General features: G+C 59.4%; 50 protein-coding genes and 1 tRNA gene (1 of these 51 running past the window's edge). 19 read left to right on the forward strand and 32 right to left on the reverse strand.

Features of this window, described 5'->3' with window-relative positions:
- Positions 1 to 60: 60 nt before the first annotated feature.
- From BK670_RS00145 to rluD, 4 genes are all read right to left on the reverse strand, one after another.
- Positions 61 to 136: transfer RNA gene (locus BK670_RS00145), tRNA-Asn, on the reverse strand.
- 297 nt (positions 137 to 433) lie between these two features.
- Entirely contained in the window at positions 434 to 2998 is a 2565-nt protein-coding gene (clpB, locus tag BK670_RS00150; protein WP_123448160.1) for an ATP-dependent chaperone ClpB, read from the reverse strand.
- Between the two features lie 130 nt (positions 2999 to 3128).
- Complete coding sequence (gene pgeF, locus BK670_RS00155) at positions 3129 to 3851, reverse strand: peptidoglycan editing factor PgeF (protein ID WP_123448161.1); 723 nt, start codon at positions 3849 to 3851, stop codon at positions 3129 to 3131.
- On the reverse strand, positions 3848 to 4810 hold the full coding sequence (gene rluD, locus BK670_RS00160) for a 23S rRNA pseudouridine(1911/1915/1917) synthase RluD (protein WP_123448162.1): 963 nt from the start codon (positions 4808 to 4810) through the stop codon (positions 3848 to 3850). The genes pgeF and rluD overlap by 4 nt, the downstream gene beginning before the upstream one ends.
- 151 nt (positions 4811 to 4961) lie before the next feature.
- Between rluD and BK670_RS00165 the strand changes: the two genes are divergently transcribed.
- The 4 genes from BK670_RS00165 to BK670_RS00180 all read left to right on the forward strand — a co-directional run bounded on the left by BK670_RS00165 (position 4962) and on the right by BK670_RS00180 (position 9269).
- The gene (locus BK670_RS00165; protein WP_007909854.1) at positions 4962 to 5978 is read left to right on the forward strand and encodes an outer membrane protein assembly factor BamD; all 1017 of its coding nucleotides are present in this window, start codon (positions 4962 to 4964) and stop codon (positions 5976 to 5978) included.
- A gap of 126 nt (positions 5979 to 6104) precedes the next feature.
- On the forward strand, positions 6105 to 6347 hold the full coding sequence (locus BK670_RS00170; RefSeq protein ID WP_093434843.1) for a PP0621 family protein: 243 nt from the start codon (positions 6105 to 6107) through the stop codon (positions 6345 to 6347).
- Positions 6337 to 7926, forward strand: coding sequence for a sensor histidine kinase (locus tag BK670_RS00175; protein WP_123448163.1), 1590 nt, complete (start codon positions 6337 to 6339; stop codon positions 7924 to 7926). Before BK670_RS00170 ends, BK670_RS00175 begins: the two co-directional genes overlap by 11 nt.
- Positions 7923 to 9269, forward strand: a complete 1347-nt coding sequence (locus tag BK670_RS00180; RefSeq protein ID WP_123448164.1) for a sigma-54-dependent transcriptional regulator — start codon at positions 7923 to 7925, stop codon at positions 9267 to 9269. Before BK670_RS00175 ends, BK670_RS00180 begins: the two co-directional genes overlap by 4 nt.
- A gap of 115 nt (positions 9270 to 9384) precedes the next feature.
- Here BK670_RS00180 and thiO read toward each other — a convergent pair whose 3' ends face one another.
- Genes thiO through BK670_RS00215 form a run of 7 tightly spaced genes read right to left on the reverse strand, consistent with a single transcriptional unit; the run spans position 9385 to position 16154 of the window.
- Positions 9385 to 10485, reverse strand: coding sequence for a glycine oxidase ThiO (gene thiO, locus BK670_RS00185; RefSeq protein ID WP_123448165.1), 1101 nt, complete (start codon positions 10483 to 10485; stop codon positions 9385 to 9387).
- A 56-nt stretch (positions 10486 to 10541) separates the two neighbouring features.
- The gene (locus BK670_RS00190) at positions 10542 to 10943 is read right to left on the reverse strand and encodes a type IV pilin protein (RefSeq protein ID WP_123448166.1); all 402 of its coding nucleotides are present in this window, start codon (positions 10941 to 10943) and stop codon (positions 10542 to 10544) included.
- Between the two features lie 15 nt (positions 10944 to 10958).
- A complete protein-coding gene (locus BK670_RS00195) occupies positions 10959 to 14048 on the reverse strand; it encodes a pilus assembly protein (RefSeq protein WP_123448167.1) in 3090 nt (1029 codons plus the stop codon).
- On the reverse strand, positions 14035 to 14514 hold the full coding sequence (locus tag BK670_RS00200) for a pilus assembly PilX family protein (RefSeq protein ID WP_123448168.1): 480 nt from the start codon (positions 14512 to 14514) through the stop codon (positions 14035 to 14037). The genes BK670_RS00195 and BK670_RS00200 overlap by 14 nt, the downstream gene beginning before the upstream one ends.
- Positions 14515 to 14524: 10 nt before the next feature.
- Positions 14525 to 15238: a PilW family protein gene (locus BK670_RS00205; RefSeq protein ID WP_123448169.1), complete on the reverse strand. Its 714-nt coding sequence runs from the start codon at positions 15236 to 15238 to the stop codon at positions 14525 to 14527.
- Positions 15235 to 15684: a type IV pilus modification protein PilV gene (gene pilV / locus BK670_RS00210; protein ID WP_123448170.1), complete on the reverse strand. Its 450-nt coding sequence runs from the start codon at positions 15682 to 15684 to the stop codon at positions 15235 to 15237. Before pilV ends, BK670_RS00205 begins: the two co-directional genes overlap by 4 nt.
- Positions 15681 to 16154, reverse strand: a complete 474-nt coding sequence (locus tag BK670_RS00215; RefSeq protein ID WP_123448171.1) for a GspH/FimT family pseudopilin — start codon at positions 16152 to 16154, stop codon at positions 15681 to 15683. The genes pilV and BK670_RS00215 overlap by 4 nt, the downstream gene beginning before the upstream one ends.
- A 130-nt stretch (positions 16155 to 16284) precedes the next feature.
- On the opposite strand from BK670_RS00215, the gene BK670_RS00220 reads away from it, so the two are divergent.
- Entirely contained in the window at positions 16285 to 16839 is a 555-nt protein-coding gene (locus BK670_RS00220; protein WP_123448172.1) for a GspH/FimT family pseudopilin, read from the forward strand.
- Here BK670_RS00220 and ispH read toward each other — a convergent pair.
- The 6 genes from ispH to murJ all read right to left on the reverse strand — a co-directional run bounded on the left by ispH (position 16811) and on the right by murJ (position 24292).
- Positions 16811 to 17755, reverse strand: a complete 945-nt coding sequence (gene ispH / locus BK670_RS00225) for a 4-hydroxy-3-methylbut-2-enyl diphosphate reductase (protein WP_034153853.1) — start codon at positions 17753 to 17755, stop codon at positions 16811 to 16813. The two genes, BK670_RS00220 and ispH, sit on opposite strands and share 29 nt — an antisense overlap.
- Before the next feature lie 135 nt (positions 17756 to 17890).
- A complete protein-coding gene (gene fkpB / locus BK670_RS00230; protein WP_174244532.1) occupies positions 17891 to 18328 on the reverse strand; it encodes an FKBP-type peptidyl-prolyl cis-trans isomerase in 438 nt (145 codons plus the stop codon).
- Between the two features lie 7 nt (positions 18329 to 18335).
- The gene (lspA, locus tag BK670_RS00235; protein WP_007909836.1) at positions 18336 to 18848 is read right to left on the reverse strand and encodes a signal peptidase II; all 513 of its coding nucleotides are present in this window, start codon (positions 18846 to 18848) and stop codon (positions 18336 to 18338) included.
- Positions 18841 to 21672 (reverse strand): isoleucine--tRNA ligase, encoded by a 2832-nt coding sequence (gene ileS, locus BK670_RS00240; protein WP_123448173.1) that lies wholly within the window; start codon positions 21670 to 21672, stop codon positions 18841 to 18843. The genes lspA and ileS overlap by 8 nt, the downstream gene beginning before the upstream one ends.
- Before the next feature lie 13 nt (positions 21673 to 21685).
- Positions 21686 to 22624, reverse strand: a complete 939-nt coding sequence (gene ribF / locus BK670_RS00245) for a bifunctional riboflavin kinase/FAD synthetase (RefSeq protein WP_185036710.1) — start codon at positions 22622 to 22624, stop codon at positions 21686 to 21688.
- A 129-nt stretch (positions 22625 to 22753) separates the two neighbouring features.
- A complete protein-coding gene (murJ, locus tag BK670_RS00250; RefSeq protein ID WP_123448175.1) occupies positions 22754 to 24292 on the reverse strand; it encodes a murein biosynthesis integral membrane protein MurJ in 1539 nt (512 codons plus the stop codon).
- 252 nt (positions 24293 to 24544) lie between these two features.
- Here murJ and rpsT point away from each other — a divergent pair, with 252 nt between their 5' ends.
- The gene (gene rpsT / locus BK670_RS00260; protein ID WP_003228351.1) at positions 24545 to 24817 is read left to right on the forward strand and encodes a 30S ribosomal protein S20; all 273 of its coding nucleotides are present in this window, start codon (positions 24545 to 24547) and stop codon (positions 24815 to 24817) included.
- A gap of 180 nt (positions 24818 to 24997) precedes the next feature.
- On the opposite strand, the gene BK670_RS00265 is transcribed toward rpsT, so the two are convergent.
- The 5 genes from BK670_RS00265 to rplU form a co-directional block, all read right to left on the reverse strand.
- Entirely contained in the window at positions 24998 to 25465 is a 468-nt protein-coding gene (locus tag BK670_RS00265; RefSeq protein WP_007909822.1) for a CreA family protein, read from the reverse strand.
- 10 nt (positions 25466 to 25475) lie between these two features.
- A complete protein-coding gene (proB, locus tag BK670_RS00270) occupies positions 25476 to 26594 on the reverse strand; it encodes a glutamate 5-kinase (RefSeq protein WP_042561149.1) in 1119 nt (372 codons plus the stop codon).
- Between the two features lie 220 nt (positions 26595 to 26814).
- A complete protein-coding gene (cgtA, locus tag BK670_RS00275; protein ID WP_122599737.1) occupies positions 26815 to 28038 on the reverse strand; it encodes an Obg family GTPase CgtA in 1224 nt (407 codons plus the stop codon).
- A 193-nt stretch (positions 28039 to 28231) separates the two neighbouring features.
- Positions 28232 to 28489, reverse strand: coding sequence for a 50S ribosomal protein L27 (rpmA, locus tag BK670_RS00280; protein ID WP_007909818.1), 258 nt, complete (start codon positions 28487 to 28489; stop codon positions 28232 to 28234).
- 34 nt (positions 28490 to 28523) lie between these two features.
- Positions 28524 to 28838, reverse strand: a complete 315-nt coding sequence (rplU, locus tag BK670_RS00285; protein ID WP_007950961.1) for a 50S ribosomal protein L21 — start codon at positions 28836 to 28838, stop codon at positions 28524 to 28526.
- Between the two features lie 239 nt (positions 28839 to 29077).
- Between rplU and BK670_RS00290 the strand changes: the two genes are divergently transcribed.
- The 3 genes from BK670_RS00290 to BK670_RS00300 all read left to right on the forward strand — a co-directional run bounded on the left by BK670_RS00290 (position 29078) and on the right by BK670_RS00300 (position 30998).
- Entirely contained in the window at positions 29078 to 30046 is a 969-nt protein-coding gene (locus BK670_RS00290; protein WP_093434797.1) for a polyprenyl synthetase family protein, read from the forward strand.
- Between the two features lie 147 nt (positions 30047 to 30193).
- Entirely contained in the window at positions 30194 to 30535 is a 342-nt protein-coding gene (locus BK670_RS00295) for a zinc ribbon domain-containing protein YjdM (protein ID WP_077574604.1), read from the forward strand.
- A 205-nt stretch (positions 30536 to 30740) separates the two neighbouring features.
- The gene (locus tag BK670_RS00300) at positions 30741 to 30998 is read left to right on the forward strand and encodes a PA4570 family protein (protein WP_123448176.1); all 258 of its coding nucleotides are present in this window, start codon (positions 30741 to 30743) and stop codon (positions 30996 to 30998) included.
- A gap of 131 nt (positions 30999 to 31129) precedes the next feature.
- On the opposite strand, the gene BK670_RS00305 is transcribed toward BK670_RS00300, so the two are convergent.
- From BK670_RS00305 to BK670_RS00315, 3 genes are all read right to left on the reverse strand, one after another.
- Complete coding sequence (locus BK670_RS00305) at positions 31130 to 31747, reverse strand: BamJ family beta-barrel-assembly machinery protein (RefSeq protein ID WP_123448177.1); 618 nt, start codon at positions 31745 to 31747, stop codon at positions 31130 to 31132.
- A 121-nt stretch (positions 31748 to 31868) separates the two neighbouring features.
- The gene (locus tag BK670_RS00310; RefSeq protein WP_123448178.1) at positions 31869 to 32174 is read right to left on the reverse strand and encodes a DUF6482 family protein; all 306 of its coding nucleotides are present in this window, start codon (positions 32172 to 32174) and stop codon (positions 31869 to 31871) included.
- A 174-nt stretch (positions 32175 to 32348) separates the two neighbouring features.
- A complete protein-coding gene (locus BK670_RS00315; protein ID WP_016773116.1) occupies positions 32349 to 32837 on the reverse strand; it encodes a TIGR00645 family protein in 489 nt (162 codons plus the stop codon).
- Positions 32838 to 32998: 161 nt separating this feature from the next.
- On the opposite strand from BK670_RS00315, the gene BK670_RS00320 reads away from it, so the two are divergent.
- Positions 32999 to 34828, forward strand: a complete 1830-nt coding sequence (locus tag BK670_RS00320; protein WP_123448179.1) for a hypothetical protein — start codon at positions 32999 to 33001, stop codon at positions 34826 to 34828.
- A 36-nt stretch (positions 34829 to 34864) separates the two neighbouring features.
- Here the strand turns inward: BK670_RS00320 and BK670_RS00325 are convergent, their stop codons facing one another.
- Positions 34865 to 35179 (reverse strand): PA4575 family protein, encoded by a 315-nt coding sequence (locus BK670_RS00325; protein ID WP_007909799.1) that lies wholly within the window; start codon positions 35177 to 35179, stop codon positions 34865 to 34867.
- A 312-nt stretch (positions 35180 to 35491) separates the two neighbouring features.
- The gene (locus BK670_RS00330; protein WP_095048709.1) at positions 35492 to 37930 is read right to left on the reverse strand and encodes a Lon protease family protein; all 2439 of its coding nucleotides are present in this window, start codon (positions 37928 to 37930) and stop codon (positions 35492 to 35494) included.
- A 301-nt stretch (positions 37931 to 38231) separates the two neighbouring features.
- Between BK670_RS00330 and BK670_RS00335 the strand changes: the two genes are divergently transcribed.
- The 4 genes from BK670_RS00335 (at position 38232) to BK670_RS00360 (ending at position 41987) form a co-directional block, all read left to right on the forward strand.
- Positions 38232 to 38720 carry a DUF3015 domain-containing protein gene (locus BK670_RS00335; protein WP_007909797.1) on the forward strand — a complete coding sequence of 163 codons (489 nt, stop codon included), beginning with the start codon at positions 38232 to 38234 and terminating at the stop codon, positions 38718 to 38720.
- Between the two features lie 272 nt (positions 38721 to 38992).
- On the forward strand, positions 38993 to 40846 hold the full coding sequence (locus BK670_RS00345) for an Lnb N-terminal periplasmic domain-containing protein (protein WP_123448180.1): 1854 nt from the start codon (positions 38993 to 38995) through the stop codon (positions 40844 to 40846).
- Positions 40847 to 41065: 219 nt separating this feature from the next.
- Positions 41066 to 41422: a hypothetical protein gene (locus tag BK670_RS00355; RefSeq protein ID WP_123448181.1), complete on the forward strand. Its 357-nt coding sequence runs from the start codon at positions 41066 to 41068 to the stop codon at positions 41420 to 41422.
- A 70-nt stretch (positions 41423 to 41492) separates the two neighbouring features.
- Complete coding sequence (locus BK670_RS00360; protein ID WP_123448182.1) at positions 41493 to 41987, forward strand: GreA/GreB family elongation factor; 495 nt, start codon at positions 41493 to 41495, stop codon at positions 41985 to 41987.
- Here the strand turns inward: BK670_RS00360 and gdhA are convergent.
- On the reverse strand, positions 41984 to 43321 hold the full coding sequence (gene gdhA, locus BK670_RS00365) for an NADP-specific glutamate dehydrogenase (protein WP_123448183.1): 1338 nt from the start codon (positions 43319 to 43321) through the stop codon (positions 41984 to 41986). The genes BK670_RS00360 and gdhA overlap by 4 nt on opposite strands.
- A gap of 349 nt (positions 43322 to 43670) precedes the next feature.
- On the reverse strand, positions 43671 to 45335 hold the full coding sequence (ettA, locus tag BK670_RS00370; protein ID WP_025108770.1) for an energy-dependent translational throttle protein EttA: 1665 nt from the start codon (positions 45333 to 45335) through the stop codon (positions 43671 to 43673).
- 425 nt (positions 45336 to 45760) lie between these two features.
- Between ettA and morA the strand changes: the two genes are divergently transcribed.
- The 5 genes from morA to BK670_RS00400 all read left to right on the forward strand — a co-directional run bounded on the left by morA (position 45761) and on the right by BK670_RS00400 (position 54283).
- On the forward strand, positions 45761 to 49609 hold the full coding sequence (gene morA, locus BK670_RS00375; RefSeq protein ID WP_123448184.1) for a cyclic di-GMP receptor MorA: 3849 nt from the start codon (positions 45761 to 45763) through the stop codon (positions 49607 to 49609).
- 252 nt (positions 49610 to 49861) lie between these two features.
- On the forward strand, positions 49862 to 51115 hold the full coding sequence (gene glyA, locus BK670_RS00380; protein ID WP_007963781.1) for a serine hydroxymethyltransferase: 1254 nt from the start codon (positions 49862 to 49864) through the stop codon (positions 51113 to 51115).
- A 336-nt stretch (positions 51116 to 51451) separates the two neighbouring features.
- A complete protein-coding gene (locus BK670_RS00390; RefSeq protein WP_123448186.1) occupies positions 51452 to 52765 on the forward strand; it encodes a C4-dicarboxylate transporter DctA in 1314 nt (437 codons plus the stop codon).
- Positions 52766 to 52848: 83 nt separating this feature from the next.
- On the forward strand, positions 52849 to 53553 hold the full coding sequence (locus tag BK670_RS00395) for a FadR/GntR family transcriptional regulator (protein WP_123448187.1): 705 nt from the start codon (positions 52849 to 52851) through the stop codon (positions 53551 to 53553).
- 19 nt (positions 53554 to 53572) lie between these two features.
- Entirely contained in the window at positions 53573 to 54283 is a 711-nt protein-coding gene (locus BK670_RS00400; protein WP_123448188.1) for a GntR family transcriptional regulator, read from the forward strand.
- A 116-nt stretch (positions 54284 to 54399) separates the two neighbouring features.
- Here the strand turns inward: BK670_RS00400 and yjiA are convergent, their stop codons facing one another.
- From yjiA to BK670_RS00420, 3 genes are all read right to left on the reverse strand, one after another.
- The gene (gene yjiA, locus BK670_RS00405) at positions 54400 to 55371 is read right to left on the reverse strand and encodes a GTPase (RefSeq protein ID WP_123448189.1); all 972 of its coding nucleotides are present in this window, start codon (positions 55369 to 55371) and stop codon (positions 54400 to 54402) included.
- 166 nt (positions 55372 to 55537) lie between these two features.
- The gene (locus BK670_RS00415) at positions 55538 to 55735 is read right to left on the reverse strand and encodes a YbdD/YjiX family protein (RefSeq protein WP_003228401.1); all 198 of its coding nucleotides are present in this window, start codon (positions 55733 to 55735) and stop codon (positions 55538 to 55540) included.
- A 15-nt stretch (positions 55736 to 55750) separates the two neighbouring features.
- Positions 55751 to 57671 carry the 3' portion of a carbon starvation CstA family protein gene (locus BK670_RS00420; protein ID WP_038361749.1) on the reverse strand. Its footprint extends 146 nt past the window's final position, so the window shows 1921 of its 2067 coding nt (coding positions 147-2067); its start codon lies off the right edge, out of view; its stop codon occupies positions 55751 to 55753.

Consider the following 57671-nt stretch of genomic DNA (forward strand, 5'->3'; position numbering starts at 1 on the left):
CTGACATCCTGCTCCCAAAGCAGGCGCGCTACCGGACTGCGCTATACCCCGGTTTGAAATTGGCTCCGTGACCAGGACTCGAACCTGGGACCCAATGATTAACAGTCATTTGCTCTACCGACTGAGCTATCACGGAACTACATATTTCAATTTACAACGGTGAAACTTACTGCATCTAGCCACTCGTTCGCATCGCTGCGTTCGTGTGTCTGAGGCGCGCTATTCTACAACCTAGAACACCTCTGTCAACCCCCTAAATTGCTTTCAAGTTAATGATTTGCAACTTATTTCAGTTTTCAACCCAGAGGATTGAAACGCTGCCGGTGACTGACTGCGGGGCGCACTTTACAAGCCTTTTCCTTTGAGTTCAACAGCCTAACGAAAAAAAAGGCCCCACAATGTGGGGCCCTCCTTTTTTCTTTGGCGCTTTGGCTCAGTTGAAAACGATTTCGTCGTTCTCGACCGCGCCGGTCGCCGTGTCGCCCGGCATGAAGTGACCCGAGAGGATCAACTGCGCCAGCGGGTTTTCGATCCAGCGCTGAATCGCTCGTTTCAAAGGACGTGCGCCATACACCGGGTCGTAGCCAACGGCGATCAGCTTGTCCATCGCCTCCGGACTCAGCTCCAGCCTCAGCTCGCGCTCGGCCAGACGGCTGCGCAGACGGCCCAACTGAATCTCGGTAATGCCCGCGATCTGATCCCGTGCCAGAGGCTCGAAGATCACCACTTCGTCGACCCGGTTGATGAACTCCGGACGGAAGTGCGACGTCAGCGCATCCATTACTGCAGCACGTTGCGCCTCACGATCACCGACCAGTTCCTGGATCTGCACCGAACCGAGGTTCGAGGTCATGACGATGACGGTATTGCGGAAGTCCACCGTACGGCCATGGCTGTCGGTCAGACGACCATCCTCAAGCACTTGCAGGAGGATGTTGAATACATCCGGGTGCGCCTTCTCGACCTCGTCCAGCAGGATCACCGAGTAAGGCTTGCGACGTACCGCCTCGGTCAGGTAACCGCCCTCTTCATAACCGACGTATCCCGGTGGTGCACCGATCAAGCGAGCCACGGAATGTTTCTCCATGAACTCGGACATGTCGATCCGCACCATCGCCTCTTCAGTATCAAAGAGGAATTCGGCCAGCGCCTTGCACAGCTCGGTTTTACCGACACCGGTCGGGCCGAGGAACATGAACGAGCCGCTCGGACGATTCGGGTCAGACAACCCGGCACGCGAACGGCGCACTGCGTTGGCGACGGCGACCACCGCTTCGTCCTGACCGATCACACGTTGGTGCAACAGGCTTTCCATCTTCATCAGCTTGTCGCGCTCGCCTTCGAGCATTTTCGACACAGGGATGCCGGTCCACTTCGACACGACTTCAGCGATTTCTTCTTCAGTCACCTTGCTGCGCAGCAACTGGTTCTCGCTCTTGCCGTGCTGATCGACCATTTGCAGACTGCGCTCCAGATCCGGGATCACCCCGTACTGCAACTCGGCCATGCGATTCAGGTCGCCTTTGCGGCGCGCCGCTTCCAGTTCCTGACGCGACTGCTCGATCTTCTGCTGAATCTGTGCAGAACCCTGTACCTCGGCTTTTTCCGAGTTCCAGATTTCCTCCAGATCCGAATACTCCCGCTCGTGACGCTCGATTTCTTCCTGGAGTTTTTCCAGGCGTTTCTTCGCCGCGTCGTCGCTTTCTTTCTTCAGCGCCTGGGATTCCACCTTCAACTGAATCAGGCGACGTTCCAGACGATCGAGCACTTCCGGCTTGGAATCGATTTCCATGCGGATACGGCTGGCGGCTTCGTCGATCAGGTCGATGGCCTTGTCCGGCAGCTGCCGATCGGTGATGTAGCGATGGCTGAGCTTGGCCGCGGCGATGATCGCGCCGTCGGTGATCGCCACTTTGTGGTGAACCTCATAACGCTCTTTGAGGCCACGCAGGATGGCGATGGTGTCTTCTTCGCTCGGCTCATCCACCAAGACTTTCTGGAAGCGTCGTTCGAGCGCCGCGTCCTTCTCTATATATTGGCGGTACTCGTTGAGCGTGGTCGCGCCAACGCAGTGCAACTCACCACGCGCCAACGCAGGCTTGAGCATGTTGCCGGCATCCATCGAGCCTTCGCCTTTACCGGCGCCGACCATGGTGTGCAGTTCGTCGATGAACAGAATGATCTGCCCTTCCTGCTTCGACAGCTCGTTGAGCAGCGACTTCAGGCGCTCTTCGAACTCACCGCGATACTTGGCACCGGCAATCAGCGCGCCCATGTCCAGCGAGAGCAGACGCTTGCCTTTGAGGCCATCCGGCACTTCGCCGTTGATGATGCGCTGGGCCAGACCTTCGGCAATCGCGGTTTTACCCACACCAGGCTCACCGATCAACACCGGGTTGTTCTTGGTGCGGCGTTGCAGAACCTGAATGGTGCGACGGATTTCGTCATCACGACCGATCACTGGATCGAGCTTGCCGTCTTCGGCGCGTTTGGTCAGGTCGACGGTGTACTTGTCCAACGCCTGACGCGACTCCTCGTGGTTGGCGTCGTTTACCGCTTCGCCACCGCGCAGATTGTTGATCGCGTTTTCCAGGGCTTTCTTGCTCACACCCTGGCCGAGCAGCAATTTGCCGAGCTTGCTGTTCTCGTCCATCGCCGCGAGCAGCACCAGTTCACTGGAAATGAACTGGTCGCCTTTCTGCTGGGCCAGACGGTCAGCTTGATTAAGCAGGCGCGCCAGATCCTGCGACATGTTGACGTCGCCGGTCGGGTTCTGGATTTTCGGCAATTGGTCGAGTTCTTTGGTCAGCTCTTTACGCAAGCTGTTGACGTCGAAGCCCACCTGCATCAGCAGAGGTTTGATCGAACCACCCTGCTGTTCAAGCATGGCTTGCATCAAGTGCGCCGGCTCAATCGCCGGATGATCGTGGCCAACCGCCAACGACTGGGCGTCGGACAAGGCCAACTGTAATTTGCTGGTTAAACGGTCTATACGCATGGGTCACCTTCCTTTTGAGCAGGCCGGACCTAAAAACCATCCTGAATAAAGAAACCTGCCAGATAGCACTGTAGATGCGGTCGATTCTGGGAGATTCAAGCGTCGGAGAGTTGATGTAAGTCAGACAAGTCTAGCGGGTGAGCCAAACGAGGGAGGCAAAGCGACCGGTGCGCGCCGCGCGGCGGTAAGAAAAGAAGCGCGGATCGGTCACGGTGCAGAAACCGCCGCCATAAACAGCGGTGACACCCCGTTCAGCCAGACGCAGGCGCGCCAGCAGATAGATGTCCGCCATGAACTTGCCAGCATTGTGGCTTGGCACGAAGGCTTTTGCCGCTTCCGGCAATTGCTTGATGAAGACCTCCCGCACTTCCGGGCCGACTTCAAAGGCTTGCGGGCCAATGGCCGGGCCCAGCCAGACCAGTACCTCGTCAGCCGGAACATCGAGGCTGTCGAGAGTAGCCTCAAGCACCCCCGCCGCCAGACCACGCCAACCGGCGTGAGCCGCAGCGACGCGAGTACCGGCACGATCACAGAACAATGCCGGCAGACAGTCCGCCGTCATCGCCGCGCAGGCAATAGCCGGCGTTGCCGTCCAGCTCGCATCTGCCGTCGCAACGATGCCCGGATCAGCTTGCGCCACGGCAATCCCGTGCACTTGCTGCAACCAGGCAGGCTGTATAGAGAAGTGCTCGGTCAGACGCCGACGATTCTCGGCAACGGCCTCAGGACGATCATCGACATGATCGCCCAGATTGAGACTGTCGAACGGCGCCTCGCTGACACCACCCTCGCGAGTGGTGACGCAGGCTTTGACGCTGGCCGGCGCAGGCCAGTCCGGCGTCAGCCAGTTCATCCGACGAAAGCCTCGCGATCCTGCTTGAGCAGGGTCAGCAGCCAGACGAAATCTTCCGGCAGCGGCGATTCCCAGCTCATCCGCTCACCGCTCGTCGGGTGATCCAGTTCCAGGAAGCGTGCATGCAGCGCCTGACGCGGGAAGTGCTTGAGGGATTCAACCATCGTCGGGTTAGCCGCTGGCGGAATGCGGAAACGACCGCCGTATGCCGGGTCGCCGACCAACGGAAAGTTGATATGCGCCATGTGCACACGGATCTGGTGCGTACGACCGGTTTCCAGTTTCACCCGTACATGGGTGTGGGAACGGAAGCGCTCCAGCACGCGGTAGTGGCTGACGGCAGGCTTGCCGCCTTCCATCACCGCCATGCGCTGGCGCTGTTGGCCGTGGCGACCGATCGGCGCGTTGATCTTGCCCCCGGCGGTGACCACACCGATCACGATGCACTCGTAGATGCGGCTGACGCTGCGGCTCTGCAATTGTGCAACCAGCTTGGTCTGCGCCTGAATGGTCTTGGCCACCACCATCAAACCGGTGGTGTCCTTGTCCAGACGATGCACGATACCGGCGCGCGGGACATTGATGATATCCGGCACATGGTGCAGCAAGGCGTTGAGCAGCGTGCCATCGGCGTGACCGGCAGCCGGGTGCACCACCAGGCCCGCAGGCTTGTTGATCACCAGGATGTCGTCGTCTTCATAGACGATGTCGAGCTCGATGTCCTGGGCGATCCACTCGCCCTGGGCTTCCTGCTCGGCAGTCAGCTCAAGGATGGCACCGCCGTGCACGATGTCGCGAGGGCGGATGACCGCCCCGTCCACAGTCAGGCGACCTTCTTTGATCCAGGCGGAAAGGCGCGAGCGTGAGTGCTCAGCGAAGAGTTGGGCGGCGACTTGATCGAGGCGTTGGCCGCCCAAATCGGACGGCACCTCTGCGCGAAGTTCAATTTTATCGGACATGCTCTGACTGGGCGTCGGCACAGCCTTTGGTTTCGGCTGCGCGCTTGTGGTTAAATACGGCGTCTTTTGCCCCGAGGCTTTTCAACGGGGCGCTCATCATAACAGGACGGCCCCGCCCAAGACAGCGGCCGTCATAGGGACGCAAGCCGCCATGCAAGTGAAACACCTGCTGCTGATCGCCATCCTCGCATTGACCGCTGCTTGCTCATCGAAGGAAGTCGTAGACGAAAACCTCAGCGAAGCCGAGCTGTATCAGCAGGCTCAGACTGACCTGGACAACAACAGCTACACCAGCGCCACAGCCAAGCTGAAGGCTCTGGAGTCGCGTTATCCGTTCGGTCGCTACGCCGATCAGGCACAGCTGGAGCTGATCTACGCCAACTATAAGAACGCCGAGCCGGAAGCTGCAAAGTCTGCCGCCGAGCGTTTCATTCGTTTGCATCCGCAGCACCCGAACGTGGATTACGCGTACTACCTGAAAGGTCTGACCTCGTTCGACCAGGACGTCGGCCTGCTGGCGCGCTTCCTGCCGCTGGACATGACCAAGCGTGACCCGGGCGCCGCGCGCGACTCGTACAACGAGTTCGCCCAGCTAACCAGCCGTTACCCGAACAGCCGCTACGCGCCGGACGCCAAGCAGCGCATGATCTACCTGCGCAACCTGCTGGCCGCCTACGAAATCCACGTGGCCGACTACTACCTGACCCGTCAGGCTTATGTAGCCGCTGCCAACCGTGGTCGCTATGTAGTGGAAAACTTCCAGGAAACCCCATCGGTCGGCGACGGCCTGGCGGTGATGACTGAAGCCTACCAGCGTCTGCACCTGGACGAACTGGCGGCGACCAGCCTGGAGACCCTGAAGCTCAACTACCCGAACCACCCGAGCCTGCAAGACGGCCAGTTCGTGCCACGGGTTGCTGAAGCCGACAACCGCTCGTTCCTGAGCAAGGCGACTTTGGGCCTGATCGAGTCGCGTCCACCGCTGCCGCCAGGAGAGACCCGCGCCAACCAGGACGTGCAGAAGCAGTTCCAGGACGCGAAAGACGCGATCCCGAACGAGCTCAAGCCTAAAGACGAAAACGGCGACGTGATCGAAGAGCCAGAACCTGAGTCGAGCAACACCGACCGTTCGTGGTTCAGCTACATGACCTTCGGCGTGTTCGACTGATCACTCCGGCGGTACAGAAAAGGGAGATCTGCGGATCTCCCTTTTTCATTTCTGCGCTTTAATCCGCTGTGCGCTCGTCAGGTCCTTGGCTAAACTGCCGGATCATCAGTCGAAAAGCCGCTCATCATGCTTCGTTTATTGTTCTGGATCGTCGTGATTTTCGCCGCGATATGGTTGTGGCGTAAATTCAAGGCGCCTGCCGCGTCCAATCAATCCAACCGTGCCCCTCGCGAACAGGACGCTCCACCGATGGTGCGCTGCGCCCATTGCGGCGTGCACCTGCCGCGCGATCGCGCGCTGAGCGTGCAACAACAGTGGTATTGCAGCCAGGCTCACCTTGAGCAAGGCCCGGGTACCCGTGATCGCTGAGGCCACCCACGCCGACAGCAAACAGGCGCAGCGCCTGCTGCGCCTTTATCATCTCTACCGCTTAAGTATCGGCATCACGCTGGTGCTGCTGATCTCCAGCAATATGGACAACCGCTTGCTGACGTCGGCCAACGACGAAATGCTGCGCGGCGGCAGCTGGCTGTACCTGATCCTCAATATTCTGTTGGTGGTGTTCCTGGAGAACACCCGACGGCCCGCGCAGCTGTTCAGTCTGGCCCTCGTCGATGTCCTGCTTTTATGCGGTTTGTTCTTTGCTGCGGGCGGCGTCGGCAGTGCACTGGGTAATTTGCTGATTGTCTCCGTGGCGATCAGCAACACCCTGCTACGGCGGCGCATCGGCCTGTTGATCGCGGCCATCGGTGCGCTGGGCATCGTCGGCTCGAGTTTCCTGCTCGGCTTCAACCAACCCCTGAGCGCCAATGAATACTTGCAGGCCGGCACCCTCGGTGCCCTGTGCTTTGCCGCGTCGTTGCTGGTGCAGGGGCTGATCCGCCGCCTCGAAGTCAGCGAAACCCTTGCAGAGCAACGCGCCAGCGAAGTGGTCAGCCTCGAAGCCCTCAACGCGTTGATCCTGCAACGCATGCGCACCGGCATTCTGGTGCTCGACGAGGCGCGTCGGGTGCAACTGGCCAATCACAGCGCGCAAACCCTGCTCGCGCAATCGCACCTTCAAGGGCATTTGATCGATGACTATTCCACGGCGCTGGTCGATCGCCTGCAACTGTGGCTGAACAACCCGACCTTGCGCCCGCAGAGCCTGAAAATCCCCGGCAATGGCCTGGAACTGCAGCCAAGCTTCATCGCCCTCGAACAAAGCCCGAACCAGCAAACCCTGGTGTTTCTCGAAGACCTCGCGCAAATCGCCCAGCAAGCTCAGCAGCTGAAACTTGCCGCGCTCGGGCGCCTGACCGCCGGCATCTCCCACGAGATCCGCAATCCGCTGGGGGCCATCAGTCATGCCGCACAGCTATTGGCGGAGTCCGAGGAACTCGACAGCGCGGATCGGCGTCTGACGCAGATTATTCAAGACCACTCCCAGCGCATGAACCGAGTCATCGAAAACGTCCTGCAACTGTCCCGCCGCCAGCAAAGCGCGCCGCAACGCCTGGATCTCAAGCCATGGCTGGAAAACTTCGTTGCCGAGAGCCGCGAACAGGCCAGCGAGCGCCAGCAGATTCACCTGCGGATCAATTCGGGAGATTTCACCACGCTGATGGACCCGAACCAGCTCACGCAAATTCTCGACAATCTGTTACGCAACGGCTGGCGCCACAGCGCCCTGTTGCATGATCAGGCCGAAGTCTGGCTGGCCCTTTTCAGCGATCCCGACAGCCAGTTGGCAGTCCTCGAAGTGCAGGACAACGGCCCCGGCGTGCCTGCCGATGAGCAGACACATCTGTTCGAACCTTTCTTCACCACCAGCAGCCAGGGCACCGGCCTTGGGCTTTATCTGTCCCGTGAGCTGTGCGAAAGCAACCAAGCGCGCCTAGACTTCCAGTCACGCCAAGGCGGCGGCTGCTTTCGCATCACCTTTGCTCACGGACGGAAACAAAGTTGAACACGAGCCCACGGCAAAAAATCCTCATCGTCGACGACGAACCGGATATCCGCGAACTCCTGGAAATCACCCTGGGACGGATGAAACTCGACACCTGCAGCGCGCGTAATCTGGCTGAAGCCCAAGCGCTGCTGAACCGCGAGAACTTCGACCTGTGCCTGACCGACATGCGCCTGCCCGACGGTACGGGGCTGGAGCTGGTGCAGCACATCCAGCAACGTTTCCCACAACTGCCGGTGGCGATGATCACCGCCTATGGCAGCCTGGAAACGGCCATCAACGCTTTGAAAGCAGGAGCTTTCGACTTCCTCACCAAACCGGTGGACCTTACCCGCTTGCGCGAACTGGTCGGCACCGCCCTGCGCATGCCGGCGGCAGGAGGCAGCTTTGCCTCCATCGATCGGCGCTTGCTCGGCGACTCGCCGCCGATGCGCATACTGCGCAAGCAAATCGACAAACTCGCTCGCAGTCAGGCGCCGGTGTACATCAGTGGCGAGTCCGGCAGCGGCAAGGAGTTGGTCGCGCGCCTGATCCATGAACAAGGGCCACGTACGGGCCAGCCGTTCGTGCCGGTGAACTGCGGGGCAATTCCCTCGGAGCTGATGGAAAGCGAGTTTTTCGGCCATCGCAAAGGCAGTTTCACCGGCGCGGTCGAGGACAAGCCGGGGCTGTTTCAGGCAGCTCATGGCGGCACGTTATTCCTCGATGAAGTGGCAGACTTGCCGCTGTCGATGCAGGTCAAACTGCTGCGGGCGATTCAGGAAAAAGCCGTGCGCAGTGTCGGTGGCCAGCAGGAAAGCGTGGTCGATGTACGGATTCTCTGCGCCACGCACAAGGATCTCGATGCAGAGGTCGCGGCCGAACGCTTCCGTCAGGATTTGTATTACCGCTTGAACGTGATCGAACTGCGCGTGCCACCCCTGCGTGAGCGGCGCGATGACATCGAAGTGCTGGCGGCCAATATGCTCACGCGCTTGGCCAAAGACACCGGCCAACCGGCAGCGCGTTTACATCCACAGGCTCTTGAGGCGCTGAAGAACTATCGGTTTCCGGGGAATGTGCGGGAGCTGGAGAACGTGCTCGAGCGGGCACACACCTTGTGTGAAAACCGTACGATCGAGGCTGAAGATTTGCGCTTGAGCGAGGGGAACTGCGCGGCAGATGGCGGGATTGCTGATCTGACGCAGATCGACAATCTTGAGGACTACTTGGAGAACGTCGAGCGGAAGCTGATTCTGCAAGCGCTGGAAGAAACGCGCTGGAATCGCACGGCGGCGGCGCAGCGGTTGAGTCTTTCGTTTCGGTCGATGCGTTATCGCCTGAAGAAATTGGGCCTGGATTGAGGGTCCCTTCGCGAGCAGGCTCGCTCCCACATTGGATTTTGTGACCGACAAAGATCAACTGTGGGAGCGAGCCTGCTCGCGAAAGCGATCTGCCAGGCTACAGAGAAATAGCAGACTAAATGCGGCCTTCCGGCGCATACGGCGCCGGATCAATAATCGGCGACCGCCCCAGCATCACATCGGCAAACAACTGACACGACGCCGGCGCCAGTACCAGCCCATTACGGTAATGCCCGCAGTTCAACCACAACCCGGTAAACCCCGGCACCCGGCCAATGTACGGAATCCCCTCCGGCGAACCCGGACGCAACCCCGCCCAGTGCCCGACCACTTCGGCCTGCGCCAGCGCCGGCAGCAACTCGATCGCTGAAGCCTTGAGACTTTCCAGCGCTACATCGGTCGGCGTCTTGTCGTAACCCTCGTGCTCCAGCGTGCTGCCGATCAGGATATGCCCGTCGCGACGTGGAATCGCATAACGGCCCTTGGCCAAGACCATACTTGGCAAAAAGTCCGCTGCGCACTTGTAGAGAATCATCTGGCCTTTGACCGGTTCGACCGGCAACGTCAGGTCCAGCGTCTTGAGCAGATCACCGCTCCACGCCCCCGCCGTCAGCACAACCTGATCGCCCTTGATCACACCCTTCGATGTCTCGACGCCAATTACCTGCTCACCCTCGCGGACAAAGGCGCTGACTTCGCACTGCTCGTGAATGGTCACGTTCGGCAATGCCTGCAGTGCCGCTTTCAATGATTTCACCAGGCGCGGATTACGCACGTTGGCGACATCAGCCATGTAGATCGCCCGGGAAAAACCGCCGCCAAGCACCGGCACCGCGTCATGCGCCGCCGAGATATCCACAGCCCGCAGCGGACGGTTTTCCCGCTCAGCCCAGGCCAGCGCTTCGGCTTCGTCGTCCAGATCCAGCCAGTACAGGCCCGTGGTGTGTACTTCCGGGTCCACGCCGGTATCGGCAAACAGTCGCGCGCCGAGCTGTGGATAAAAATCCTGCGACCAATGCGCCAGCGCGGTGACTGCCGGGCTATAGCGCCACGGATACAACGGCGAAACGATACCGCCGCCCGCCCAGGACGACTCCTGGCCGAGGTTCGAACGATCGAGCAGCACCACGCTGCGCACTTCGGAGGCGAGATTGTAGGCGGTCAGCAGGCCAATCACCCCGCCACCGACAATCACCACTTGCTGTTGCCTGGTCATGTTTGATCCAACCGTAAAAAGACAGTGGGCGCAAAAGGCACCCGAAAGAAAGCGCCTCAGCGGCCCCAGCAATCCTTGGTGGTCAGCCCGGTAGTCGCGTTGTTCATGCTTCTGACGCCGGTGTTGGTCAGGGTAAAGTCCCCGCACTTGTCGGTGGCCATGGCCGTGCCCGTTTTACGGGTGGCGGTCAGCAGGAAGGTCTGGTCAGCGATGGTCGGAGTGAGGGTGTAGAAATCAGTACCCGTGCTCAGACCAGTGATGCCGGTGTAGACATTGTTCTTGGTGTAGTAGCGCTCAAGAGTCTGCGCCTGCTCCGAAAGTAGCGAAACCACTTCGGCGCGGCGACCCTTTTTCACGTATTCGGTGAGGCTCGGATAGCCGATGGTGATGACGATCCCGATGATCGCAATCACGATCATGATTTCGATCAGGGTAAAACCACGGTTGGATCTGCGCATGCCTCAAACTCTCGCTTACTGTATTTGTCGCCACATGATACGACGGCTGCCGCCGCCGGATTTTTCCACCAGCGTGGTAATGCCACCGCTGGAGTCGTTCACAATCTTGCGCGTGGCGCCGTTGACGATCGCATTCAGGGTCGGAATGCCGCCGGTGAACACCACGCCACTGGAAATCGTATCGTTGCTGTCGACCACGCCATCGGCGTTGGTGTCGAGCACCGCGTAGTTGAGCATCTTACCGCTGAACGCATCGAGTTCGACCAGTTTACCGGTGCCGAAACTGGAACACGGGTCGGTGGTATCGACGCTGGCGGTGGTGAAGATGATCCGCCCGAGCACCAGACTGGCCTGATTGATCACTCGTTCGCCGGTCAGCGCGTTGTTATACACCAAGGGCAGGTACCAGCCCCTCTCTCCCGGATAGGTCGTGTCGTTCTGCGTCGTGGTCACGAACTGCCCGCTACTGCCGGAGAACACGCCCGTGATGGCCTGCGCCTGCAAACTGCTGACGGTGAGCTGCCCCGAGCCGCCATCGGCGTCCCAGACCGAATAGAACGCCTGCAAATCCTTGTTGGTCTTGTCGGCCGTTTCGTTGAACTTGCCGGTGCCGACGAAAATCTGTTTGCCACCAAGCGAGTTGTCCGCCAGCAGCGGTTGCGCGGTGATCGGCTGGGTGGCTCCGCCGGCTGTGGTGAACAGGGGCTTGCCGGAAAACGCTACACCCCAACTGTCCGTTGAGGTCGCACTCAAGTCGAACTTCCACAAGCGCCCTTTCAAGTCACCGCCATAAGCGGCCTGCACGACGTTCTGTGAGTTGACCTTGAGTTTCACGGAGGACAAACCATTGGTGGTTTCAGTGCTGTCGATGACGATTTTCTTGATCAGCGAACCGTCGCGCACGTCCAGAACATACAACGCCGCTACCCCGGAATTACTGCCGTAACCGTTGGCAATAAATGCAGCCCAGCGCCCATCGGCCAAGCGTGCCACTTCCGGACGAGCGTAGGCATAACCCAGGTCATTAAAAGCGTTGGCGGTGCTGGCGTTGGCCGGTGCGCTGACCTCCCACAACGCCCGCAACACGTTGCCCGCCGAAGCGTCAAACAGTTGCAGCGCATAAAAGGTCTTGCCACCAGCGCCGGTGCCGCCGATGGCCAGGGTTTTCCAGGCACTGTTGAGCTGCGCGTCGTACACACCGACCTGCCCGTCGACCAGAAACTTGTGGCTGACGCCGTTGATATAGGTCGGATCGGCAATCAACCGCAGGGACGGCAATACGCTGGAGGGCATGTAGGCGTAGCGTCGAGTGCCGTTGGCCGAGTTGATGACGTTGACGAAGCCATCGTTGGCGTTCACCACCAGACTGGCGTTCATGTTCGCCGCTTTGGTCGCCAGGTAAGCGGTGTAAGTGCTGTCTCCGGCAAGGTCGGACGCAGTCTTGTCCGAGGGTGAGGCCAGCACCAGCGGCGAGTTGATGATGTCGCCGAGCAGCACACTGCGCACTTTCAGCCCGGCCTTGTTGGTGCCTTTGCTCCACTCCACCAGATCGTTGCCGGTGATGCCGGTAGGCAAGCCTTGACTGAGGGTCGTCTGTTGCGCGGTGGCAAAGTTGCCGTAGGCGAGCGTCACTGCGGCGTTATTCGCGGTATTCCACGATTGGTAAGTCGGCGCAGTGGCCCCCGGCACGATGGTCGTGTCAGTGGTCCAGAGTGCCGCCGAGGTGTTTACCGCCCCGGCTGAGGTAAAGCCAAAGGGCTTGATCGTGCCGCGCCAATCCTTGGGATCGTAACTGGTCTGAAAATAACTGGTGCCGCTGGCCAGAGTGGTGCCACTGGTCACGCCGCTACCACCCGAACCCGCCTTGGAAGTGATGTCACTCAACGCCGACGACAAGGCCGCATTGAGCCCGGTGCTGTCGGTTGCCTGGTAGTACTTGCCCTGCCCATAAGCGGCGGCATCGGAGAGCATGTCGTTGTCGGCGGTGAACCCCACCGTGTAGGTGTTCATGTTCTGCTTGGGAAAGTCCACCGCATTCCAGCTCTTGCCTGCGGCGTCGGTACCGGTCGAACGCATGTCGATATCGAAGGCGAACTTGGCGATGTCATCCAGATACAGCGTATCCCCTTCACCATCGCCATTGAGGTTGTTGCCGTCATTGTTGACGCCGTCCCAGTTCGGCAAGCGACTGCCGCTCAACGGGTCGTTGGTTGGAAAGGTTCGATCGAAGGTCGGTAAGCCGTCGGTAATGACCACGCCGTAGTTTTTCTGACAGCGATACTGAATCGGGCTGGCATAGGTCGCGGGCGTGCTGTTGTAGTAAGGCGCCATACCGCGCATGTAGCGGGTGATCTCGTAATAGGTTTCGGCCAACGGCGTGTTGGCCACTGCGCTCAGGCCGTTGATCGAGGAGATCAGCGCGTTATAGTTGGCGTCGGCCTGGGCTTGAGTCACGCTACCGGACACCGGCGACAGATCGCTGATCGTACGGGCGATGAAACCGCCATTGCCGGAGTTGGTGCTGGTGGCAGGGTTGAATGTCGACAGGCCGATACGCAACGTGCGGTTGCTGCTGACCAAGGCCGTAGAGACGTTGCGCGCGACGTTGATGCGGTAGTCGTTGGGAATCGCCCCGGTGGTGAAGTCGCGGGTGCCGTTGCTGGTGGCCAGGCCGACGATATAGGAAATGTAATCGGCGGAATAACGGGTGTTCTCATTGCCTACGGGGTCGGGGAGCTTCAGGCATAACGGCGCCACGCTATTGTTGTAGAAAGCATAGGCGCCCCCCGAGCACCCGGAGTTCGGCAGGCTCGATAGAAACACCGTGTCGCCGGTGATCTGCGGGGCATTGAGCGCAGAGCACAATCCCAGGAAGGCATTGCACTGCCGGGCGGGTGTACGGTTGACGTTCGGATCAAATCCGGCGGCGTAAATGATGCTGTTCATGCTCCCCGAATCATCGATCAGCAGCATCACATTCGGTGGCACCGCGGCGGCGCTCAATAGCGGTGAATCAGAGGGCGTGAATGCATAGACAGGCGTCGCCAGATAGAAGCTCAGCAGCATGCCGAACAGCAGCGATACGCAGCGTTCAGTACTTCGCATACACACTCTCCACCACACTGCGCGAACTGCCGGCAATGCCGACAGCGGTGACGCGATACAGCGTTGCCGAGGTGTTGCTCGGCACATTGACGGCGGTCAGCGTCGTGCCGATGTTCTGCACGCCATAGAAACCATTGCCGGCGGCAATCCAGGTCACGCCGGAGGTCGAGTTGAACCCCGCCGCGCTGACTACCGATGACTCCGCCGGCGGCGCGCATTGGCTGGTGCCGCTGCACCCGGCGAGTGAATAACTGTCCAGTTGCACCGCGCTTTCGCCGACACGCAAAGCCGCCTCGGCAGTCTGGAACGACTGATTGCGCAGGCTCACACTGCCGGCCATTTTTTCCTGCAGGTTGGCGCTCTGCATTGACGACAATCCGATCAAGGTCAGCAACAACAGGAACACCAGACTGACCAGCAGCACCATGCCGCGCTGCGCCTGACGGGTGTGGAGGGAGATCCTCATCGCTGCCCCCTCACTGCAAGCGGTTGCGCAAAGCGGCAACCACATTGAAGGTTTGATTGGCGACCCGATTGCTCGGGTCAGCAAGGGTCAGGCTCAGGCGCACACTGCGGATGCGCGCCGGGTCGCTGGGGTTGGCGCTATACGTCGAGGCCGCCACATCCGTCGCGGAACTGGCCAGACCGAAGGTGACGTTGAACGCACTGACATTGTTCACCAGCACCTGCTGGGTCGGCGTACCGCTGCCGGTGCCCATGAGAATCTGATTGTTGCTGAAGCTGTAGATCAGACGCCGGATAGGGAACGCGATTTGCCCGCTCGCCGGGGATCGCAGGCCGGTATAGGCCGTTGCGCTGTTACGACAATCGGTGAGTACCGTCCAGGTTGGTGTGCCCCCGCCGCCGCCGATATCGGCGGTGACCAGCGTCAGTTTCAGGTTGGCATTATCCCAACTGATCGGCATGACCTGCGCAGCGTTGAAGTCGCCAGCGGAGCTCGAATCGAGGATAGTGCCGAGACAGCCGAACATCCCGACCATACGGATTTCCTGAATCATTTTGCTCAACACAAAACGCGCGTCTTCCTGCATTGCGGCAGCGCTGTTCTGGCTGACATAGGTATTCTTCGCCGCAATGAAAATCTGCACCACGCCCAACACCACGATGAGCCCCAATGCCAAGGCGATGAGCATTTCGATAAGGCCGAAACCCCGCTGATGGCGCCTCATGGCGTGGCTACCGGATCGACTGCAGCGCGACTGCTCAGGACAAAACTGCGTTGAGCGCTGGCGGTGTTGGCCGCCCGCGCATCGCTCCAGTTGATTGTGATGGTGTAAACGCGCTGATTGAGGGTGATGCTGCCGGTCGCCGTCGGGCCGCCGAAATTGATGATATTGGTGGAGAAGTCGTACAGGTCCTGATCGCGGGCAACGCTCAGGTTGCCTGAGGTCGGAGGCGTGACGGTATAGTCGGCGCCGGAGTTGGCGCGGATGCGGTCCATCATGTCGTAGGCAATGAAACTCGCCTGGCTGGTCATCCGTGAGCTATCGGTGTATTTCAGCGCATTCAGTTGCACTGCCGCCGCGCCCAGCAACCCGACCGTCAGAATCAGCAACGCGACCAGCACTTCAATCAGCGTCATGCCCTGCTGTGCATTTTTGCTCCCTGCCCTCATCCGCAACTTCCACCCAATTGAATTCGTCCGTTCAAACACACGTTCAGCGTCCTGCTTTGCGTGCCCAACGTGTAACTGATGGCCACCGCCGTCGACGGTGCCGCCAGACCGCCGAGGTTGTTGAAATCCAGTGCGGTCACTCCTGAGGTTAGCGTCAGAGTTGCGCCGCTGCTCATCGCGGGAACAACCCGCAACACATTGGCCGAAGTGCCAGTACTGTCGTAGACCGACAACTCACCGGTCCAGACGCTGCCACCGGCGGTCGGGCGCAGACGCAGGGTAGTGCCACGGTCGATGGCTTCGAGTCTGGCGAAGTTGATCGCCCGTTGCAGATCGCCCATCTCGGTATCGGCCTTGCTGCCCTGCACCGAGCGGGTGAATGCCGGCACCGCCAGAGTGATCAGGATCACGAAGATCGCGACCGCGACCAACAACTCGATCAGCGTGAAACCTTTTGTACGAAGATCCATCGATGCCCTCCGTTGCCGTCGGCTATACCTGCTTCTACACGCTAGAACATTCAACCGGCCCGCGTCGGTTGATTTGCCCTGCCCGGCGCACGGAGCGCGCCGCTCATCACACTCCATGGAGGGAGTTTTCATGTCGCAACAGGGTTTCAGCCTGATCGAACTGCTTATGGGACTGGCGATTGGCGCAATTGTTCTGCTGCTGGTCAGTCCGGCGTTTGCCGCGCTCACCGAGTCGAACCATCGCCATCAGGCTGCGCAATCGCTGCTCGACGGTATTCGCAATGCTCGAACGTTAGCGATCACGCACAATCAAAGCGTGGTCATTCATGGCATCGACGGCGACTGGAGCCGGGGCTGGCGAATCATTCTGGATATCAGCGGCAAAGGGCCGGAGGACAGCAGCAATCCACTGCTGGTCGAACGCGCGAGCGATCAGCGAATTCCGATTGCCGGTAACTGGTGGGTGAGTCGTTATATAAGATTTGGCAGCCTGGGTAAGCCGCTGATGCCCGGGCGGATGTTTCAGGCAGGGAAACTACATATCTGCTCGGTAAACGAGCCGGTCAGCCAGCTCCAGGTGGTACTGGCGGCGACCGGTCGCGTGCGCCTGGCCAGCGAAAAAACTGAGCAGGCGCTGTGTCAAAAGAACAAACGTGTCAGATCGAACGCACGCGCAGCTCTTTAGGCATCGAGAACGTGATGTTCTCTTCGCGACCGGCAAGTTCGTCGGCGCCGGTTGCGCCCCAGGCCTGCAATTGCTGAATCACGCCGCGCACCAGCACTTCCGGCGCGGAGGCACCGGCGGTGATGCCGATACGTTCAACGCCATCGAACCAGCTCTTTTGCAGGTCCTCGGCACCGTCGATCAGGTAGGCCGGCGTGGCCATGCGCTCGGCGAGCTCGCGCAGACGATTGGAGTTGGAGCTGTTCGGGCTGCCGACTACCAGCACGACGTCACACTCGTCAGCCAATTGCTTGACCGCATCCTGGCGGTTTTGCGTGGCGTAGCAGATGTCGTCCTTGCGCGGCCCGCCAATGGCCGGGAAGCGCGTGCGCAGCGCATCAATGACGCGACTGGTGTCGTCCATCGACAGCGTGGTCTGGGTCACGAAAGCCAGTTTTTCCGGGTTATGCACCTGCAACTCGGCGACGTCTTTCTCGTCTTCGACGAGGTAAATCGCGCCGCCATTGCTGCCATCGTACTGGCCCATGGTGCCTTCGACTTCCGGATGACCGGCGTGGCCGATCAGGATGCATTCACGGCCATCGCGGCTGTATTTCGCCACTTCGATGTGCACCTTGGTCACCAGCGGGCAGGTGGCGTCGAACACTTTCAGGCCACGGCCAGCGGCCTCAGTACGGACGGCCTGGGATACGCCGTGAGCACTGAAGATCACGATGACGTCATCCGGCACCTGATCCAGCTCCTCGACGAAGATCGCCCCGCGGCTGCGCAGGTCTTCAACGACGAACTTGTTGTGCACCACTTCATGACGCACGTAGATCGGCGGCCCGAAGACTTCCAGGGCGCGGTTGACGATTTCGATCGCCCGGTCCACGCCGGCGCAGAAGCCACGGGGGTTGGCGAGTTTGATTTGCATGCTGTGCCTCGTGTCTTGCGCGCGAAAACAATGAAAAACCACTGTAGGAGTGAGCCTGCTCGCGATAGCGGAGTGTCAGTCAACATAAATGCTGAATGTCATGCACTCATCGCGAGCAGGCTCGCTCCCACATTTTTACAGCGCTTTGACGGAGATGATTTCCACGTCAAAGGTCAACGTCTTGCCCGATAGCGGGTGGTTGAAGTCGATGGTCACTTGCGTGTCGTCGAATTCTTTCACCACACCCGGCAGCTCAGTATTGGCCGCATCGTTGAAGATCACCAGCAAACCCGGCGACAACTCCATGTCGACGAACTGCGAACGCGGGATGATCTGTACGTTCTGCGGGTTCGGCTGGCCGAAAGCGTTTTCCGGCTCGACGGTCAGCGTACGCTTGTCACCGGCCTTGAAGCCAAACAGCGCTGCTTCGAAACCCGGCAGCAGGTTGCCGTCGCCGACCTTGAAGGTCGCCGGGGCTTTGTCAAACGTACTGTCGACGGTGTCGCCGTTCTCCAGGCGCAATGCAAAGTGCAAAGTGACTTCCGTGTTCTGGCCGATGCGTTGCTCAGCCAATACCTGTTCAGTCATGAACGGCTTCTCCGGTTTTTTTACTTTTGAACATATCCAGTGCCAGCATCACCGCGCCAACGGTGATAGCGCTGTCGGCGAAGTTGAACGCCGGGAAGTACCAGCGGTTCTGCCAGTGCACCAGAATGAAATCGATCACATGGCCCAGGGCAATGCGGTCATACAGATTGCCCAGTGCACCGCCCAGCACCAGCGCCAAAGCGACAGCCAACCAGGTTTCATTGCGGCCCAGGCGCTTGAGCCAGACCACCAGCACCGCACTGACCACTATCGCGATCAGGGCGAACAGCCAGCGCTGCCAGCCGGAGCTGTCAGCGAGGAAGCTGAACGCAGCGCCGGTGTTGTAGGCCAGGGTCCAGCTGAAGTAATCGGGAATGATCACGATCTGCTGGAACATTTCGAGCTTGCCTTCGAAGTAAAACTTGCTGGCCTGGTCGATGACCAGAACCAGCAAACTCAACCAGAGCCAGCTCAACCGTCCAAAACGGCCAACGGCGTTAGGCATAGTGACGAACCTCACCCGCGCCGCTGATGTTGTCGACGCAACGACCGCAGATTTCCGGATGTTCCGGGTTCACGCCGACGTCTTCACGGCAGTGCCAGCAACGGGCGCACTTCGGGAAGGCCGATTTGACGATTTTCAGCTTCAGGCCGCTGACTTCGGTGACGACCGCGTCTGCCGGTGCTTGAACGAAAGGTGCCACGCTGGCGGTCGAAGTGATCAGGACAAAACGCAGTTCGTTGCTCAGCTTGGCCAGGTCGGCGCTCAGCGCGTCTTCGGCGTACAGCGTCACTTCGGCTTGCAGGTTGCCACCGACGGCTTTGGCCGCGCGCTGGATTTCCATTTCTTTGTTGACCGCTACCTTGACCGCCATTACGCGCTCCCAGTAGTCGCGGCCCAGTTCAACGTCGGCCGGCAGTTCGGTCAGACCTTCGTACCAGGTGTTGAGCATCACCGATTCGTTACGCTCGCCCGGCAGGTATTCCCACAGCTCATCGGCAGTGAAGGCGAGGATCGGCGCGATCCAGCGCACCAACGCTTCGGAGATGTGAAACAACGCGGTTTGCGCCGAACGGCGGGCCTTGCTGTTGGCGCCAGTGGTGTACTGACGGTCCTTGATGATGTCGAGGTAGAAACCACCCAGCTCCTGCACGCAGAAGTTGTGGATCTTCGAGTAGACGTTCCAGAAACGGTATTCGCCGTAGTGCTCTTGCAGCTCGCGTTGCAGCAGCAAGGTGCGGTCGACCGCCCAACGATCCAGCGCGAGCATTTCTTCGGCCGGCAGGATGTCGGTGGCCGGGTTGAAACCGGTCAGGTTCGAGAGCAGGAAACGTGCGGTGTTACGAATGCGACGATAGGCGTCCGCACTGCGCTGCAGGATCTGGTCGGAAACCGCCATCTCACCGGAGTAGTCGGTCGAAGCCACCCACAGACGCATGATGTCGGCGCCCAGGGTGTCGTTGACTTTCTGCGGCGCGATCACGTTACCCAGCGATTTGGACATCTTGCGACCGGCTTCGTCGACGGTAAAACCGTGGGTCAGCAGTTCGCGGTACGGCGCGTGGTTGTCGATGGCGCAACCGGTCAGCAGCGACGAGTGGAACCAGCCACGGTGCTGGTCGGAACCTTCCAGGTACAGATCGGCACGCGGGCCGCTCTCGTGACCCATCGGGTGCGAACCGCGCAGGACGTGCCAGTGCGTGGTGCCCGAATCGAACCAGACGTCGAGGGTGTCGCTGATCTTGTCGTACAGCGGCGCTTCGTCGCCGAGCAGTTCGGCGGCGTCCATCTTGAACCAGGCTTCAATGCCTTCGACTTCAACGCGCTTGGCGACTTCTTCCATCAGCTCGACGGTGCGTGGGTGCAGCTCGCCGCTTTCCTTGTTGAGGAAGAACGGGATCGGCACGCCCCAGTTGCGCTGACGGGAGATGCACCAGTCCGGACGGTTGGCAATCATCGAGTGCAGCCGCGCCTGGCCCCAGGCCGGCACGAACTTGGTGTCTTCGATGGCTTTGAGCGAGCGCACACGCAGGGTGTCGCCGCTGGTTGGCTCTTTGTCCATGCCGATGAACCACTGCGCGGTGGCGCGGTAGATCAGCGGAGTCTTGTGACGCCAGCAGTGCATGTAGCTGTGTTCGATGACGGTGGTGTGCATCAGCGCACCGACTTCGGTCAGCTTGTCGACGATCGCCGGATTGGCCTTCCAGATGAACTGGCCGCCGAAGAATTCCAGCGACGGCACGTACACGCCGTTGCTCTGTACCGGGTTAAGAATGTCATCGTTGACCATGCCGTATTTCTTGCAGGTCACGAAGTCGTCCACGCCATAGGCCGGAGCGGAGTGAACCACGCCAGTGCCAGCGCCCAGTTCGACGTAGTCGGCCAGGTACACTGGCGACAGACGGTCGTAGAACGGGTGACGGAAGTTGATCAGTTCCAGTTGTTTACCGGTGGTGGTCGCGATGACCGAGCCTTCAACGCCATAGCGCGCCAGGCAGGCTTCGACCAGTTCTTCAGCCAGCACCAGCAGCTTGTCGCCGATGTCGACCAGGGCGTAGTTGAATTCCGGGTGAACGTTCAGCGCCTGGTTGGCCGGGATGGTCCACGGGGTGGTGGTCCAGATCACGATCGACGCCGGCTTGCTCAACGACGGCAGGCCAAACGCGGCAGCCAGTTGGGCTTCGTCAGCGATCGGGAAAGCCACGTCGATGGTCGAAGACTTCTTGTTCTCGTACTCGACTTCCGCTTCAGCCAGGGCCGAACCGCAATCGAAGCACCAGTTCACCGGCTTGAGGCCCTTGAACACGAAACCGCCCTTGACGATTTCGGCGAGGGCGCGGATTTCACCGGCCTCGTTCTTGAAATCCATAGTCTTGTACGGGTTGGCGAAGTCGCCCAGCACGCCGAGACGGATGAACTCGGACTTCTGCCCTTCGATCTGCTCGGTGGCGTAGGCACGGCACAGCTCGCGGGTCTTGTCCGCGCCCAGATTTTTGCCGTGGGTCACTTCAACCTTGTGCTCGATCGGCAGGCCGTGGCAGTCCCAACCCGGAACGTACGGCGCGTCGAAACCCGACAGGGTTTTCGAGCGGATGATCATGTCCTTGAGAATCTTGTTCAGTGCGTGACCGATGTGGATCGTGCCGTTGGCATACGGAGGGCCGTCATGCAGAACGAACTTCGGACGATCCTTGCCAATCTCGCGCAACTTTCCGTACAGGCCAATACTGTCCCAGCGCTGCAGGATCTGCGGTTCGCGCTGTGGCAGGCCGGCCTTCATTGGGAAGGCGGTGTCCGGAAGGTTTAGCGTGGCTTTATAGTCGGTCATTTAAGGCTCTTCATTAGCGATGGGCGCTAGGTGCGGCTAGTGCACGGGCGGTGGCGACATCCGCATTGATCGCCGTTTTCAATGCCTCCAGGGAGGCGAAGCGCTGCTCTTCACGCAGCTTTTGGTGGAAAACCACCGTCAAACGCCGGTCATACAGATCGCCGGCAAAATCTAGAAGATGGACTTCAAGGTGGGCCTTGCCATCACCTTGTACCGTGGGCCGCACGCCGATATTGGCGACACCGGGCCAGGTCTTGCAGTCGATATCGACATCCACCAGGTACACCCCGGTGAACGGCACGCGACGACGCTTGAGTTGAATGTTGGCAGTGGGCGTACCCAGTTGCCGGGCCAGTTTCTGGCCATGCAGCACGCGACCGGCAATGCGGTACGGGCGACCGAGCAAACGTTCGGCCAGAGCAAAATCGGCGGCGGCCAACGCGTTGCGCACTTGCGTGCTGCTGACGCGAATGCCGTCCAGCTCGACGGTCTGCGCCGCTTCGACGGTAAAACCGTGAACCTGCCCGGCTTGCAGCAAGAAATCGAAATCGCCGAGACGGTCGCAACCGAAGCGGAAATCGTCACCGACTTCCAGATGCTGCACACCGAGGCCATCGACGAGGATGGTGTCGACGAACTCACTGGCGCTGAGTTTGCTCAGACGCTGGTTGAAGGCCAGGCACAACACCCGGTCAACGCCTTCGGCGGCCAGCAGTTGCAGCTTGTCGCGCAACCGGGCCAGACGTGCCGGCGCGGTCTCGGGGGCAAAGAATTCCCGTGGCTGCGGTTCGAAAATCACCACGCAGCTGGGTACGCCCAACTCGAGCGCACGCTCACGCAGTCGGGCCAGGATAGCCTGGTGACCACGGTGAACACCGTCAAAGTTGCCAATAGTGGCGACGCAGCCCCGATGCTGGGGGCGCAAGTTGTGGAGGCCTCGAACCAGCTGCATAACGCGCTTCTTGCTCATAAAGTGGTCGATTATAACCACACCCGACGGTCGACGACAGGCAACACCGTAACGCAAAGTGAACGAGCCGACAAAACTGCCGACCCGCGCCTGTTTGTAAAGGGTAAAACCTTAGCTCAAGGCCTTGCGATTGAAGTCGCGCAAACGGAAACCGAGCAGCAGCAACATACCGAAATAGGCGACCACGCCCGCCGCGACCAATGCGCCCAGACGCAGGAAGCGCTCAAGCATATGCCCTTGATCCCATGGCGGCATGAAATGCATGCCAAGCAGCAGAACTGCCGACATCACCGCCACCGCAACCACCAGTTTGAAGCCGAACTTGGCCCAGCCCGGTTGCGGCTGATACATCTGCTGTTTGCGCAGTTGATAGAACAACAGCGCGGCGTTCAGGCAGGCACCCGCGCTGATCGCCAAGGCCAGCCCCGCGTGGGCCAACGGGCCAATCAGCACCAGGTTGAACAACTGAGTGACCACCAGGGTGAAGATTGCGATTTTTACCGGGGTACGAATGTTCTGTTGCGCGTAGAAGCCCGGCGCCAACACTTTGATCACGATAATGCCGAGCAGACCGACAGAATAGGCAATCAGTGCGCGCTGGGTCATTTCGGCGTCGAAGCCACTGAATTGACCGTACTGGAACAACGAAACGGTCAGCGGTTCGGCGAGAATCCCCAGTGCCAGCGCACACGGCAGCACCAGCACGAAGCACAGGCGCAGGCCCCAATCGAGAATTCGCGAATATTCGTGGCGATCCTTGCTCGCGTAAGTTTTCGCCAGCGTCGGCAGCAGGATTGTGCCCAGCGCCACACCCAGTACGCCGGATGGCAGCTCCATCAGGCGATCGGCGTAATACATCCACGACACCGAACCCGCGACCAGAAACGAGGCGAAGATGGTGTTGATGATCAGCGAGATCTGGCTGACCGAGACACCGAGAATCGCCGGCAGCATCTGTTTCATTACGCGCCAGACGCCGGTGTCGCGCAGATTCAAGCGCGGCAGCACCAGCATGCCGATTTTCTTCAGGTGCGGCAGTTGATAGAGCAACTGCGCCAGACCACCGACCAAGACCGCCCAGCCCAGCGCCATCACCGGTGGATCGAAGTACGGCGTGAGGAACAGCGAAAACACAATCATGCTGACGTTGAGCAACGTCGGCACAAAGGCCGGCACCGAGAAACGGTTCCAGGTATTGAGGATCGCCCCGGCCAGCGATGACAGGGAGATCAGCAATATATAAGGGAAGGTCACCCGCAACAGATCAGAAGTGAGCTGGAATTTTTCCGGTGTATCGGTAAAGCCCGGAGCCGTGGCCCAGATTACCCAGGGCGCAGCGATCATGCCCAGCGCCGTCACTACCGCCAATACCAGCGTCAGCAGGCCTGAAACATAAGCAATGAAGGTACGGGTCGCCTCTTCGCCCTGCTGGCTTTTGTATTCAGCGAGAATCGGCACGAAGGCCTGAGAGAACGCACCCTCGGCGAAGATACGCCGCAGCAGATTGGGCAGTTTGAAGGCAATAAAGAAGGCATCCGTCGCCATCCCGGCGCCGAATGTACGGGCAATCAGCGTGTCACGAACAAAGCCCAGAATCCGGGAAAGCATCGTGATAGAGCTGACGGCGGCCAACGATTTGAGCAGATTCATTGAGGGAATTTGTGCCTGTCGATAAACAGCAGGCGAACAAAGCGCCTACTTGTGCGATACTCCGCGCCGCAGCAGCACAGAGCCAAAGCTCGCGAGTTTACAGGTCAAGCGCCGGAAATAAATATCCCGCCTCTTTATACCTACCACTTAGCGGAACGTTTCAAGTGCCCTTGACAAGACTTCAACTCATCGGCATGATTCGCGGCCTATTTTGTTTGCTATTTCCTAAAAAGTCTTTCGAGGAGCTCGACGGTGGCCAACTCACCTTCCGCCAAAAAACGTGCAAAACAGGCTGAGAAGCGTCGCAGCCACAACGCCAGCCTGCGTTCCATGGTTCGCACCTACATCAAGAATGTAGTTAAAGCCATCGACGCAAAAGACGCTGAAAAAGCTCAAGCTGCATACGTTCTGGCTGTGCCAGTTATCGACCGTATGGCCGATAAAGGCATCATCCACAAGAACAAGGCTGCTCGCCATAAGAGCCGTCTGAATGGCCACGTCAAAGCGCTGAAAGAAGCCGCTTAATCGACGTAGTCATTAAAAAACCGACCTTAGGGTCGGTTTTTTATTGCCTGCGATTTAGCAATCCAGCGCAAAAAATGTAGGAGTGAGCCTGCTCGCGATGGCGGAGTGTCAGTCGGTGCATATATTGACTGACACTCCGCCATCGCGAGCAGGCTCACCCCTACAGTTGGTTTTGCGGTGTTATTGCTGGACCGGGACCCACGGCAGGATAGGAATCGCGGTCACGGCATTCTGCGGACTGCCTTCGATCAAGCGATCGCTGTAAACCAGATACACCAGCGTATTGCGCTTCTTGTCGAGGAAACGCACCACCTGCATGGTTTTGAATACCAGCGAAGTGCGCTCCTTGAACACCTCATCGCCGTCCTTCAGATCACCCTTGAACTTGATCGGGCCGACCTGACGACAAGCGATCGACGCTTCTGCGCGATCTTCAGCCAGACCCAGACCACCCTTCACGCCGCCCGTCTTGGCGCGCGACAGGTAGCAGGTCACCCCCTCAACTTTCGGATCATCGAAAGCCTCGACCACAATGCGGTCGTTCGGGCCGACAAACTTGAACACCGTCGACACCTGACCGATTTCCTCGGCCGAGGCCAGCAATGGCATCGCCATCAGCAAGCCCAACAATCCTTTCGCTAAACGCATCGAATTTTCCTTAGACCAGAATCAGGTTGTCACGGTGGACCAGCTCAGGCTCCGCCATGTAACCGAGCAAACCGACAATCGCATCCGACGACTGACCGATGATTTTTTGTGCTTCCAGCGCACTGTAGTTGGCCAGGCCACGGGCAATCTCGCGACCATCGGGCGCCACACAGACGACCATCTCGCCGCGACGGAAACTGCCCTGCACCAACTTCACACCCACCGGCAGCAGGCTTTTATTGCCCTGCGACAGCGCCGACACCGCGCCATCATCCAGCACCAGCGTGCCGCGCGTTTGCAGATGCCCGGCCAGCCACTGCTTGCGCGCTGCAAGCATGCCGCGCTCAGGCGACAGCAAGGTACCAATGCGCTCGCCCGCTTTCAGGCGGTCAAGCACGCGCTCTAGACGCCCACCAACAATGATGGTGTGCGCACCGGAACGCGCAGCCAGTCGCGCCGCTCGCAACTTGGTCTGCATGCCGCCACGCCCCAGCGCACCGCCCGTACCGCCCGCTACCGCATCGAGGCTCGGATCATCGGCGCGCGCTTCGTAAATCAGCTGCGCCTCGGGATTGTTGCGCGGATCAGCATCGAACATGCCGTCGCGATCAGTCAGGATCACCAGCAGATCCGCTTCGACCAGGTTAGCCACCAGCGCCGCCAGGGTGTCGTTATCGCCGAAACGGATTTCGTCAGTGACCACGGTGTCGTTTTCGTTGATCACCGGGATGACCTTCAGCTCGACCAATGCACGCAGGGTGCTGCGAGCGTTCAGGTAGCGCTTGCGATCGGACAGGTCGTCGTGAGTCAGGAGAATCTGCGCAGTGTGCCGGCCATGCTCGGCGAAGCTCGATTCCCACGCCTGCACCAGACCCATCTGACCAATCGCAGCGGCCGCCTGGAGCTCGTGCATCGCACTGGGTCGTGCGGTCCAGCCCAAACGGCTCATGCCGGCCGCCACCGCCCCGGAGGACACCAGCACCAACTCGACACCAGCCTCATGCAAGGCCACCATCTGTTCGACCCAGACACTCATTGCCGCGCGATCCAGCCCTTTGCCATCAGCTGTCAGCAAAGCGCTGCCGATCTTCACGACCCAACGCTGCGCACCTGTCACCTTGCTCCGCATCATCTTCAACCTTAGCTTGAGGGCGGCGCGACCCAGCGCCGCCCATGACGTTATTTGTGACTTGCGATTTCCAGATACTAAAACGCCGCTCGATTGAGCGGCGCCTTAGAAAAACGGCTTGCAGCGATGATAACACCGCCCTGAGATGAAGACTCAGCACACACCAGCGATCTTCTAAAGGTCAAAAGATCGCAGCCTGCGGCAGCTCCTACCCAACGAATCAGTCACGCACGTAAATGATTTCCGGACCGTCTTCGTCATCTACATCTTCTTCATCCCAATCATCGTCACCGATGTCGTGGACCGACTTCACGCCACTGCGACGCAGGGCACGCTTGTCATCCAGCGCCTGCAGTTGCGCACGCGCCTCGTCTTCGATGCGCTGATCGAGATCGGCCAGCTCTTCCTTGTAAGCCGGGTCGGCAGCAAGGCGATCGGCACGGTCTTCCATGTAACGCATGATGTCGTGGCACAGACGCTCGGTACCGATCTTGGCGATCGCCGAGATCACGTAAACCGGGCCAGTCCATTCCAGGCGATCAACGATTTCCTTGACGCGCTCATCGTGCTCTTCTTCAAGGATCTGATCGCACTTGTTCAGCACCAGCCAACGATCACGCTCTGCCAGGGACGGGCTGAACTTGATCAGCTCGTTGACGATCACTTCAGCGGCATCCGGTGCACTGCTGTCATCCAGCGGCGCCATGTCGACGAGGTGCAGCAGCAGACGCGTACGCGCCAAGTGCTTGAGGAAGCGAATGCCCAGGCCGGCACCATCGGAAGCACCCTCGATCAGACCCGGAATGTCGGCAATGACGAAGCTCTTCCAGCGATCGACGCTGACCACACCCAGGTTCGGCACCAGCGTGGTGAACGGGTAGTCAGCGACTTTCGGCTTGGCGGCCGAAACGGAACGGATAAAGGTACTTTTACCGGCATTCGGCAAGCCCAGCAGACCGACGTCAGCCAGCACCTTCATTTCCAATTTCAGGTCGCGCTGCTCACCCGGCTTGCCCGGCGTGGTCTGACGCGGCGCACGGTTGGTACTGGATTTGAAACGGGTGTTACCCAGACCGTGCCAGCCCCCCTGCACTACCATCAGTTTCTGGCCAGCCTTGGTCAGGTCGCCGATCACTTCCTGAGTGGCGGAGTCGATCACCGTGGTGCCGACCGGCACGCGCAGGATCAGGTCTTCACCTTTTTTACCGGTGCAGTCGGTGCTGCCGCCGTTGGAGCCACGCTCGGCATCGAAGTGCCGGGTGTAACGGTAGTCGACCAGGGTGTTGAGGTTTTCGTCGGCCATCATGTAGATGGAACCGCCATCACCACCATCACCACCGTTCGGACCACCGTTTTCGATGAATTTTTCCCGACGGAAACTCATGGCGCCATTGCCGCCGTCACCAGCCTTTACGCGAATCGATACTTCATCAACAAACTTCATAACCAACGCCTCTCGCCGTACGGACGAGCCGAAAAACAATCAAGACATAAGACTCTTGCAAAAATGAGCGCAGCGACCCCAAAACACGACACGTATCGCACGCCGACAGCCCATACAAACAGTTTTGCAAGAGACTCACCCCACAAACGAAAAAGCCCCGTCGCAAGACAGGGCTCTTCCAGCGATCTCGCGATTAAGCCGCGATTACGCTCACGTAACGGCGGTTGAAAGCGCCTTTTACTTCAAACTTGATCACGCCTTCGATTTTCGCGAAGAGGGTGTGATCTTTACCCATGCCAACGCCGTAGCCAGCGTGGAATTGGGTGCCGCGCTGACGCACGATGATGTTGCCGGCCTTGATGACCTGGCCGCCATACATCTTCACGCCAAGGCGTTTGGCTTCTGAGTCGCGACCGTTACGGGTACTACCACCAGCTTTTTTGTGTGCCATGAGTCAATTCTCCTAGTGAGGAATTAGGCTGAAATTAAGCCTGAATACCGGTGATTTTGATCTCGGTGTACCACTGGCGGTGGCCCATACGCTTCATGTGGTGCTTACGACGACGGAACTTGATGATGCGGACTTTATCGTGACGACCTTGGGAGATCACTTCAGCCACAACGGTAGCGCCAGCAACAACTGGAGCGCCGATATTCACGTCGTCGCCATTGGCAACCAACAGAACGCGATCAAAGGTAACGGATTCGCCAGTGGCGACTTCCAGTTTTTCGATCTTCAGGTATTCACCTGGGGCGACTTTGTACTGCTTGCCGCCAGTAACGATTACTGCATAAGACATGGTATTTCTCCGATAATCCTGCTCACCCAGCTCTTTATAAGAAGAGGTATTGGCTGGCATGGCTGCATAAGGCTGGAAGGCCCGTTGCAATTGCGTAAGGCAGGTGCTGCCCAGGAAGTTCAGGGTGCGCGATTGTACGCAAGCCGCAGCAGGCTTGCAAGTAGCCGTCTATCGCGCCTTGACAGGTCTGGACGGGGGTCCTAGCATGCCGCGCAACCCTTCTGGAGCGACTCTCGCTGATGCAACCCCAAGCTTTCTACCGCGCGGTGGCGGACGATTTTAGCGCCGTCGACGGCATCATCAAGAAGCAGCTGACTTCCCGAGTACCGCTGGTATCGAAAATCGGCGATTACATCACCTCGGCCGGCGGCAAACGTCTGCGTCCTTTATTAGTGTTGCTGTGTGGCAAAGCCCTGGGTCGCGAAGGCGACGACATGCGTCTGCTGGCCGCCACCATCGAATTCCTGCATACCGCCACCCTGCTGCATGACGACGTGGTCGACATGTCCGGCATGCGCCGTGGCCGTTCGACCGCCAACGCCATGTGGGGCAACGCCCCGAGCGTGCTGGTCGGCGATTTCCTGTACTCGCGCTCGTTCGAAATGATGGTTGAACTGGGCTCGATGCCGGTGATGAAGATCCTGTCCCAGGCCACGCGCATCATCGCTGAAGGCGAAGTACTGCAACTGTCCAAGGTGCGCGACGCCAGCACCACCGAAGAAACCTATATGGAAGTCATCCGCGGCAAGACCGCGATGCTCTTCGAAGCTTCGACCCATAGTGCTGCTGCCCTGGCTGGTGCGACTGCCGAGCAGAGCGAAGCCCTGCGCACGTTTGGTGATCACCTCGGTGTGGCGTTCCAACTGGTCGACGACTTGCTCGACTACAAGGGCGATGCGGAAACCCTGGGCAAGAACGTCGGTGACGATCTGGCCGAAGGCAAACCGACTCTGCCGCTGATCTACACCATGCGCGAAGGTACGGCTGAACAGGCTGCCCTGGTGCGCCAGGCGATCCAGAAGGGCGGGATCGAAGACCTGGAAAGCATCCGCATTGCTGTGGAAGCTTCTGGTTCGCTGGAATACACCGCACAACTGGCCCGTGATTACGTGGCCCGTGCGATCAAGTGCCTCGATGCACTGCCGGCCAGTGAATACCGTGATGCACTGGTTGAACTGAGTGAGTTTGCGGTAGCCCGCACGCACTGATATCGCTGAAGCAAGATCAAAAGATCGCAGCCTTCGGCAGCTCCTACAGGGGTTGTCGACGCTGCGATCTTTTGCTTTTGACTGCCTGAAAAGCTAAAACCCTATACAATGTGCGACTTTTAGCGATCCACACTCCAAGGAGCCTTAGTGAGCACGTTGCCACCCTGCCCGAAATGCAATTCCGAATACACCTACGAAGATGGCACCCAACTGGTATGCCCAGAGTGCGCCCACGAGTGGTCCGCCAACGGCGAAGCCGAAGTGGCGTCCGATGATGCCGTGAAGAAAGATTCGGTTGGCAACGTCCTGCAGGACGGCGACACCATCACCGTGATCAAGGATCTGAAGGTCAAAGGCACGTCGCTGGTGGTCAAGGTCGGCACCAAGGTCAAGAACATCCGCCTGTGCGATGGCGACCACGACATCGACTGCAAGATCGACGGCATCGGCCCGATGAAGCTCAAATCCGAGTTCGTCAGAAAAGTCTGAATCTGCTGTCATCCATCCCGCGCCAGCCGTGGGATGGAGCTTCGCCCTCCCCGCCAGCCCCAGTAACACCAAGCAATAGCCAAACGCCAGCCGTTTTGACCTTACGCAATCTTTACCCGGAAAAATCCACAATCCGCCAATAGGCGCTTGCTATTTAGATAATAAGAATTATTCTCATCAAACACCTTCAATGGAGATGAGAACCATGACTTATCTAATCGACGCCTGGCTGGACCGCCCACACCCTTACCTCAGAATCCTGCATCGGGAAACCGGTGAAGTCTGTGCGGAGCTTGAAGAGGAAGCCCTGCATGAGCTGCAGGATCAAGGCGATCTGGATGTCAGCAGCCTGAATTCCAGCGAGCCATTGGTGCTCAAGGAACTGGTGCGAAATCTGTTCCTGTTCTGCTACGCCCGGGCCTTGCGCCCGACCAGTGAACTGCATAACAAGATCGAACTATGAGCAGCACCCAAAAAATTGTGGGAGCCAGCCTGCTGGCGATGGTATCAACGCGGTCCTGAAGGAAAACCCGGTCGACCCTATCACTAGCAGGCTGGCTCCCACATTAGCCCACCATCAAGGCAGGCCCGGTCTTACAGAACGTCCAACAGCTCGACGTCGAATACCAGAACGCTGTGCGGCGGGATACTGCCAACGCCTTGAGCGCCGTAAGCCAGTTCGCTCGGCACGTACAGACGCCATTTGCTACCGGCATTCATCAGTTGCAGGGCTTCGGTCCAGCCAGCAATCACGCCGCCAACCGGGAATTCTGCAGGCTGGCCACGCTCGTAGGAGCTGTCGAACACGGTGCCGTCGATCAGGGTGCCGTGGTAGTGAGTACGCACGTCGTCTTCACGGGTTGGCTTGGCGCCTTCGCCCTGAGTCAGCACTTCAAATTGCAGGCCGGAAGCCAGGGTGGTGACGCCGTCACGCTTGGCGTTTTCAGCCAGGAAGGCCAGGCCTTCGCCAGCAGCGGCTTCAGCTTTGGCAGCGGCTTCGGCTTGCATGATCTCGCGGATCACCTTGAAGCTGGCGGACATTTCCTCCTGACCCACACGGCTTGGCTTGCCGGCGAATGCGTCGGTCAGGCCTGCCAGGATCGCGTCCAGGCTAACGCCCGGTGGCGGGTTGTCGCGCAGCTGGTCACCCAACTGACGGCCGATGCCGTAGCTGACGCGGGTTTCGTCGGTGGACAGATTTACTTCGGACATGACACTGCTCCGCTGTGCGGACGGCCACAAGACTTGCCGTGCGTGCACAGCGCGTCCCGGCGCGCCCGGAACCAAAAGGGCGAGCAGACTAGCACAGATGTCCGGCGATGGGGCGCAGCGCCTACAGGGCTGAACGCCAGGCGAGCGGCACCTTCAGGCTTTCATCGATACTGCCACCCAGGCCGCACATTTCGTCATGTACCGAGGTGTGCACAAGGTTGAACGGCAGCACCGGAAAGGCATGCAGCAAATCCCGCGCATGCTCCACAGATCGCAGCGTCAGCATATTGCCTTTGAGATCACTCAACGGATACGCCGCCCCGTGCATCCGTGCTTCGAGCAGATAAATCCCGCCTTCCATGGAAATCAGGTTCAGCTCATCGACCTTCTTGGCGATGGCAAACGCATTCAGCTCTTGCAGGTTCATGAACGCACCTCACGCAGTGGCGAATCAGGACCTCTACAGGGATATGCCCGCGCGTAACAAAGCACAAGCCACAAACGACACCGCCCGTCTGTTTCGCAACAGACGGGCGGTGTTTTTGTGTTGCGAGGGGGATCGCTACGCGATCCAGCGGGAGCAAGCTCCCTCGCCACATGATCAGTGCTTGGTGACCTTGTCCAGGTAACCCATGGCGAACGCCGAGACCACGAAGGTCATGTGGATGATGACGTACCACATCAGGTGCTCGGGATCGACGTTCTTGGCATCCATGAAGATGCGCAGCAAGTGGATCGAGGAAATCGCCACGATCGAGGCGGCCACTTTCATCTTCAGCGACGAAGAGTCCATGGTGCCCAGCCAGCTGAGCTTTTCCTTGCCCTCGTCGATGTCCAGTTGCGAGACGAAGTTCTCATAGCCGGAAATCATCACCATTACCAGCAGGCCACCAACCAGCGCCATGTCGATCAGCGACAGCAGCACCAGAATCAGATCCGACTCGGCCATCGCGAACACGTTGGGCAGGATATGAATGATTTCCTGGAAAAACTTCAGTGCCAGCGCCAACAGACCGAGGGACAGGCCGATATAGATCGGCGCCAACAGCCAGCGGGTGGCGTACATTGCATTTTCGATAAAGCGTTCCATTGAATCTCACACAGGGGGGACTGGAAATGGCGGCGAGTATACCAGCCCCCTGTGACAGCCAGAAACTGCCCGTAAATCCGCCACCTGCGCATGTGGATGATTTTTTTCTGCTAGTGTCGAAACCATTGACAGCCCAGTGACTGCAGACAGGACGTGTGGAAATGGATGTGCGATTACCGATAACGACGGCCGGAATTTGCCTTGCTCTGTTGATCAGCGGTTGCTCGCCCGGCGACGAAAAACACGCCGCCAGCCTTGAAGAAAAAACGGCAAAGTTCGAACAGTCACTGGACGCCATCACCGACACCAAACTCAAAGACGCCGTCACCGAACTCGGCGGCTCACTGCTGCTGCTCGAACGCGCGCAACTCAAGCTCAACGACAATCCCCCGCGCACCGAATACGGTGAAGACGCCCTCGCCGTGCTCAAGCACTACCCTGCCCCACAGACGCTGGTCGACACCTTCATCAACGGCCTGTTCGTGCTGCACAAGGACGCCAGCTCCGATTACCTCACCGATCTGCAACCGGTGTTCCCGTTCAACCTGAACATTCCCGGCGGTTTCCTGTTCCCCCATGGCGTGGAATGGCAGTCGGTGACGTTGAGCAACAAACGCGTGATCGCCTATCAGCCAGAATGGTCGGAAACCGATCCGGGCATTCAGCTCAGCCCCTCCAGCTCCAACGTCACCAACCCCGATGACCTGACCGTGACCTACCCGTTCATTGACGGACTGGACGTGGACAAGAAATCCCTGCCGCAACCGGTCAGCCTGCAAGGCCAGATCGAAGTCATCGCACCGCGCCGCTTGTACAGCTTCGACCTGACGCAAAAGGACGTCGGCCAGACCCGCAGCAATGACAACCTCAGCGTCAAACTGCTGAAGCTTGAAAGCAACTACGCCGAAGTCGAATTCAGCAACAACCTGCCACTGGCTGCGGAAGTCGCAGAGACGCAACTCAATCCGCTGATCGTCCAGGCCCGCGACAAGACCGGGCAATACCTGATACGCGCCGGCTCGATCAACGAGAGCCCGGAGCAAGTGGCCTTCTACGAAAAACAGCTGGCCTACCTGCAACAGCAGAAGAGCTGGAGCGATGCGCTGGAAAAGCAACTCACACAAGAGCAGCAGGCATTCGAGGAGCAGCACCCGCGTCGCTACAACAAGGTCTATTTCAATGGCCCGATCGACACGCTGGAAGTCAGCGTGCTCGACTTCTCCTCGGCGACGCTGACGCGCAAATCGCTGGATCTGCCGATTCGCACGTTCAACCAGCACACCACGCAGAAAGCCATCCAGCCGCTGGACCTGCCGGTAACGGTCTACGACGATCTGGCAGCCAACTGGCTCAAGGGCGCGAGCCTGACCGAGGAACAGTTGAAGGCTGGCATTCGCATTCATCAATCCGTGGAAGAGCCGAGCGCCGCGCGCATCGAGTTTTCCCATCGCCGTACGTTCAACGATGAATTGCTCGGCGATGATTTCAGCCCGGGGGTCAGTCCTGTCACGTTCTTCACCGAAAAACGCAGTGGCAAGCTCGATGAACCGATTGAATTGCCGCCCGAGGCGTATCAGGTCGATCCTCTGCGCGCGACGATCACTTACGACCTGAACCTGTTTCCGGAAACCCCGGCGATTGCCGTCGGCTCAATGCCGCTGTTTCTCGCCACGGTGGCCAAGCAGACTTATGACGCCAAATCCCTGCCCAAAGGCCTGGAGATCAAGAACAACCAACTGGTGGTGGACCTGAAACTGTTTCCGCCCAATGAGTGGCGCTTCTTCGTCAAGGACGACAGCGGCAACTACCTCAAGCAGATTCTCTCGGTCAGTCATGATGCCAGCGCAGAAGGCCCGGCGCTGTTTGGCGTGCATTATTTTTATGGCCGCCCGACCCACGTGGAGACCTTTCAGCGAACCGACCTCGCCACCGTGCAATACGGCTTTGAGGTCAAACTCGACAAGGCGCAGGTGCCTGAGGCTGCCCATTGAACAGCAAGATCAAAAGATCGCAGCCTGCGGCAACGCCTACAGGGCGCGGCCGCGGCCACCGTTGATCTGCCGCAACTGGGCCTGCAGGTGCAGGCTCCAGATCTGCGGATCGTCGGCCAGTTCGTAGCCATGCAATGTCAGACTTTCGACGATGGTGTCGAGTATTGATTCGGCGGCGACCGGCCCATGAAACGGGCCCTGGGCCTTGATGGCGGAAGGTTGTTCACCGGCCATGCCGGCGGCAAAGAGTAGCGTCCACATACCGTTATCGCCGGCCAACGGCTTGATGGCGCATTCGATTCGGGTCACAAGACCCAGGCATTGACGGGTGAGGCAGAGGTTGCGCGACATGGCGGCGACCCTCGGTGAAGCCGGTATTCAGCCCCCACGGGAGGACTGGCTCGATCCAGTGATACTGTCGATATCCTTGAGCTGAGAATAGAAGAAAAGTCCGCCGCACAAGCCGAATGGAACCAGAAGGCGCCGAATGGTCATTGTGTGAATATTGGCGTCAGAGTTGTGGCGAATTTCCGATGGATTTACACCAAACAACTGTGGGAGCGAGCCTGCTCGCGAATGCGGAGTGTCAGGCAACTTATTCGTCGTCTGATACAGCGCTTTCGCGAGCAGGCTCGCTCCCACAGTTTTTGACCGCGTTTAGGCTCAGGCCGGTTTAGCTTCGGCCAAGGCCTCTTGCGCCAACTCCTTCTCGGCTTCCTTGAGGTCTTCTTCGCTGATCATCTCGGCGATGTCGCGCAAGCGTTCGACCACCCGTGCGTTGATGCTGCCTTCCGGGAATTCGCCATCGGCATTTGGCTCACCGGCCGGTTCGCCGACCAGCAGGCTCAACGCCTCGTCGGCCTGACGCACCGCGTAGACGTGGAACTGCCCGGCACGCACCGCCGCCAAAACCTTCTCATCAAGCATCAGCGTGGCCACGTTGGCCTGCGGAATGATTGCGCCCTGCTCGCCAGTCAGCCCGCGCGCTTCGCAGAGACGGAAGAAGCCTTCGATCTTCTCGTTAACCCCGCCGACCGCCTGCACTTCGCCAAACTGGTTGATCGAGCCGGTGATCGCGAAGCACTGCTTGAGCGGGGTTTTCGACAGCGCCGAAATCAGCGTGCACGCCTCACCCAGCGAAGCACTGTCGCCATCGACGTAACCGTAGGATTGCTCAAGCGCGATGCTCGCGGAAATCGCCAGCGGGAATTCCTGGGCATAACGGCTGCCCAGATACCCGGTAAGAATCATCACGCCTTTGGAGTGAATCGGCTGACCGAGGTTGACCTCACGTTCGATGTCGACGATGCCGCTGCCGCCCGGGTACACCGTGGCAGAGATTCGCGCCGGCACACCGAACGCCGAGTCGCCGACCTCGAGCACGGTCAGCCCGTTGCACTTGCCGACCGCCGCGCCATCGGTGTCGATCAGGATGATCCCGGCGAGCATGTCGTCGAGAATCCGCGCCGACACACGACCAGTCCGCGTGGCTTTGGCTTTCAGCGCGCGTTCGATGTGCCCGGCGTCAGTCATTTCATCGCCGGCCAGATGACGGATGAAATCCGCTTCGCTGACCAGTTGGAACAGATCACCGATGCGCGCGGATAAACGCCCTTGGTGTTCGGCCAGTCGTGCGCTGTAAGTCGCCAGACGCGCCACCGCATCGGCGGTCAGCGGTGCCATGCCTTCTTCCGATGTGCGGGTTTTCAACAGCTGGGCGAATTGCTCCAGGCTTTCGTCGACCATCGGAATGTCTTCGTCGAAGTCGACCAGAACGCGGAACATCTCCTGGAAGTCCGGATCGAGGTCTTGCAGCGTGTAGTACAGCGACCGCGCACCAATGATGATGACTTTGACCTGCAACGGAATGTGCTGCGGGTTGAGGGTCACGGTGGCGAACCGGCCCATCTCGCCCAGCGGCGATTCCATTTTCAGCTTGCGCGATTGCAGGGCACGCTTCAGCGCATCCCACACGAACGGCTCGCTGAGCATTTTTTCCGCTTCAAGAATCAGGAAACCGCCGTTGGCGCGGTGCAAGGCACCCGGACGCAACTGACGGTAAGTGGTGTAGAGCGCGCCCTGATCGGTGGTGTATTCGATGCGGCCGAAGAGGTTTTCGTAAGTCGGGTGCGGCTCGAAAACGACCGGCGCCCCGCCGCTGGACGGATGACCGACCACCAGACTCGGCGCATATTGCTCTTCCAGCAGCTTGCGCGCGACGGCGTCGGTCTTGCTGTCGTCGACCAGTTGCTCGACCACGGTTTTCAGCAGATACACCTGCATCGCTTGCAGGTAACCGCAGACGGCGGCGTTTTCCGCGTATTTCTCCGACAACGGCGACAGCAGCGGCTGCAAGGCCAGGGTGATGGTTTCTTCGTTAAGCGAACGCAGTTGGTTGTTCGACTCACGCTTCCACTGCGGCAGGCTGGCGAGTTCTTCGTTCAGACGCTCTTCGAGGCCGGAAATGTCATCGTGAAAGCGTTCACGATCGGCTTCTGGCAACTGGGCGAATTCCGCTTCGTCCAGCGCTTTGCCGTCGAGCATCGGCGTGAAGGCGATGTTGCTGCTGTCGCGATACAGGGCGACGTCTTTTTCCAGGGCCAGACGCTCGATGATGTCGAGGGCTTTGTCGTAGCGCTGGTTGAAGGCGCGGTCGATGGCACTTTTCTTTTGCTGGTAGGACGGGTGCTCGAACACTGCCGGAAACGTCGCCAGCAGGTTGTCGATCAAACCGTTGATGTCACCGATAAATGCGCCGGCAGTGCCTGACGGTAATTCCAGAGCGCGGGGTTCGCGCGGCTCATCGAAATTGTTGACGTAGACCCAGTCCGCCGGGGTTTGCAGGCGTTTGCCCTCGGCCTTCAGGTAGCGTTTGACGAACGAGAAACGGCCGGTGCCGGGCTCGCCCATCACGAATACGTTGTAACCGGGGCGTGGCATGGCCACACCGAACTGCAAGGCTTCGACCGCGCGTTCCTGGCCGAGCACACCGCGAAAGGGCTCCAGATCATTGGTGGTAGTGAAGCTGAACTGTTCAGCGGAAAACGGACGGGTCAGCGCTTCGGGCGCGAGACGCAAGCTGGCAGCAACAGGATCAGGCATCGGGCTTCCTTAACAATCAGGCGGGGCGGATAGCGGCATTCTGGCGCCGCCCGTGCCCCACTGGCAAGGCGCGCCACACGACAAAGCATAGACAACCGGCCAAGCCTGCGGCTCGCCCCCTGAAACCGGGGTTTATTCCAAATATTTTGCAAAAAACCACGGAACCCCTGGAACATGCCTAAACTCCAAACTGCGCGGCTGGAACTAATACCGGCCCACTGGCTTCGTTTGGATCTGTTTCGTACAGAGCTTGGGGGGCCAGAACCCTGTCCATTGGTATGCACACAAAGAGAACAAAGATATGAAACGGATTCTTCTCGGTACTCTCTTCACCGCTGTATCCATCAACGCAATGGCGCAAGCTCCAGGCGGCCCGGATTGCGGTTGGGGCAACATGCTGTTCGAAGGTCAGCGTGGCACCCCTGCTCACTTCCTCGCTTCCACCACCAACGGCACTTCCGGTAACGCCACCTTCGGGATGACGTCCGGCACCAACGGCTGCTCGACCAACGCGTCGCTGACCTACGGCGGCAAATCCTGGTTTGCCATGAATGGCATGATGAACGAGCTGTCCGAAGACATGGCCAAAGGCAACGGCGAAGCGCTGACGACTTATGCCGTGGTACTGGGCGTGGCGCCGGAAGACCGTGCGCACTTCGCTGCCGTGACTCACGAGCACTTCCAGCAGATCTTCAGCAAAGCTGACGTGACCGCTGAAGACGTGCATACCAACACCCTGGCCGTACTGAAATCGGATCCTCGTCTGGCCAAGTACGCGACTCAAGCTTAAGCTCGACCCTACCCGCTTCCTTCGGGAAGCGGGTTTTGTTTTTTCGGCCCGCCCTTTTTGAGCGAAGCCAGGTCAGTTGAAGCATTGCGCTGAATCCTGTGGCGAGGGAGCTTGCTCCCGCTGGCGCGCGCAGCGGCCCCGCCCTTCAAGAGCAGGGAGCGCTGCGCACTCCAGCGGGAGCAAGCTCACTCGCCACAGGTTCCGTACAGAATTGACTGACTGGTATTACCTGCCTGGGGTCTTTGTTTTTCTTTCGACTTAAGTTGCCACTTATGCTCAAACGCCTTGCCTGGCTGGCGCTCTGTGTCTGCGCCCCGCTGTCCGCCGCGCCCCACATCGACCCTCAACGTTTGCAGCAACTGGCCAACGACCGCTTCTGGATTTCCCTCGGTCACTACGAAACCGCCAAGCTTGGCGGCTGGCGCAGCTATGTCAGCGACAAGAAATTCTTTCTGGCGCCCGATGGCAATGAACATCCCGACCGCGAACTGGCGGCCACTGTGCAAGCGCTATACGCCCCGGCCAGCCTTGGCGAGCAACATGCGCAGTGCGTTTATCCGGCGCGCACTCGCTGGCTGAAAGCGCAGCTCAACCTGACCGATCTGCCGACACCCGAGTGCGCCGAGTACAAAAAATGGTTCAAGGACGTCTCGCCGCACAGCGCGGTGATGATCTTCCCGGCGGCGTACTTGAACAGCCCGTCATCGATGTTCGGCCACACCCTGCTGCGTATCGATCAGGCCGATGTGCAGGCCGACAAAACCTCGCTACTCAGTTACGCGATCAACTTCGGCGCTTACATCGAAGGCTCGGACAACAGCATTCTCTACGCCTGGAAAGGCTTGATGGGCGGCTATCCCGGGCTGTTCGCGCTGGTGCCGTATCAGGAAAAACTCTCGGAATACCGCAGCCTGGAAAACCGTGATCTGTGGGAATACCGACTCAACCTGAGCCAGGAAGAAACCGCGCGCATGGTCGAACATGTGTGGGAGTTGAAGCAGATTCAGTTCGACTATTTCTTCTTCGATGAAAACTGCTCCTATCGCCTGCTGGAGTTGCTGCAAGTCGCCCGGCCAAGCCTGCGCCTGACCGAACAATTCCCGTTGACCGCCATTCCCACCGACACCGTCAAAGCGGTGAAGGAAGCCGGGCTGGTGGAAAGTATCGAATACCGCCCGTCCCGCGAGCGCGAACTGCTCAGCCGTGCCGAGCCATTGAACAGTGACGAACAGCAATGGGTGCTGAAAGTCAGCGCCGATCAGCAGCAATTGCAGGATCCGGCGTTCAAAGCCCTGCCCCGTGCCCGTCAAGCATTGATCATCGACGCGGCATATCGCCTGGAACGCTACCGCGCCAACGGCCAGGAGCGCGATCCGCAACGGGCACAGCGCAGTTTCGAACTGCTGCGGGCGATCAACAAGAACCCGGCGCCGGAGCTGGAGATCCCGCAACCGGGCTTGCCCGAAGACGGCCACGAATCACGCACCTGGCAGGCCGGCCTCGGCACCCGTGGCGACCGTGCGTTCGGTGAGTACGGTTTGCGCATGGCCTATCACGATCTCAACGACAACGCCGAAAGCTTCCCGCTCGGCGCGCAGATTGAAATTCTGCAAATGAAACTGCGCCAGTACGAAGGCAATCACTGGCAGTTCCAACAACTGGATCTGGCGACGATTCGCTCGCTGACACCGCGCAATGAGCTGCTGCAGCCGTTGTCATGGCAGGTCACCGGTGGCCTTGAGCGGGTACCGGGCAAGCACGATGACGAAACGCTGGTCAGCCATGTGAATGGTGGCGGTGGCGGCACTTGGGCGTTGGGTGATGACGTATTGGGTTTTGCCCTCGGCACCGTGCGCGTTGAACACAACAATGATTTCGCCGAGTTCGTCTCCCCGGCCGGCGGATTCAATACCGGCGTGTTGTGGAAAAACCCGTTGGGCAATCTCAGTCTGGAAGCCAAGGGTGATTACTTCTTCAATGGCGAAGTGCGCCGTAGCCTGAGCCTGAACCAGCAGTGGGAGTTGTCGCGCAACCTGGGTTTGCGCCTGAGTGCGCAGCGTGAGTTCAGCCATCTCGCCACGCCGGAAACGGAAGTCATGCTCGAAGTGAAGTGGTATCACTACTGATCTGAAGCCCGACAAATTCCCCCTGTGGGAGCGAGCCTGCTCGCGAAAGCGGTGGGTCAGTCAGCATCCTTGTTGAATGACCGATTGCATTCGCGAGCAGGCTCGCTCCCACATTGGTCTTGTGGTGTTAATGGATTTTTCACGGGGCTTCGACAGCCGTGTCATGAATCAGCTTCTAGACTTTCCCCATAAGCCGGAGAACCGGTGCGGGAGAGTGCGATGTGGCGGTGTACGGGGTTGCTGGGTGTGGTGCTGTTCCTGGGCGGTTGCCAGACCACCCATGAAGATCTGATCGCCAAGGGTTATCCACCGGCCTTTGCCGACGGCTTCGATGACGGTTGTGTCAGTGGCCGTCAGGCGGCCGGTTCGATCAGCGGTGAGTTTCGCAAGAATGTGCCGCGCTATCTCGAGGACAAGCAATACGCCGAAGGCTGGACTGACGGCTTTCGCCAGTGTCAGGCGATGCTGGAAAACCAGGATCGCGAACAATATCGCAACGAGCATTGGGACGAACGCGAACGCGCCTGGCAGCAACAGAAAGACCAGGACGCCGGGCGGGCCTATCGCTCGCAATAGGTCGTTTCCAGACATCCAGTGAAACCAAATGCCTGCGAGCATGGCCCAAACCTCATACGAGGAGGACACCATGAGTCGCGCATTCGTCAACGAAGACAACGCCGCCGCGCAAGCCGATCAGCCGGTCGAACGACAGGTCAGCACGCAAACCAATTACGTCACGCCGCAAGGGCTGGTGCAGTTGCAGGCGAAAGTCGCCGAGCTACACGCCCGGCACGCCGAGCAATCGGCTAAAGGTGAGCAGGCTGACAAGCAACGCCTGGCCGATCTTGAACGAGACTTGCGTTACTTCAATCAGCGCCTCGGCAGCGCACAGGTTGCCGTCGCCGCGACCTCCACCGACAAAGTGCAGATCGGCAGTTGGGTGACCTATGCCGACGAACACGATACTGAACGCCGGGTGCAACTGGTCGGTGAAGATCAGGCCGATGCCGGCAAAGGCCTGATCAATTGGGGTTCACCATTGGGCCGGGCGCTGCTCGGTGCCCGACTCAACGACGAGGTGCTGTGGCAGCGCCCCGCCGGCGATCAAATGATTGAAGTGATCCGCATCGAACCGGCTTAAACAACACCTTGCGCCAGCATCGCGTCGGCGACTTTGACGAAGCCGGCGATGTTCGCGCCTTTGACGTAGTTGATCCGCCCGTTCTCTTCTCCGTAATGCACGCAAGCGTGGTGGATGGACTGCATGATCGCGTGCAATTTGCTGTCCACCTCACCTGCCGTCCACAGCAGACGCATGGCGTTCTGCGACATCTCCAGACCGCTCACCGCCACACCGCCAGCGTTGGACGCCTTGCCCGGCGCAAACAGAATCCCGGCCTCGATAAAGATATCCACAGCCGCAAGCGTCGTCGGCATGTTCGCGCCTTCGGCCACGCACACGCAGCCATTGCGCAACAGCGTGCGGGCGGCTTCGGCGTCGAGTTCGTTCTGTGTGGCGCACGGCAGCGCGATGTCGCACGGCAATGACCACGGCAACTGACCGGCGCGGAACTCCAGACCGAATGCCGCCGCCAATTCACTGATGCGTCCGCGTTTGATGTTTTTCAGTTCCAACAGCGCCAGCCACTGTTCTTCGCTCAAGCCGGACTCGCAGTACAGCGTGCCTTCGGAGTCGGACAGTGAAATCACTTTGCCGCCGAGGTCCATGACCTTGCGTGCTGCATATTGCGCGACGTTGCCGGACCCGGAGATCGCCACGCGCTTGCCTTCGATGCTCTGCTCGCGGCGCTTGAGCATTTCTTCGGCAAAGTAGACGCAGCCGAACCCGGTGGCTTCCGGACGAATCAGGCTGCCGCCGTAGGTCATGCCTTTGCCGGTCAGCACACTGGTGAACTGGTTGCTCAGCCGTTTGTACTGGCCGAACAGGAAACCGATCTCGCGCGCACCGACGCCGATATCACCGGCCGGCACGTCAACGTCAGCGCCAATGTGGCGGTACAACTCGCTCATGAACGCCTGGCAGAAGCGCATGACTTCAGCGTCGCTCTTGCCCTTCGGATCGAAGTCGGAGCCGCCCTTGCCGCCGCCCATGGGTAGCGAGGTCAGCGAGTTCTTGAAGGTCTGTTCGAAGGCGAGGAATTTCAGCACGCCCAGGTTCACCGACGGATGGAAACGCAGTCCGCCCTTGTACGGGCCGATGGCGCTGTTCATCTGGATGCGGAAACCGCGATTGACCTGGACCTTGCCCTGATCGTCGACCCACGACACGCGAAACACCACCGCCCGTTCCGGCTCGCAGATGCGCTCCAGAATCCCCGAGGTCAGGTAATGCGGATTGGCTTCAAGAAACGGCCACAGGCTGCACAGGACTTCTTCGACGGCCTGGTGGAATTCGGGTTGATCCGGGTCGCGTTTTTTCAGGCGAGCGAGGAAGGATTCGACGGATTCGATCATGAGAAAAGTCTCGGCAAATTTATTGTCGTTGGAGGAGATTGGGCCGGACTGTAACAAACGAATTGCGCACAGGAACAGAGCAAAATGTCGCAGTTATGAAATTAAATGGTGCACAGGATATAAATCAGCTCGCTTTTTGGCCTGATTTCGCACCTGAATGGGGAGGCGAAATACAAATGATGCACCAACAGTTACACCGCTTTCGCGAGCAGGCTCGCTCCCACATTTGCAATGCATTCCCCTGTGGGAGCGAGCCTGCTCGCGAATGCCGCGACTCGGTCTCACTGAAGAAAAAAGGCAAAAAAAAACGGAGCCCGAAGGCTCCGTTCTTTTATGCAACCAACCCGAATCAGGCCAGTTTCTTGTGACGTACCCGGTGTGGCTGGGCAGCCGCTTCGCCGAGACGCTTTTTACGATCCGCTTCGTACTCGGTGTAGTTGCCTTCGAAGAACACCGCTTGCGAGTCGTCTTCGTACGCCAGGATGTGCGTCGCCACACGGTCCAGGAACCAGCGATCGTGAGAGATCACAATGGCGGCGCCCGGGAAGTCCAGCAGGGCTTCTTCCAGGGAACGCAGGGTTTCAACGTCGAGGTCGTTGGACGGTTCGTCGAGCAGCAGGACGTTGCCGCCCTCCTTCAGGGTCAGCGCCAGGTGCAGACGGCCGCGCTCACCACCGGACAGGTCCTTGACGAACTTCTGTTGGTCGCCGCCCTTGAAGTTGAAGCGACCGACGTAGGTGCGCGACGGGATCTCGTAGTTGCCGATGCGGATCTGGTCGGAACCGTCGGAGATCTGTTGGAACACCGTCTTGCTGCCGTCGAGGTCTTCGCGGCTCTGGTCAACGCAGGCCAGTTGCACGGTTTCGCCGACTTCGATGCTGCCCGAGTCCGGCGTTTCCTTGCCCATCAGCATGCGGAACAGGGTCGACTTACCGGCACCGTTACCGCCGATCACGCCGACGATGGCGCCTTTCGGCATGGAGAACGACAGGTTGTCGATCAACACGCGATCGCCGTAGCCCTTGGTGACGTTCTTGAATTCGATGACCTTGTCGCCCAGGCGTGGACCGGCCGGGATGTAGATCTCGTTGGTTTCCGAACGCTTCTGGAATTCCTGCGATTGCATTTCTTCGAAGCGTTGCAGACGTGCCTTGGATTTCGACTGGCGGGCCTTGGCGCCTTTGCGCACCCACTCCAATTCTTCTTTCATGGCCTTTTCGTGAGCCGACTGCTGCTTGGATTCAGCCGCCAGACGATCGGACTTGGCTTCGAGCCAACCCGAGTAGTTGCCTTCGTACGGAATACCCGCGCCGCGGTCGAGTTCGAGAATCCAGCCAGCGACGTTATCGAGGAAGTAACGGTCGTGCGTGATCGCTACCACGGTGCCCGGGAAGTCGTGCAGGAAGTGCTCCAGCCACGCCACCGAATCAGCGTCCAAGTGGTTGGTCGGTTCATCGAGCAGCAGCATGTCAGGGGCGGACAGCAGCAGACGGCACAGGGCCACACGGCGCTTTTCACCACCGGACAGGTGTTCGACCTTGGCGTCCCAGGCCGGCAGACGCAGCGCATCGGCGGCGACTTCAAGTTGGCGCTCAAGGTTGTGACCATCGCTGGCCTGCAGGATCGCTTCGAGTTTGGCTTGCTCGGCGGCCAGCTTGTCGAAGTCGGCATCAGGATCGGCGTAAGCAGCGTAAACCTCATCCAGACGCGCTTGCGCATCCTTGATCACGCTGACGGCTTCCTCGACCACTTCACGCACGGTCTTGGTCGGATCAAGTTGCGGCTCTTGCGGCAGATAACCGATGTTCAGGTCCGGCATCGGACGGGCTTCGCCCTCGAACTCGGTGTCGACGCCGGCCATGATTTTCAGCAGCGTGGATTTACCCGAACCGTTGAGGCCGAGTACGCCGATCTTGGCGCCGGGGAAGAAGGACAGCGAAATATTTTTGAGAATTTCCCGCTTCGGCGGAACAACTTTGCCCAGCCGATGCATGGTGAAGACGTATTGAGCCATGGAGAACCTTGGGTCAGTGACAGATGAATGATTGCAGCGCAGGCGAAGCCCGGCCAGACCATGCGCGTCGTTCACTTGATGGTTATCAATGCGTGCGCGCTGAAAAAGTCTGAGTCTAGGAGCTGGACCAGACGCTGTTAAAACGTAACGAGCGAAGGAAAGACAAGGCGAAAACAGGCGAGGACGCGGAGTTTACGGGTTGTAAATGAGCAGTCCGAGCCTGTTTTCAACGCAGTATTTCCGAGCGCAGTAGTTTTAACAGTGTCTGGGCTCCCGCGTAACCGGCAAAGCTACCTTAATGACCGGTGGCAGTCCAGCCGCGCGGGGCTGGCACTTCGCCACGACTCAAGGCATGCTAGCCGCCCTTTGGGCGTCCGGCTTATAGTGCACGTCGCGCCAGTCCAGCCAAATCGCAGGATCACAGCTTGTCCAATGTCACTCCGCCAGCTTCTGTGAGCAGCACCCCACCGGCGCACGGCTCGTCCCTGCGCGGTACATTAAAGGGTGCGCTGGCGACGCTCGTGCTTTTATTGCTGGCATTGCTGTTCTGGCAACTGCTCGATCAACTGCGCGAAACCCAGAAAAACCAGCGTCAGTACACCATCGATTACACCGCCGACCTCGCCTCGCAGGTCAGCCTGAACATGGCGCTGAACGCGCAAATCGCCCTCAATCTGCTACCGATCGTCGAACAACCGCAATCAGCCGACGAACAGCAGCAACTACTGCGCAAACTTCAGAAATCGCTGCCGGATCTGCGCAGCCTGGCGTTGCTCAGCCCTTCCGGCAGAATCCTCAGCGACAGCAGCACCGACAGCTCCGACGCCAGCTACCTCACCGAACTGGTACGCCGCAGTCACGCCCAGGCGCACTATTTCAGCAACGCCGACGACGGCTCAACCGTGCACCTGTTATTGCATCAGGCCAGCGGCAGTACCCGCGGCTATTGGGCTTTGCGCCTGACGCCGACGTTCTTCGACTCGCTGACCAAACAGAATGAAGCCAGCCTGCGTCCGCTGTGGCTGGTGGAAAACCGTATCAACCATCAGATCATCAGCCGCGAAGAATCGCTGTCATCGGCCAAGCCCGGTGTGCTGAGCCCGGACGATCTGGCCAACACCGTGCTCACCGTGCCGCTGAGCAGCAGCGACTGGCAATTGCGTGGCCTGTTCGACCGCCAGCGCGTGCTCGAAGAGTTGCTACCGGCGTTTATCGGCAAATGCCTGCTGGGCCTGGCGTTTTCCATGCTGCCGGTGATCGCTCTGCTGAACATGCGCCGCCGTCAGCGCCAGTTGCATGAAGGTCGCCGGCGCTATCAGGACATTTTCGAAGGCACTGGCGTTGCCCTGTGCGTGCTGGATCTATCCGGGCTGAAACAGTTTTTCGACAAGGCGCAAATCCAGACCAGTGATCAGCTCAAGGCCTGGCTTGACCAACCGCACCAACGCCAGCAATTGCTCCAGGAGCTGCGCGTCACCGAGGTCAATCAGGTTGCGCTGCAACTGCTCAACGTCAACTCGTGTGAGCACGCCTGGCAACTGTTGATCGACGGCCATCCGCAACGTCAGTGTGCGATCGGCAATCAAGTACTCGACGCCGTCCTGCAGCAACAAAAGCAGCTGGAACTGGAAATCAAACTGCCGGACATCAATGGCCGCGACCAGCACCTGTGGATGGTGTTGCGCCTGCCGACCGAGCAGCACGACTACAAAGCGGTGATCCTCAGCATCAACGACATCACCAGCCGCAAGCTGATCGAACTGTCGCTGCTCGAACGCGAAGGTTTCTGGTCGGACGTGGTGCGCACCGTGCCGGATCACCTGTATGTGCAGGACGTGATCAGCCAGCGGATGATTTTCAGCAACCACCACCTCGGTCAGACCCTCGGCTACAACCGCACCGAACTGCACCAGATGGGCGAGTATTTCTGGGAAATCCTGCTGCACCCGGAGGATGCGGATTACTACCATCGCTCGCGGCAGACGCAGCGTCACGCCGGTTACAGTCAGTTGCTGCAATGCCAGTTGCGCTTCCGCCATCGCGACGGCAAATGGCGGCGTTTCGATATTCGCGAACAGGCGCTGGCCCGCGACAAACACGATCAGGTGACGCGAATCATCGGTGTGGCCAAGGACATCACCGAACAGATCGAAGCCAGCGAATCGCTGCGCGACAGCGAGCAGCGCTATCGCATGCTCGCCGAAAGCATCAGCGACGTGATTTTCTCCACCGACAGCAAGCTCTCGCTGAACTATGTCAGCCCGTCGGTGCAGGCCGTGCTGGGTTACGACGCCGAGTGGATTTTCCAGAACGGCTGGCAATCGACCATCGCCAACCCGCAGCAACTGAGCGGCATTTACACGCTGATGGATCGGGTCAGCAAGGCGCTGGACAAACCCGAGCAACTGGCGGTGTTGCGCAATCAGGTGCAGACGCAATTGTTCCTGTTCGACTGCCTGCGCGCTGATGGCCGCAAGATCCCGATCGAGCTGCGTCTGGTGCTGGTGTGGGACGAACACGGGGCGTTTGAAGGCGTGCTCGGTGTCGGCCGCGACATCAGTCAGCAGCGCCGCGCCGAAAAAGACCTGCGCATGGCCGCCACGGTATTCGAGCACTCGACCTCGGCGATTCTGATCACCGACCCGGCCGGTTACATCGTCCAGGCCAACGAAGCCTTCAGTCGCGTCAGCGGTTACGCGGTGAGCGAAGTCCTCGACCAGTTGCCGAACATGCTCACAGTCGATGAACAGCAGGATGCGCACCTGCGTTACGTGCTCAAGCAATTGCATCAGCACAGTACCTGGGAAGGCGAAGTCTGGCTCAAGCGCCGCAACGGCGAGCATTACCCGGCGTGGGTCGGCATCACCGCCGTGCTCGACGACGAGGGCGATCTGGCCAGTTACGTGTGCTTCTTCAGCGACATCAGCGAACGCAAGGCCAGCGAACAGCGGATTCACCGCCTCGCCTACTACGACGCTCTGACCCATTTGCCGAACCGCACGCTGTTCCAGGATCGCCTGCACACCGCGCTGCAATCGGCCGAGCGGCAGAAGTCGTGGGTGGTGTTGATGTTCCTCGACCTCGACCGTTTCAAACCGATCAACGACTCCCTCGGCCACGCCGCCGGCGACCGCATGTTGAAAGACATGGCCACGCGCCTGTTGGCCTGCGTCGACGATGACGACACCGTGGCGCGCATGGGCGGCGACGAGTTCACCTTGCTGCTGCAACACCGCTCCAGCCGCGAGCTGGCGCTGAACCGGGCGATTCATGTGGCCGAACAGATCCTCGGCAGCCTCGTCCGGCCGTTCGTGCTTGAAGGCCGCGAGTTCTTCGTCACCGCCAGTATCGGCATCGCCCTGAGCCCGCAGGACGGCAACGAACTCAGCCAGTTGATGAAAAACGCCGATACGGCGATGTACCACGCCAAAGAACGCGGCAAGAACAACTTCCAGTTCTATCAGGCCGACATGAACGCCAGTGCGCTGGAACGTCTGGAACTGGAAAGCGACTTGCGCCATGCCCTGGAGCAGAACGAATTCGTCCTGTATTACCAGCCGCAGTTCAGCGGCGACGGCAAACGCCTGACCGGCGCCGAAGCGCTGTTGCGCTGGCGCCATCCGCGCCGTGGACTGGTGCCGCCGGGGGATTTCATTCCGGTGCTGGAAGAGTTGGGTCTGGTGGTGGACGTCGGCGACTGGGTGATCAGCGAGGCGTGCCGTCAGTTGAAGACCTGGCACCAGAATCGTGTACGCGTGCCGAAGGTCTCGGTGAACATCTCGGCGCGGCAGTTCTCCGATGGCCAGCTCGGCACGCGGATCGCCACGATCCTGCGCGAAACCGGCCTGCCGCCAGCGTGTCTGGAGCTGGAACTGACCGAAAGTATCCTGATGCGCGAAGTCAGCGAGGCGATGCAGATTCTCGCCGGGCTGAAAAACCTTGGCCTGAGCATTGCGGTCGACGACTTCGGCACCGGTTACTCATCGCTGAACTACCTCAAGCAATTCCCGATCGACGTGCTGAAGATTGACCGCACCTTTGTCGATGGCTTGCCGTCCGGTGAGCAGGACGCGCAGATCGCCCGGGCGATCATCGCCATGGCGCACAGCCTGAACCTGGCGGTGATCGCCGAGGGCGTGGAAACCCATGAGCAGTTGGACTTCTTGCGCGAACATGGCTGCGATGAGGTTCAGGGGTATCTGTTCGGGCGACCGATGCCGGCGGGGCGGTTTGAGGCGCAGTTCAGCAATGATGCGCTGTTCATGTTCGACTGAAAGCCTGTTGAGAGGCCGAAAAGATCGCAGCCTTCGGCAGCTCCTACAGGAATTGATGTCGGTCACAATATGCGGGATCAGCTCCGATTACTGTAGGAGCTGCCGAAGGCTGCGATCTTTTCAGGCCGGTAAAAGCACCGCACATCTGTCATGAACGCCACTTGTCTGCGACATGATGTCGTTTCATATGCCATCCAAAACCCATTGGGTTAGAATGCCCCCCTTTTCTGCCCCCGATCCTTGAGGACCGCCATGTTCAGCCGTGATTTGACTATTGCCAAGTACGACGCCGACCTTTTTGCCGCCATGGAGCAAGAAGCTCAGCGCCAGGAAGAACACATTGAGCTGATCGCTTCGGAAAACTACACCAGCCCAGCGGTGATGGAAGCTCAAGGCTCGGTCCTGACCAACAAATACGCTGAAGGCTACCCAGGCAAGCGTTACTACGGTGGCTGCGAGTACGTTGACGTGGTTGAGCAACTGGCCATCGACCGCGCCAAGGAACTGTTCGGCGCCGATTACGCCAACGTTCAGCCGCACGCCGGTTCGCAAGCCAACGCCGCTGTTTACCTGGCTCTGCTGCAAGGTGGCGACACCATTCTGGGCATGAGCCTGGCCCACGGCGGTCACCTGACCCACGGCGCCAGCGTTTCCTCCTCCGGCAAGCTGTACAACGCTGTGCAGTACGGCATCGACGCCAACGGCCTGATCGACTACGACGAAGTCGAGCGTCTGGCGGTTGAGCACAAGCCAAAAATGATCGTGGCCGGTTTCTCTGCCTACTCGCAGATTCTGGACTTCCCGCGCTTCCGTGCAATCGCTGACAAGGTTGGCGCTTACCTGTTCGTCGACATGGCTCACGTGGCCGGTCTGGTTGCCGCTGGTGTTTACCCGAACCCGGTGCCTTTCGCTGACGTCGTGACCACCACCACGCACAAAACCCTGCGCGGTCCACGTGGCGGCCTGATCCTGGCGCGCGCCAACGCCGAAATCGAGAAGAAGCTGAACTCCGCAGTATTCCCGGGCGCCCAGGGTGGCCCGCTGGAGCACGTGATCGCCGCCAAAGCGATCTGCTTCAAGGAAGCGCTGCAGCCTGAGTTCAAGGCCTACCAGGAACAAGTGGTGAAGAACGCCCAGGCCATGGCCGAAGTGTTCATCGAGCGCGGTTTCGACGTAGTCTCCGGCGGTACCAAGAACCACCTGTTCCTGCTGTCGCTGATCAAGCAGGACATCTCCGGTAAAGACGCCGACGCGGCTCTGGGCAAAGCGTTCATCACCGTGAACAAGAACTCGGTACCAAACGATCCACGCTCGCCGTTCGTCACTTCCGGCCTGCGTTTCGGTACTCCTGCCGTGACCACTCGCGGCTTCAAGCAAGCCGAGTGCAAAGAGCTGGCTGGCTGGATCTGCGACATCCTGGCTGACCTGAACAACGAAGCGGTGATCGACGCCGTTCGTGAGAAAGTCAAAGCCATCTGCAAGAAACTGCCGGTGTACGGCGCTTAATCGCGACGTTAAATCTGCAGCATGAAAAACCGGCCAAGTGATTGGCCGGTTTTTTTTCGCCCCTGATTTCCCGTGTAGGAGCTGCCGAAGGCTGCGATCTTTTGATCTGGATCTTAAAAACAAGATCAAAAGATCGCAGCCTCCGGCAGCTCCTACATGCGGCTCTGGCCGCTGGTCAGACCGGTCATGCCAATTTCACGATTTTCACTTGTCATCCCGAAAAAACCGAGCGTAGACTGCGCCTGCACTGGACATACCGGTAAGACCACAATAATTAAGTCCTGAATCTGATGCGCCCAGCGCACGGCAGCCAGGACACCGACCAGGATTCCTCCCATGCTCAGATGGTGCTCGCGTTCAATCTTCCTTCAAGTGGTTCTCGGACTGGTGCTCGGCATCGTCTGCGGGCTGACCCTTCCTGAATACTCGGCCCAGCTCAAACCGCTCGGCGACGGTTTCATCAAACTGATCAAGATGCTCATCGGCCTCATCGTGTTCTGCGTGGTGGTCAGCGGCATCAGCGGCGCGGGCGATCTGAAGAAGGTCGGGCGCATCGGCCTCAAATCGGTGATCTACTTTGAAGTGCTGACCACCATCGCTTTGGTGATCGGCCTGGTCTTCGCCTTCAGCACCGGCATCGGCAGCGGCGCGAATATCCATCTCGAGCAACTGTCTGCGGCCGACATGGGCGATCTCGCCGAACGCAGCCAGCACATGCACACCACCACGCAATTCCTCATGGACCTGATCCCGACCTCGGTGATTGGCGCCTTCGCTGACAACAACATTCTGCAAGTGCTGCTGTTCTCGGTACTGTTCGGCAGCGCCTTGAATCTAGTCGGTGAAGCGGCCTCCGGGATCTCGCGACTGATCAACGAACTGAGCCATGTGATCTTCCGCATCATGGGCATGATCGTGCGTCTGGCGCCGATCGGCGTGTTCGGCGCTATCGCGTTCACCACCAGCAAATATGGCCTTGATTCCCTGCAACATCTGGGCAGTCTGGTCGGTTTGTTCTACCTGACCTGCATCGCGTTCGTCAGCGTGATTCTCGGTCTGGTAATGCGTGCTTCCGGCCTGCGCATGTGGCCGCTGTTGAAATACCTGCGTGAAGAACTGCTGATCGTCATGGGCACCGCATCGTCCGACGCGGTGCTGCCACAGATCATGCGCAAACTCGAACACCTCGGTATCGGCAGCTCGACCGTCGGCCTGGTGATTCCGACCGGTTACTCGTTCAATCTCGACGGTTTCTCGATCTACCTGACCTTGGCCATCGTGTTCATTGCCAATGCCACCGGCACACCGTTGGCCATGACTGATCTGCTGACGATTCTGCTGGTTTCGCTGATTACCTCCAAAGGCGCCCACGGCATTCCCGGTTCGGCACTGGTGATTCTGGCGGCCACGCTGACGGCGATTCCGGCAATCCCGGTGGTCGGCCTGGTGCTGGTGTTGGCGGTGGACTGGTTCATGGGCATCGGCCGGGCACTCACCAATCTCATCGGCAACTGCGTCGCCACCGTCGCCATCGCCCGTTGGGAAAAAGACATCGACGTGCAACGCGCCAACAAAGTACTCAGCGGTCAGCAGGGCTACACCTTTCAACCGCGTAAAGCAGCAACTCCGGCGCACCAGCAGGAGTTCTGATTTCAACCCCGTGGGCGCTGCCGCACGTTGCGATCTTTTGATCCTGCTGGCGGCGGCACCCTCGGGCTCACGGAGCAAGACCAGTGATTACCACATCAACCGTCGTCAACTCAGTCGTAGAAAAACTGCGCGCCGCATTGGCCCGTGGCCAGTGGCGTTCCGGCGACATGCTGCCGGGCCAGCGTGAACTGGCGGAACAACTGGGCATCAGCCGCCCGAGCCTGCGTGAAGCGGTGATCGTGCTGGAAACCCTCGGCCTGGTGCGTTCGATGCCGGGCAAAGGCGTGGTCGTCCTCGACGCGCAATTGAGCGATAGCCAGAGTCACGACAGCGCAGTGGCCGGCGCCAGCCTCGAAGACGTGCTGCAACTGCGCTACACCCTGGAGCCGTTTATTGTCGGGCTGGTGGCGCAGTCGATCAGCAGCAAGGAAGTCGGCCAGTTGCGCCTGACCCTGATGGACATGCGTGAAGCCCTTGAAGCCGGCGACAGCGACGCCGGGGTCAGCGCCTATATCGCCTTCCACGAAGAGCTGTTCACCCTGACCTCGAATCCGATTTTTCAGAGTGTGGTGCAGCAGACCAGCAACGCCCTCAAACAAAGCGCCGAGGTGCTGCGCAATTCTCCGGAGCATCTGGCCGAGCGGCTGGAAGAAAACGAAGCCGTGGTCCGCGCCATCCGCAGCAAGAACAGCGCCCAGGCCAGCGCCGAAATGCGTCGGCACATTCTGCGCGAAGGCCAACGGATGGGCATTGAGTTGAACATCCCGGAAGACAACTTGAGTCGCTAATCCCTACAGGAGACAGGCCATGAACAGTTTCGCCTCACCGTCGCAAACACAACCGATGACTGCGCCCCTGCCTTTCTCCCGCGTAAGGGCGCCGACTGATGATCTGTATCCGCGGCTGTTCGACGCGATTCTCGAGCAGCGCATCGATTCGGCCAGCCGTTTTACCGAGGACAGCCTGAAAGACATGTTCAGCGCCAGCCGCGCCGAAGTGCGCCGGGTGCTGATCCAACTGTCCCATGAACACGTCATTGTGTTGCGGGCCAATCACCGGCCACGGGTGGCCGCACCTGATCGGGAGCAAACCCGGCAGGCCCTGCATGCACGGCGGCTGACCGAGAGCACGCTGGTGCGTCTGGCCTGTCAGCGTCCGCAAACAGAAGATTTTAAACGGCTGCGCGGATTGATCGAGCGAGAGCGTGAGGCCGTTGAGCAGAATCGGCGTGGTACGGCGATTCGTTTATCCGGGGAGTTTCATCTGACGTTGGCGCAGATGGCGGGGAATGCACCATTGGCGCATTTTCTTGGCAGTCTGGTGCCGCTGACGTCGTTGGCGATTGCGCGATGTGAGGGTTCTACGCATAGCTGTTGCGCTTGGCAGGAACACAAAGTGCTGATTGAAGCGGTGGAGCGTGGCGACGTTCCCAAGGCTGGCCTGCTGATGAACCGGCATCTGGATCATCTTGAGCAGACATTGCTGGGTTCAGACGTTGAACATTGTGCTGTCGGTTAGATCGCCTTCGCGAGCAGGCTCGCTCCCACAGTGAATGGCATTCCTGCTGACAGAATGCGAATTACTGTGGGAGCGAGCCTGCTCGCGAAGAAGCCATCACTGACAACCAAGATCCATCAGGCAGAAGCCACCCTCGCAAACCCCGCGCGGATCTTCTCTTCCGGCAAATCATCAGCAATAAACACAATCACACTTTCCCGCGCCTCACCCTCGGCCCATTCGGTGTCCCAGTCGAAACCATAAAGCTTCAGCACGCCCTGAAACACAAGGCGACGATCCTCACCCGCGATGTTCAGCACACCTTTGTAACGCAGCAATTGCTTGCCGTGTTCTTCCAGCAGCTCATTCATGAATTCGCTGAGCTGATCGATATCCAGCGGCTGATCGGTGCGCAGCACCAGACTGGAGATGCGGTCGATCGACGGTGCCTTGCTGACCGGACGCAGGCTCAACCCGCCGCCAAGATCGGCGTTGAGGTTGAAACCGCGCACATCCAGCAGTTCTGCCAGATCAATGTTGCCGTGCTCGACCACGCGGATTGGCGCGCGCCGGTTGATCCGTGTCAGGCGTTCGCTCAGCGCATTGAACGTGGCTTCGTCGACCAGATCGGTCTTGCTCACCAGCAAGCGGTCAGCGAAACCGATCTGTGCCTGGGCGATGGTCTGGGTCAGGTGCACGTCCGCGTGCGCGGCATCGACCAGGGTGATGATGCCGTCGAGCAGGTAGCGCTCGCGCAGCTCTTCGTCGATGAAAAAGGTCTGCGCCACCGGCGCCGGATCGGCCAGACCGGTGCACTCGATCACCAAACGATCGAAGGCTATTTCGCCGCTGTCCAGCCGCTCAAGCAGCAGGTACAGGGCCTTGGTCAGGTCGGTGTGAATGGTGCAGCACACGCAGCCGTTGGCCAGGGTCATGACTTGCACCGGTTCGTCACCCAACAACTGAGTGTCGATGCCGGCGTCACTGAATTCGTTTTCGATCACGGCGATTTTCAGGCCGTGCTCGGCTTTCAATAAATGGCGCAGCAAGGTGGTCTTGCCGGCGCCGAGGAAACCGCTGAGTACCGTGACCGGGATGGGAGAGGACAAAACTCGATCTCCTTCAGAAAATAAAATGAACAACACAAAAACAACTGTGGGAGCGGGCCTGCTCGCGAAGGGGTCGTGTCAGTCGACATCATTGCTCGATGACACACCGCTTTCGCGAGCAGGCTCGCTCCCACAGGGGGGATTACCTCAACCGCAGGCTGTCAGCTCAACAGCACTTCGGCCCACCCTTGCCACCGTAACGGGCTTCCTGACGTTCGCGAAAGAACATCTCGTAGCTCATCACCGGTTTGTCCGGGTGTTTGGTTTGCATATGCTCGACGTAGGTGTCGTAGTCGGGCATGCCGACCATCAGGCGCGCGGCCTGACCGAGGTATTTACCGAGGCGACTCAGGTCATTGAACATGGTGCAATCCTCTGGTTACGCGTCCGGCAGAGCCTGGAATGGCGATTCTTTATCCGTACGCTCTTTTTTGCCCCAGGCGGCGATGCCGACCTTGAGCGCATAGAACAGGATGCTGAAGACCACGAACAGGAACAGCGCGGTAAGCGTTGCGTTGGTGTAAGCGTTGAAGATCACGTGCTGCATCTGCTCGACGCTTTTTGCCGGTGCCAGCACTTGACCATTGGCCAACGCATCGCTGTATTTCTTGGCCAGCGACAGGAAACCGATCGCCGGGTTAGCGTCGAACAGTTTGATGAAGCCCGCCGTCGTGGTGCAAATCAGCAGCCAGGTAGCCGGCAGCAGGGTGACCCAGATGTAGCGCTGGCGCTTCATTTTGATCAGGACCACGGTGCCGAGCATCAGCGCGATACCGGCCAGCATCTGGTTGGAGATACCGAACAACGGCCACAGGGTGTTGATGCCGCCCAGTGGATCAATCACGCCTTGGTACAGCAGCCAGCCCCACATCGCCACACAACCGGCGGTGGCGATCAGGTTGGCGGTCCACGATTCGGTACGTTTGAGCGCCGGAACGAAGGAGCCGAGCAGATCCTGCAGCATGAATCGACCGGCACGAGTGCCGGCGTCTACAGCGGTGAGGATGAACAGCGCTTCGAACAGGATCGCGAAGTGGTACCAGAACGCCATGGTGTTTTCACCCGGCAGGACACTGTGCAGGATCTGCGCGATACCGACCGCCAGGGTCGGCGCACCACCGGCACGGGCCAGGATGGTGGTTTCACCGATATCATGGGCCACCGCTTGCAGCGCTTCCGGCGTGATCGCGAAGCCCCAGCTGGAGACCACTTGCGCAACCGACGCGACATCGCTGCCGACCACGGCGGCCGGGCTGTTCATGGCGAAGTACACACCCGGCTCGATCACCGAAGCGGCAACCATGGCCATGATCGCCACGAACGATTCCATCAGCATGCCGCCGTAACCGATGTAACGGGCGTTGGTTTCGTTATCCAGCAACTTCGGCGTGGTGCCCGAAGAAATCAGCGCGTGAAAACCAGACACTGCACCACAAGCGATGGTGATGAACAGGAACGGGAACAGACCGCCCTTCCACACCGGACCGGTGCCGTCGACGAACTGGGTCAGTGCCGGCATTTTCAGCTCGGGCATGGTCACCAGAATGCCGATCGCCAAGGCGACGATGGTACCGATCTTGAGGAACGTGGAGAGGTAGTCACGCGGCGCCAGAATCAGCCACACCGGAAGCGATGCAGCGACGAAACCGTAACCAACCAGCATCCAGGTAATCTGCACGCCGGTGAAAGTGAACGCCTTGGCCCACACCGGATCAGCAGCAATCTGCCCACCCAGCCAGATCGAACCGAGCAGCAGCAACACCCCTACCACGGAGATTTCACCGATGCGGCCCGGGCGGATGTAGCGCATATAAATGCCCATGAACATCGCGATCGGGATAGTCGCCATCACGGTGAAGATACCCCACGGGCTCTCCGCCAGCGCTTTAACCACGATCAGCGCCAGCACCGCGAGGATGATGATCATGATCAGGAAGCAGCCAAACAGGGCGATGGTGCCGGGCACGCGGCCCATTTCTTCACGCACCATATCGCCCAGGGAACGGCCGTTGCGACGGGTCGACATGAACAGAACCATGAAGTCCTGCACCGCGCCCGCCAGCACCACACCGGCAATCAGCCACAGCGTGCCGGGCAAGTAGCCCATCTGCGCGGCCAATACCGGGCCGACCAGAGGTCCGGCGCCCGCGATCGCGGCGAAGTGGTGACCGAAAAGAATGTGTTTATTGGTCGGCACATAGTCCAGACCGTCGTTGTTGAGCACGGCGGGGGTGGCCCGACGCGGATCGAGTTGCATCACATTGTTAGCGATGAACAGGCTGTAGTAACGGTACGCAACC

Origin of the sequence: Pseudomonas fluorescens, from assembly GCF_003732425.1 — a bacterium.
Classification (GTDB): Bacteria; Pseudomonadota; Gammaproteobacteria; order Pseudomonadales; family Pseudomonadaceae; genus Aquipseudomonas; species Aquipseudomonas fluorescens_BE.

What these genes read in the sequence shown, in the direction of transcription:
- clpB (WP_123448160.1), bottom strand. Translation starts at nt 2,998, where the DNA reads ATGCGTATAGACCGTTTAACCAGCAAATTACAGTTGGCCTTGTCCGAC.
- pgeF (WP_123448161.1), bottom strand. Translation starts at nt 3,851, where the DNA reads ATGAACTGGCTGACGCCGGACTGGCCTGCGCCGGCCAGCGTCAAAGCC.
- rluD (WP_123448162.1), bottom strand. Translation starts at nt 4,810, where the DNA reads ATGTCCGATAAAATTGAACTTCGCGCAGAGGTGCCGTCCGATTTGGGC.
- BK670_RS00165 (WP_007909854.1), top strand. Translation starts at nt 4,962, where the DNA reads ATGCAAGTGAAACACCTGCTGCTGATCGCCATCCTCGCATTGACCGCT.
- BK670_RS00170 (WP_093434843.1), top strand. Translation starts at nt 6,105, where the DNA reads ATGCTTCGTTTATTGTTCTGGATCGTCGTGATTTTCGCCGCGATATGG.
- thiO (WP_123448165.1), bottom strand. Translation starts at nt 10,485, where the DNA reads ATGACCAGGCAACAGCAAGTGGTGATTGTCGGTGGCGGGGTGATTGGC.
- BK670_RS00190 (WP_123448166.1), bottom strand. Translation starts at nt 10,943, where the DNA reads ATGCGCAGATCCAACCGTGGTTTTACCCTGATCGAAATCATGATCGTG.
- BK670_RS00195 (WP_123448167.1), bottom strand. Translation starts at nt 14,048, where the DNA reads ATGCGAAGTACTGAACGCTGCGTATCGCTGCTGTTCGGCATGCTGCTG.
- BK670_RS00200 (WP_123448168.1), bottom strand. Translation starts at nt 14,514, where the DNA reads ATGAGGATCTCCCTCCACACCCGTCAGGCGCAGCGCGGCATGGTGCTG.
- BK670_RS00205 (WP_123448169.1), bottom strand. Translation starts at nt 15,238, where the DNA reads ATGAGGCGCCATCAGCGGGGTTTCGGCCTTATCGAAATGCTCATCGCC.
- pilV (WP_123448170.1), bottom strand. Translation starts at nt 15,684, where the DNA reads ATGAGGGCAGGGAGCAAAAATGCACAGCAGGGCATGACGCTGATTGAA.
- BK670_RS00215 (WP_123448171.1), bottom strand. Translation starts at nt 16,154, where the DNA reads ATGGATCTTCGTACAAAAGGTTTCACGCTGATCGAGTTGTTGGTCGCG.
- BK670_RS00220 (WP_123448172.1), top strand. Translation starts at nt 16,285, where the DNA reads ATGTCGCAACAGGGTTTCAGCCTGATCGAACTGCTTATGGGACTGGCG.
- ispH (WP_034153853.1), bottom strand. Translation starts at nt 17,755, where the DNA reads ATGCAAATCAAACTCGCCAACCCCCGTGGCTTCTGCGCCGGCGTGGAC.
- lspA (WP_007909836.1), bottom strand. Translation starts at nt 18,848, where the DNA reads ATGCCTAACGCCGTTGGCCGTTTTGGACGGTTGAGCTGGCTCTGGTTG.
- ileS (WP_123448173.1), bottom strand. Translation starts at nt 21,672, where the DNA reads ATGACCGACTATAAAGCCACGCTAAACCTTCCGGACACCGCCTTCCCA.
- ribF (WP_185036710.1), bottom strand. Translation starts at nt 22,624, where the DNA reads ATGCAGCTGGTTCGAGGCCTCCACAACTTGCGCCCCCAGCATCGGGGC.
- murJ (WP_123448175.1), bottom strand. Translation starts at nt 24,292, where the DNA reads ATGAATCTGCTCAAATCGTTGGCCGCCGTCAGCTCTATCACGATGCTT.
- BK670_RS00265 (WP_007909822.1), bottom strand. Translation starts at nt 25,465, where the DNA reads ATGCGTTTAGCGAAAGGATTGTTGGGCTTGCTGATGGCGATGCCATTG.
- proB (WP_042561149.1), bottom strand. Translation starts at nt 26,594, where the DNA reads ATGCGGAGCAAGGTGACAGGTGCGCAGCGTTGGGTCGTGAAGATCGGC.
- cgtA (WP_122599737.1), bottom strand. Translation starts at nt 28,038, where the DNA reads ATGAAGTTTGTTGATGAAGTATCGATTCGCGTAAAGGCTGGTGACGGC.
- rpmA (WP_007909818.1), bottom strand. Translation starts at nt 28,489, where the DNA reads ATGGCACACAAAAAAGCTGGTGGTAGTACCCGTAACGGTCGCGACTCA.
- rplU (WP_007950961.1), bottom strand. Translation starts at nt 28,838, where the DNA reads ATGTCTTATGCAGTAATCGTTACTGGCGGCAAGCAGTACAAAGTCGCC.
- BK670_RS00290 (WP_093434797.1), top strand. Translation starts at nt 29,078, where the DNA reads ATGCAACCCCAAGCTTTCTACCGCGCGGTGGCGGACGATTTTAGCGCC.
- BK670_RS00300 (WP_123448176.1), top strand. Translation starts at nt 30,741, where the DNA reads ATGACTTATCTAATCGACGCCTGGCTGGACCGCCCACACCCTTACCTC.
- BK670_RS00305 (WP_123448177.1), bottom strand. Translation starts at nt 31,747, where the DNA reads ATGTCCGAAGTAAATCTGTCCACCGACGAAACCCGCGTCAGCTACGGC.
- BK670_RS00310 (WP_123448178.1), bottom strand. Translation starts at nt 32,174, where the DNA reads ATGAACCTGCAAGAGCTGAATGCGTTTGCCATCGCCAAGAAGGTCGAT.
- BK670_RS00315 (WP_016773116.1), bottom strand. Translation starts at nt 32,837, where the DNA reads ATGGAACGCTTTATCGAAAATGCAATGTACGCCACCCGCTGGCTGTTG.
- BK670_RS00320 (WP_123448179.1), top strand. Translation starts at nt 32,999, where the DNA reads ATGGATGTGCGATTACCGATAACGACGGCCGGAATTTGCCTTGCTCTG.
- BK670_RS00325 (WP_007909799.1), bottom strand. Translation starts at nt 35,179, where the DNA reads ATGTCGCGCAACCTCTGCCTCACCCGTCAATGCCTGGGTCTTGTGACC.
- BK670_RS00330 (WP_095048709.1), bottom strand. Translation starts at nt 37,930, where the DNA reads ATGCCTGATCCTGTTGCTGCCAGCTTGCGTCTCGCGCCCGAAGCGCTG.
- BK670_RS00335 (WP_007909797.1), top strand. Translation starts at nt 38,232, where the DNA reads ATGAAACGGATTCTTCTCGGTACTCTCTTCACCGCTGTATCCATCAAC.
- BK670_RS00345 (WP_123448180.1), top strand. Translation starts at nt 38,993, where the DNA reads ATGCTCAAACGCCTTGCCTGGCTGGCGCTCTGTGTCTGCGCCCCGCTG.
- BK670_RS00355 (WP_123448181.1), top strand. Translation starts at nt 41,066, where the DNA reads ATGTGGCGGTGTACGGGGTTGCTGGGTGTGGTGCTGTTCCTGGGCGGT.
- BK670_RS00360 (WP_123448182.1), top strand. Translation starts at nt 41,493, where the DNA reads ATGAGTCGCGCATTCGTCAACGAAGACAACGCCGCCGCGCAAGCCGAT.
- gdhA (WP_123448183.1), bottom strand. Translation starts at nt 43,321, where the DNA reads ATGATCGAATCCGTCGAATCCTTCCTCGCTCGCCTGAAAAAACGCGAC.
- ettA (WP_025108770.1), bottom strand. Translation starts at nt 45,335, where the DNA reads ATGGCTCAATACGTCTTCACCATGCATCGGCTGGGCAAAGTTGTTCCG.
- glyA (WP_007963781.1), top strand. Translation starts at nt 49,862, where the DNA reads ATGTTCAGCCGTGATTTGACTATTGCCAAGTACGACGCCGACCTTTTT.
- BK670_RS00390 (WP_123448186.1), top strand. Translation starts at nt 51,452, where the DNA reads ATGCTCAGATGGTGCTCGCGTTCAATCTTCCTTCAAGTGGTTCTCGGA.
- BK670_RS00400 (WP_123448188.1), top strand. Translation starts at nt 53,573, where the DNA reads ATGAACAGTTTCGCCTCACCGTCGCAAACACAACCGATGACTGCGCCC.
- BK670_RS00415 (WP_003228401.1), bottom strand. Translation starts at nt 55,735, where the DNA reads ATGTTCAATGACCTGAGTCGCCTCGGTAAATACCTCGGTCAGGCCGCG.